Here is a 57,671-nt window from a genome sequence, read left to right on the forward strand (position 1 = left end):
TTTAATCAGGAGGTTAATATAATTATCATATTCTGACACACTGCCAAAGTAATCCGGAATTCCGGTTCTCGGAAAGCGGTCAAATACTTTTGAGCGGTAAGACTTGAAGCCGGTATTTCTGCCAAGCCAAAAAGGAGAGTTTGTTGAAAGAGCGAATATATGCGGCAGAAAGTAACGTGCAGCATTCATGATGTGAATCGCTGCGTCACGGTCATCAATACCCACATGCACATGAAGACCAAAGATGAGATTGGCACGCGCGACCTGCTGCATATCATCAACCACCTGCTTATAACGCGGATGTTCGGTTATGCGCTGATCTTTCCAATGGGAGAACGGGTGCGTGCCGGCAGCAGCAATTCTCAGATTATTTTTTATTGCCAGTTTTGCAAGTTCGGTACGCAGTTTCACTACTTCCCTTCTTGCCTCATCCACATTCATGCAGACTTCAGTTCCCATTTCAACTACGGACTGATGCATTTCCGGCTTAACCTGTTCCTTCAGTATCATCTTGCCGTCTTCAAGAATCTGCTCAATGTGTGAACGCAATTCACGCGTTACCGGATCAACGATCTGAACCTCTTCTTCTATTCCGATAGAGAAAAGATTATCTTTCTCACTCATAAACCACTACTTTCCTGATGCTGATATATATTACTACTTTACGCTTTTCTTAACAAACTCGCCCCAGGTGCAGTTATTCTGACCCGGTTTATGATTCTGCGCGCGGCGTATTGCCATATTGGCGGCAGCTTCCACAATCCATTCAAAATTTTCTTCGCCGACTGAATTCACATCCGCATCCGGTGCCGGATTGCAAAAATCAATCGCGTAAGGAATCCCGTTCTTTACGGCAAGTTCTACCGTATTAAAATCATAACCGAGTGCCTTGTTCAGTTTCAGGACGTAGTCCTTAAGTGTATCCAGCAGCTTTTTGGTTTTAGGCTGTGCATTGCGGACATATCTCAGATGATGCGGCTGTTTGGGGTCATACTGCATCAGGTGCACATCCTGACGGTCAATGCAGTAGCAGCGGAAGTAATCCTCAAATACAATCTCTTCCTGAAGCATCATCACTAACTGGCCTGTTTCATTATACGCGGTGAAGAACTCGTCCTTGTTTTCAAGGCGATAAACATTCTTCCATCCTCCACCGGCGAATGGCTTAAAGAAAGCCGGGAACCCTACATAATTGAATATTCCTTCCCAATCCATCGGAAAGGCCAGATTACGGAATGAATTTGAATTAGTATCCGGCGGATGCTGATTGGAAGGCAGTATTACGGTTTTGGGAACCGGAACACCCACCTGCTCGGCAAGGGCATTATTAAAAAACTTATCATCAGCCGTCCACCAGAATGGGTTATTGATAACAGCAGTACCGGTAATTGCGGCATTCTTAAGCATTGCCCGGTAAAACGGCACATCCTGAGAAATTCTGTCTATTATAACATCATAGCCCTGAGGGGTGTATTGCATAACTTTGTCAATCTTGACAAATTCTGCAGTAATTCCATCAACTTTCTTTGCATTGATACGTTCAACGAGCGCTGGCGGAAATGTGTTTTCCTGTCCAAACAAAATGCCGATTTTTTTCATGGGACTTCCGGTTTAGTTAATTACTGTGTACGCTGATTTATTTCGAAAAAGGAATGATTTACACGCTTTATCACACATTTTTCGGCCAAAAATTACTATTTTTAAGTACTTTTGGTAAAAATGTTGAATCCGGCCTTCTCAATCCGGATTTTTCGTAAACTGAAAATAAATATACAAGTACATCAGGCTCTTTTGCAAGATTCATTTTTACGGGTTTCATGAGGTTAAATTTTTATGAAAGATTCATTGCTCAATACAGAACATATTAATACAATTAATTCACTCGCTCTGGATGATGAGATAAAGCTCCGTTTCTCAGATATCCGGTATCCGATACACACTTTTTACGGGGGAGCTAATCTCTTCAAAAGGGATTCGTTTGACAAAATTAAGCGGGTAGCTCAGGGTATTTTTAACGATTACTGCGAGGAATCTGAAAAGTTTTATTCAATATTTAACAGGCCGGAAGCACCGGTAAGCAAAACTACTGCCGAGAAGGTCTATCATAAGATTCACAGAAAGATCGAGGAAGAGCCGGTTGAGGATTACCGCATTGATTTTGAGGACGGTTACGGCTACCGCTCAGACGAGGAAGAAGATGAGCATGCTATCTCCGCTGCAACTGAAACCGCTGAGATATTCAGGCATGGGGCGCTTCCTTCGATTTTTGGAATCAGAATTAAACCGATCGCTCCGGGTACCGCACAACGCGCGGTAAGGACTTTGGAACTTTACCTGACAACATTACTGAAACTGACGGATAATAAACTTCCCGGCGCTTTTGTGGTTACTCTTCCAAAGGTTACCCGTCCTGAACAGCTTTCCGTGCTGAATGACATTCTTCACAAACTGGAGATGAGAAACCATCTGCCCAAAAACTCCATACTCACCGAAGTAATGATTGAAACACCCGAAGCCATTGCGGAAAAATATATGGCCAAAATCGTCCAGGTTGGCGGAAACCGGCTTCTCGGAGGACATCTCGGGGTTTACGATCTGAATTCTTCATTCGGAGTGAGTGCATCATTCCAGGAAATGCAACATCCGAGTTGTGATTATGCCCGGGTCCTAATGAAAATCATTCTCGGCCGTTCTGGTATCCGTTGCGTTGACGGTGTTACCAACGTCATGCCTGTGGCGCCTCATAAGGCAACCCTCTCCGCTCCGCTTCCGGTTCACCTTCTTGAAGAAAATGTTGCAACTGTTACCGCCGGGTGGCAAAAAGCATACTCAGATATCCGCCATTCGCTGCGGATGGGATTCTATCAGGGGTGGGATCTGCATCCCGCGCAGATTATCTCGCGGCTCGCGGCGGTTTATATTTTCTTCCTGAATGAGTACCCTCTTGCAGCCAAAAGGATAAAACAGTTTCTTAAAAACTCCGCCCTGCCCTCTGTTCACAAAGGAATATTTGATGACGCGGCATCCGGTTACGGCCTGCTCCTCTTTTTCAGGTATGGCTTTGAGTGCAAAGCTTTTGATGAAAATGATCTGGCCGGAGCAGGACTGACCAGGGAGAATCTTTACGCAAAGCACTTTTCAGACATCACTTCCTCACATTGAGCGAAGACCCTGGTGGTTTTAGGTTAGTGCTCCGGCTGAGGGATGAATTATCAATTTTAACCGCGAAGAAGTTTTTTTGCGGGTTCAGGCAGGTTTCTCTTACGGCGAATCTGCTATATTAGTTTTAGAAGAATATTAATTTTTCAGTGATAAACAATTTTTCAAATACCAGACGGTACGGCAGTTTCCGGCCAGGAGAATAATACATGACCTGCACCAGAAATATGAGGAACAGCCAGAAATGATGCAGGGTGAAATAAAATTTGTCCTCATGTTCCGGCTTGATCAGCATCTTTTCGGTTTTAATATCGAGGATACCATCCGTGTTATCCGGGCTGTCGAGATAAAGAGTTTTCCTACCGACAATCAGCTCATTCAGGGTGTGATTATCGTGGAGGAAGAAATCATTCCTGTGTTCAACCTGAGGAAAAAACTGATGCTCCCGGTCAGGGACCTTTCCCCCGATGACTTTATTATTCTTTTCCGGCTGCACAACGGCAAGGGAGCTGTAGTGGTGGATTACGTCAGTGGTGCGGAGTATGTTTTTAGAGATGAAAACACCGGTAATTTGCGTGATACCGATGAAATGATTCTATTTAAGTCTCTTTCCATGCAGGATGAAAATCTGATGTTCATCCCTGAACCGTCAAAATTCATGCACAGTTCTGATTATATCAACCTCCTTTCAGAGTTAAAATTTTTCAAAGAGGGAAACGGGTAATTGCAGATTATCAGCGAAGAACGCTTCCCGCGAATAAAGAATTATCTCCACAGAAATCTCGGGCTCTACTATCCGGATGACAGGAAGCAGGACCTCGAACGCGCGATGATCAGCGTCTATATTGAAGCAGGCTTTGATAATGTTAATGACTTCATTGATAGTCTGAAAGATCATGAGGAATCACCTGAGACTATTATGCTTCTTGCAAAATATCTCACCATTGGTGAGACCTACTTTTTCAGAGAGCCAAAGGTATTTAATTTTCTGAGAGATACAGTCATTCCCGGTATTATCGCTAAAAAGAAAAGCGGGCGCAAACAGCTCCGGATCTGGAGTGCCGGCTGCTGCACCGGTGAGGAGGCCTATTCAGTGGCTATTCTGCTTCATGAAACTGTACCCGACCTTCCCTCCTGGAATGTCACCATCCTCGGTACTGACATTAATCCGGAATTTCTTATGAAAGCAGCAACTGCCACGTACCGCGCATGGTCATTCCGGAATGAACACAGCGAAATAATGAAGAAATATTTTACCAAGAATGAACGGGGGGAGTTTAAGGTCTCCCCTTCAATCAGGAGCTTTGTTCAGTGGAATACCCTCAATCTTATTGCAGATCAGTTCCCTTCAAATCTCAATAATACCGACAGGATGGACATAATCTTCTGCCGTAATGTGCTGATATACTTTAGCGATGAGGGAAGGCAGAAAATTATATCAAAGTTTTATGACTCACTGAACGAGGGAGGATATCTTATCCTCAGTCTTACAGAAGTAGCACATCAGCCTGACAGGCGGTTTCAGCAGATTCGCGGTGATGATGTTATCATTTTCAGAAAAGGAAGCGGGGATATCTCTGCTTCTGCCTCCGAGACACCGGGTGTAACATCCATATCTGAGTATATAAAAAAAGAAATTCCTTCGGCTGTAACAGAAGAAGAACAGCTTACCGTAACCGTCCTTAAAAAAAATGCCGGAATGTATCCCGGAATCCAACCTCAGGAACTGCAGCAAAAACGGCCGCGGCTGCTCGATTTTTATATCCTGGAACAGTCATTTCTGAAAGCGGATTTTAACGGTGTGATATCTAAAACCGAAGAGCATGAATTAAATTCCGATCTCCTCTCCCCCTATACTTCAGAGGAGAAGGAAAGGATATTTATCTATTACAGTAAATCACTTGCAAATACCGGAAGTCTTGCAAAAGCAAAAGAAACAGCCGCTAAGGGAGCAGATTTGCTTCCGGAAAGTTTCCGCCTGAATTATCTTGCAGGGCATCTCCTGGCATCTTCAGGTTTGCCCAGAGAGGCATTTACCTATTATACAAAGGCGCTTTTCTTATCCCCCGGATATCCGGCGGCGCTTTTCGGGCTGGCATCCGTTTACCGGCAGCTTGGTGAAAATGATGAATATATAAGCCAGCTGAACAAACTTCTGAAGATAGCTTCAAATATCCCTTCGGAGAGGACCATAGAAGAAATGGACGGCATTAATGCTTCCGGTTTAGTCCGGCTTATTACTTCAATCCTTCAGTCTCAGAGAGCAAATGAATTCACCAGATAAAAACAAACAGATACTCAGAGACCGCGCCCGGGCTATCGCTCAAAAACCTCCTGTACAGGAAAAAGGGGAAACCCTTACCGTTCTTGAGTTTGTGCTTTCTTACGAAACCTACGCAATTGAAACCGCGTATATTCGTGAGGTTGTGCCGCTTAGAGAGATCATCCCGCTGCCGGGACTTCCTGATTTTGTTCTCGGGCTTATTAATATCAGAGGAGAGATTCTCTCCATCCTCGATATTAAAAAATTCTTCCAGCTTCCGGGGCAGCAGTTAAGCGATCTCAATAAAGTAATGATACTTACCAACGGCAGGCTTACCTTCGGAGTGCTTGCTGATAAAGTAAACGGCATTAAGGAAGTGGAGATGAACGATATCTTCAACACGGTTATAAACTTCCGTGATAAACGCGACGAGTATCTTCACGGCATCACTTCATCAAGAATTATACTTCTTGACGGCAAGAAATTATTTAACGATAAAAAAATTATTATACATCAGGATTAGAAAACCAGAGGACTGATATGAACTTCTTTGTAAATCTTTCCATCAAATATAAACTGCTTCTGCAGATCTCGATTATCACCTTTACAGTGATAGTACTCTTCCTTTTCTCAAAAGCAAATTTTGAGACAGTGGAGCAGAATCAGTCAGTTATAGCTGATAAATATTCAAAAGCGCTTTTTAACCTTGAGTTTCTGAAGGATAATATCCATAAGATTAAAGATGAAACTGCTTCTTACATTCTCTTCAGACAGGGGCTAGCTCAGGCTGATCTTGATAAGAGTCTGTTTGAGGCCATGAACAGTGTTGAATCGCATCAGGCAGAGCTTGAACGGCTGCTCGGTGATGAAGCGCGCTATCAGTATAATCTTAATCAGCTGCAGGAAGATACAAGGCAGTACTTTGCACTGACCCGCAAACAGATTGACAGCATGAAAATCAATCCTCGCATAAACGTGCTTTATACAGAAGCCGGCAGCTTTATGATTCAGGATATCCTGGTAGGCACAAAAAAGCTGAGTGATAATCTTAAATCTGATATAGACAACCTCCTCAGGAAATCAGCAAATGATATATTCAAGGGAGTTGTAACGTTTTGGGTTCTATTAGGCGTAACTATTATCGTCAGTATTCTTATCTTCTTTCAGTCAATCGGCATGATAACCGCGCCGCTAAAAAGAATCGCTGATGTATCTAACAGCATAGCAGACGGTGATTTAAATATTGAAATCCCTGAAGAAAAACGTGAAGATGAAATCGGTCTGCTGGTGGGTTCATATAAAAGAATGATACAGTCACTCCGCGATGTATCTTCTTTCGCGGCTAATATCGCGGCTGGTGATCTTTCAAAAAATCTCACTCCCCGTTCAGCCAATGATGAGATGATAAACTCGCTGAATAAAATGAGTACCGCATTGAGAAGTATTATCGGCGGTACACAGGAAGGCATTAAAGTGCTTTCAACCACTTCCGGACAGATATTCAGCGGAACTGCACAGCTTGCCACAAGCTCAAATGAGACAGCAACCGCGATTACAGAAACAACCGCAACCATTGAAGAAGTGAAAAAGACCTCTGAAATTTCAAGCCGTAAAAGCCGTGAGGTATCCGTTGTGGCACAGCAGGCAACTGAGATTTCTGAAAAAGGAATGATGGCAACGGAGAATACCATTGACGGAATTCACCGCATTGGCGGACAGATGAAAACAATTGGTCTCAGTATTGACCGCCTCACCGAGCAGAGCAAGGCAATTGGAGAAATTATTGCAACCGTGAATGATCTTGCAGAGCAGTCCAATCTGTTAGCGGTAAATGCATCCATTGAAGCTGCAAGAGCAGGTGAACAGGGTAAAATCTTCGTCGTTGTTGCGCAAGAAATTAAATCACTTTCAGAACAGTCCAAGCAGGCGACAGCTCAGGTGAAGACGGTTCTCAATGATGTGCAGAGCGCTATTCAGGCATCCGTAATCGCTACCGGCGAAGGTGAAAAAATCGTTTCAGAGGCTGTTCAGCTTTCCGCCGAAGCACAAAAAGCAATCGCAAAACTTGCGGAGACTATAAACGTCTTTAATGATGCCGCACTGCAAACCTCCGTTGCAAGTCAGGAGCAATTTGTGGGCATGGATCAGGTAGCTATTGCTATGGAAAACATTAAATCTGCTTCAATTCAGAATGTCAGGACAACAAAAGAACTTGAAGAGGCGGCCAAAAGTCTTCTCTCTCTGGCAGGTAAACTTTCAGATATTAACGCTGTGTTTACGGTAAGATAAAATGGATCAGGCATTTTATCAGCGGCTGCTCGAAACTTTCCGGGTAGAGGCTGACGAACATCTGATGAATATCACCAATGGTCTGCTCGAACTTGAGCAGCTTCATGGTGAAGAGGAGCGTGCTTCACTGCTTGAAACCACATACAGGGAAGCGCACAGTCTTAAGGGAGCTGCGCGCGCAGTCGGGATTAGTGAGATTGAAACCATCTGCCAAACTGTTGAATCCGCGTTTTCAGCACTTAAACAAGGGCAGCTTGAATCAGCTAAAGATTTGTTTGACCTGCTGCATGAAGGTGTAGACCTGATTTCCGGTTTCCTCAGGGCAAAGGATGATGCAGGCAAAATGGAAGTCAGTCTGAATATCGAAGATTTAACAAAGGATCTGTCGGAATATCTTGTACTGAATATTGATGACTCAATAGATAAGCTGAAAAAAAAGCTTCCTGCTGATATATCCCATGAGCAGCCTCCTGCTGAAGAAATACCCCCGGCAGCGGTAAAAGAAAGAGTGCTGCATGACCGGCAGACACCGGAGCATAAAAAACTGCAGCGTGCGGCTGAACAGAGTGTTTCCGATACGGTGCGTATCTCCACAGCAAAGATAGATGAGCTCTTCGTAAAAACGCAGGAAATTATATATACAAAACTTTCCATGGAGCAGATTCAGAATGAGCTTTCGTGGATTGAAATGATGCTGACCAGTCTGACTGACAAGTACCGGATCACACGGTTTGAGTTTGAACGCACCTTTCCGCAGCATCTGGATAATCTGAACCGCCTTCTGGGCCCGCATCAGGATATGCTGAATGATCTTTCACGAAAGGTGAAATATCTCAGTAAAGAGTCGCGCAAGGGTCTTCGCCAGTCATCAAACAATATTGAAAACCTGATAGACAATATCAAGGAAGTACTGCTTCTCCCCTTCTCTCATCTTACGGCAGGTTTTCCTAAACTGGTGAGAGATCTTGGCCGTGACCTGAAAAAAGATGTTGATATCGTAATCAACGGTGCGGATATACAGTGTGATAAACGAATTCTTGAGGAGCTGAAAGATCCTTTCATTCATCTTCTCAGAAACAGTATTGACCATGGTATAGAAAAACCTGACCTTCGCGTAAAGCATAAGAAACCGGTGCAGGGTAAAATTACCATTTCCATTCAGTCCTCCGAAGGGGGAAAGGTTATTATTACGGTTGAGGATGACGGTGACGGTATTGATATTGAAAAACTGAAACGGTCAATTCTTGCAAAACAGATTATGGAGCCCCAGCGCCTCAGTTATCTGACCGAACCGGAACTGCTTAACATGATATTCTATTCTGATGTATCCACCGCGGATACAATTTCTGATATATCAGGCCGGGGGCTCGGAATGGCTATTGTAAAAGAAAAAATCGAAAAACTGGATGGCAGCATCAGAGTTGAATCAGTACGGCAGAAAGGGGTTAAATTCACCATCTCACTGCCGGTATATCTCGCGTCACTGCGCGGTATTGTGCTCAGATGCAATGAATCATTCTTCGCAATCCCGACGGTTCGTATATCCCGGATTATCCGCATAAACCGGTCGAATATCAAATCAGTCGGAAATAAGGAAACCGTAAATATCGAAGGATATCCGGTGGCTCTGGTGGGGCTGGCAGATTTACTTGGCATCCGCGGCACAAAAAGCAGCGGCAATCCAAAATACCTTACCTGCCTTTATGTTAAATCAGGTGAAAAACGCGTTGCTTTCTGGGTTGATGAGATTTTAGATGAACGGGAAATCATCATCAAGCCGTTTAATCCCCAGTTAAGCAGAGTGAAAAATTTTTCGGGGGCAACATTGCTTGCCAACGGTAAAATAGTGCCGGTTCTGAATGTCTTTGATCTGATTGCATCAGTGGAAAAAGAAAGCAGAGCCGTGCAGCAGAGCAGTGAAGAAAAATCCACTACAGAGAAAAAGATTCTGGTGGTTGATGATTCCATAACTTCACGCATGCTGGTAAAAGATATATTGGAATCGTTCGGATATAACGTTAAAGCAGCTTTTGACGGTCTTGATGCATATACCACACTGCAGCTGGAGCATTTTGATCTGGTTGTTTCTGATGTGGAAATGCCAAGAATGAGCGGCTTTGAACTTGCCCAGAGTATCCGTAAAGACGCAAAACTACGGAACCTACCCGTAATCCTGGTTACTTCTCTGGCCAAACCGGAAGACCGGGAACGGGGTATTCAGGCAGGTGCTAATGCTTATATCGTTAAAAGCAGTTTTGACCAGTCAGCACTTCTTGATACTATAGAGAGACTTATATGATCAGAGTTCTTGTTGTTGAAGATTCTCCTGTTATTCAGGAGCTTATCGTACAGTATATAAACAACGATCCGCAGATGGAGGTGATTGCTGTTGCCGTCACCGGAGTTGAAGCGGTTGAAATGGCGCAGAAGCATAAGCCCGACGTCATTACCATGGATGTTAATCTTCCTGAAATGAACGGCCTTGATGCTACAAAAAAAATCATGGAGACCAATCCGGTCCCCATCATTATCTGCAGCGCAAATTTTAATCCAAAGGATATGGATGACACCTTTTCGGCACTGAGCGCGGGAGCAGCCGCAATTGCAGAAAAACCCCACTCTTACGGAACTAAATCCTTTGATGTGCTGATAGGCAGGCTGCTGAATAATATCAGGCTTCTTTCTGCCATAAAAGTATATAAACGAGTGCCGGTCAGGCCAATCACCGTTTCGAATCTGATTAAAAAGAGTCTGACCAAAGAGGCATACTTATTCAATAATAAATTCAGTCTTATTGCAATTGGCGCTTCAACCGGCGGACCGGTTATTATTGAACGGCTCCTTGCACATCTGCCTGAACGCTTTTCCATCCCGATAATTATCGTGCAGCATATTACCCCCGGGTTCTCAAACGGATTTGTTGAATGGCTGCAGAAATCCTCAAAAATCAATATTAAACTTGCCGAGCAGAATGAACCGATACAGCCCGGAAACTGCTATGTGGCGCCTGATAACTGCAATTGTACTGTTTCAAAAAATATGGTGATTCATCTGGAGGATACTCCCCCCGAGCATAGCGCAAAACCTTCGGTTTCGGTGCTGTTCAGGAGTGTTGCTAAAAATGTGGGGGATAAGGCCCTTGGCATCCTGCTGACCGGTATGGGGCGGGATGGTGCCGCCGAACTTAAGATGATTAAGGACGCGGGCGGTGAGACCATCATACAGGATGCTGATTCCAGCGTGGTCTATGGTATGCCGGGAGAAGCGCTAAAACTGCACGCTGAAAAACAGGTGCTTACCCCCGAAAAGATGATAGAATACTTCCATGAAATCAGCTAAGCATATTCAACAAGGAATTTTACGCGAAAAACCTTATTTTCAAGTTGAAATAATGGAATTTACCAGAAAGGTTTAACCGATTCAGGATCGTATGAATAAAGAATTACTAATTGTTGAAGACAGCCCAACCCAGCTCGAACAGCTGCGCTATATCCTTGAACAAAACGGATATAATGTAAGAACCGCGCGTGAGGGGAAAAGTGCCTATGACATGATTCTTGAATCTAAACCGGCGCTCGTGATTTCTGATATCGTGATGCCAGAAATGAACGGTTACGAACTCTGCACAAAAATTAAGGAAAGTCCTGACCTGAAGGATATTTCCGTTATGCTCCTGACCAACCTCTCAGACCCTCAGGATGTGATAAAAGGTCTTCAGGCCGGAGCCGATAACTTCCTGACCAAGCCTTATAACGAGTATTTCCTTCTTTCCAGAATAAGTTATATTCTGCTGAATAAGGATCTTCGCGACCGCTCATCCTCCTCCGATATGGGCATCCATATCGTCTTCGGCGGAGAGAAGTATTTCATCAATTCTGACCGGATGCAGATCATTGATCTGCTCCTTTCAACCTATGAAAACGCTATCCAGAAAAACAGCGAACTGGCGGAAGCGAACAAGCAGCTTCTGAATATGCACCGCGAAATCGCGCGCAAGAATATCGAACTGGAAAAGCTGAATGAGGATAAGAATAAGTTCCTCCGCATAGCTGCACATGATTTAAGAAATCCTACAAGCGCCATTCTTTCTTTCTCAGTTCTGATGATGGAAGAAATCTGGCATAAACTTGATGAAAATGAAAAAGAATTTCTCACCATTATCAAAGATTCCAGTGAATTTGTCCTGAAGCTGCTGAATGAACTGCTTGATGTGGCAGTAATTGAATCTGGCAATCTTAGCCTCAATCTGGAAGAAACTGATATCGTTGCACTTACTGAAAAGAACGTCTCACTGAACAGAGTAATTGCCGATAAAAAGAAACTGAAAATTGTCTTTACTCCTGAAGTACCTGAGCTGCGGCTGAGCATTGATGCTGTTAAAACAGAACAGATTCTTAATAACCTTATTTCAAATGCGATTAAATTTTCCTATCCTGAAAAGCTGATTGAAGTCAGTCTTTCAAAAAATGAAGATCAGTGTGTTATCAAGGTCACCGATCAGGGACAGGGTATACCGCCTGAAGATTTGGTAAAACTCTTTCAGCCATTCGCACGAAGAAGTGTCAGATCAACCGCAGGCGAGCGCAGCACCGGGCTGGGGCTCTCCATCGTTAAAAAGATCGTTGAAGGCCATAAAGGTAAAATCTGGGTTGAGAGCGAAGTAGGAGTCGGCACCACATTTTTTGTTTCTTTACCGCTATAAATCAAGGACAGTAAGGGCTTTCCCCTAAAAAGATTCCGATCCGCGGAAATCCGCGTTCGAAGATCCGAAAAATCCGCGTGCTGTGTTTCGGTGCCGGTTTAGTTCAAGGAAAATAACGACAGTAAAAACTTCCTCCCTAAAAGATTCCGATCCGCAAAAATCTCCATTCGAGGGTTCCGGAAAATTTTCAGGCAAATATCGTACTTAAAAAAATAATACATTAAACTCCCCCCGAAATACTGTTTAATTTCAAAACCACTTTCCGGTCAGTTTAAATCCCCGTTTGATAACCGTTATATCCGGCTGCTCACTTTGATGCCACAATGTGCAAATTCTTACGTTTTAAGGCCGTTTATTCAAGCTTGCTTTTCGTATCACCTATCAGATGCCATCCACCTAAGCTAACAGCCGGATGATTGATAATTTGGAAAATCACATAAAATCTGCTAAATTTTATAACGCCAAATAAAAATTCGCGTCACCACCTTATCATTTACTTTTACTTGAACTCACTTAATGTATTTTGTCAAATTATACACAATGACAGGTAAAATCATGAAACAGGCTGCCTTTTTCACACTGCTGATTATTTTCCTAATCTATGATCCTGTTTTTTCTCAGGATACATGGAACTCCTATCTTAATCAGGTTCTGAATGTTCCGGTTGAATCGGAGCGTATGAAGCTCCTTGATGATCTGATGATCCAGACTGGCATGCAGTTTCCTGCATACTCAAGGCCTATAACGCATAAGGAGTGGCAAAGATACATTAATATAATTTATGATGAGTACAAGAATTCAATGTCCCCTGCATTAAAGCAAAAAATTGAGGACTATCTGCCGGATTTTCGCTTCCAGGATAACTGGCATTTTGAGCTCTATGGAAGAACCGTACCTGAGGTTGTCTACTCAACCGAGGGCAACCGTAATTACCTCACCAGATATGAAAAAAGAAGCCCGCTCTTCCGGCTTAACTATGAAGCCTCCCGTGATACGAATTTTGGTTTTTCTATCCGTGTTAATGTAAATAATTATCAGCCTGTATATACGGTAACGGGAAACAAAACTAATATACCAAAAGATCCCTGGGAGGACCTTGATTTCAGAATCTTTCATAAGGCCTATTTCAGTTATCAGTCACCGCATGCTATGATTACCCTCCAGCTCGGCCGTGATAATGTAAGCTGGGGAGTGGGGAACAAAGTCACACTTCTCCTTTCGGATAATGTTCCTTATTATGATATGTTAAAGTTCGCTCTCTGGTTTAATGAAATTAAATTCTCAGTTATTTATGCTTCACTTACGGATTATGAGCCCCAGAATCAGTTTAAAGGATCGTATAACGATGTAAGCGGCTTAAATAAGCCAGAAAAAAATATGCTGGTGCAGCGTGTTGAATACACACTGGCAAATAAGATAAATTTCGGGATTTCCTATATGAAAATAATTTATGGCAGATCACCAAAGCTCGGAGATGTCAACCCCCTGATCTATCAGCACAATTTATTCAAGGATTATCAGAATAGTCTTGCAAGCGCTGATTTTAGCGCTTCTGTTTTGCCCGGAGTTTTATTGTATGGTGAAATAGCTTCTGACGAAATCAACTTCAGCGGAGATGTAAAAAAGGATGGCAGTGATCCAACAGCACTTTCATATCAATTCGGTACCAGACTCTATTTTGCAGATTTCTTCTATAAAGCTGAATATGTACATATTGCCCCTTTTATGTATAACCATTTTCACTATCTCGGCAGAGCCATCGAAATTGACGGGGTTCGTTATTACGGACTTCCTCAAAGATTTGTTACCGCAAGAGCAATGGGGCATTACTATCAGCCTGATTCAAGAAACTACTCCTTCTCAATCGAAAGACTGGTAAATAAATATCTGCGGCTCGGGCTTTCAGCAGAACGCCGGAATTATGGTGAAATCAACCTTTCAACTCCTTTCCCAGCGGCCGGGTATAAAGCAAAGACCTCGCCGAGCGGAATAGTGGAAAAAGCTTTTATCACAGGCTTTCATGCCAACTATTTTACTTTACGTTTTCTTTCCGACTTGAATATTTACTATTCAAAATATGATAATTTTAAGAATGTGGCAGGAAATAATTTCAACGCATGGGAGTTTCAGTTCTCATTTGGCTACCGCTTTGACTTGATTTAGAAATTTTCAGAAAGCTTTTCCCGCATGAACAATTCTTATCTACTGAAAGTAATCTGCTTTTTACTATTTCTTAAGTTTACAACAAATGCATTTGGAATACAGCCTGATTCATCTGAAGAATCGTTCAAATATTCCGCAACGTTCGGTTACTGGAATGATAACTTCTGGCTTGATAAAGAATTTAATCGTTATGCCGGAACAGAACTTTTCCGTACAAATGATGATTTCCTGACCGCCAATTTCTGGTTAAGGTATGGACTAGAAAATAACGATACGCGCCACCTTGCTGATTTTTATCTGAATTTAATTACAGACAGAAAAAATAACTACAGGACCGATTTTATCGTTTTCAGATATACTTATGAAGGCAATCAAGAAAAAGAACTTATCTACAGGCTTGGTACCGGAATTGCTCTCTCGGGCAACTATGGCGGAGAAGCTATTCAAAATAAATATCATAGAGCGTTCGGTATTAAGCCGGTATCTTTAAGTTACGAAACAAACAAAACTATTCTTGCAGCATTCTATGGCTCGGTCAGATACCGGATTTATAGCATAAACAAGTTTATATTCCGCACATCAACTTCAGTGTCCTGGCTGTCAGGAAATGGTCCAAGTTTTCTGGAATATGGAATTTCCGCAATTTATAATCCCAATCTCACGGAATCTCTCTACCAGATCAGAATTCATCTCGGAAATTTGCACTATTATAAAAAATCTGCTGAACTGAGTCCTTTTTTTGATAACGGTCTTCTGTGGGCAGTTATTGGCACAATACGGTTTTTTGATTTTGTAAATACCAGTGTCTGGATTACCGGCAATCAGTATGGAGTTAAGGATCAGAAACATTATGGAATAGCATTTACTTTCGGAGGTACATCTCTGGTTCCGCTAAACTTTGATGATATAAAATTTCCCTGATATTTTTATTTTCTCCAACCCTGAGGACTTCACAGACAAATTTACTGAAGCAGTAAAATGATCTTAAACCTCATTACACCATATTCCGATCCGTTAAAATCTGCGTTCGAAGATCGGTAAAATTCGCGAGCTGTGTTTGGGTGCCACTGTAAATCAAGGACAGCAAAGACAATAATGACAGTAACGACTTTCCCCTAAAAAGATTCCGATCCGTAAAAATCCGCGTTCGAAGATCCGCATAATCTGCATGCCATTGGAGTGCCATAGTGTTCCCGTCATATCACATTTCATAGCATACTCAGTAAAATAAAAAAGGGTGAAACCGCACAAGGCAGCTCCACCCTTTTGAATAAATCAACACGAATGATGTTAACGCAGCGAAGTTATATATCGCTCAGTGAAAACTTTGTATAACTCCGTCAATGGACTGAGAACGGGCATGAATCTCATTGAGCTTCTGAATGATAATCAGAATCTCCGCCCTTCTCTGCTCAATCATATCAACAAAAAGATTCCTGACCTCAGGTGAATTACACTGGTCAAGCACCTCTTCATAGAACTGTACTGAAGCAGTCTCCTTTCTCAGTGCCTCGTTAAGCATTGAGCAGGTATTCTTGCAGTTTTTCTGACATCTAACCTGCGCTGTATTCATAGACTGACTCCTTAGCGTTTCCATTTCGGGCTTCCTTTCTGGTTAATTCACGAACCAGTTCTTTTCCCCGCTCGATTGCCTGTTCATTAAGCGGAATAAGATGATGGTGTCGTTCAGGCAAAACTTTTTTCAAAGCGTAGATGATAGCTTCAGGTCCTATAACCGGCTTCAGCTCCAGATATGCACCAAGCATTATCATGTTCGCTGTCTGCTTCTTCTTCAGCTTTTCGGCTTCCTCAAGTACCGGTATGCCAAGAACCGTTATATCCGTTCTTTCCGGCACGCGGATAATGGAGGATTTTTCATACAGAAGAATGCCGCCGGGCTTTACTGCATTTTCGAATTTATCAAGCGAAGGCTGATTAAAAACGATTGCCGTATCAAATTCAGAAATTATAGGAGAACTGACCGGTGTATCAGAAAGAATAACAACACAGTTTGCAGTTCCGCCGCGCATTTCAGGTCCGTATGAGGGCATCCAGCTTGTTTCTTTTTCTTCTTTTATTGCAGCATAGGAAAGGGTTTGTCCCATTGAAAGGATTCCCTGTCCGCCGAATCCGGCAATAATTATTTCTTCATTGAGTCTCATGATACAGCTCCTTCTTTTCCAGGCACCTTTATATCTCCGAGCGGAAATACGGTGAACATATTTTCTTCAATCCAGCGCATAGACTGCAGCGGTGTCATCCGGTAACCGGAAGGACAGTTGGAAACTACTTCGATGAAACAGGTTCCTTTCTTTTCTTTCTGGTATTCAAATGCATTACGGATTGCTTTCTTAAGACGGCGTACTGCGTTAACATTATTAACGGACTGTCTTGTTACATAATAAGCACCTGGCAGATGAGCAACCAGTTCTGTCATTTTAAGCGGCTGGCCGGTAAATTTTGTATCTCTTCCGTACGGGCTGGTAGAGGTAACCTGGCTCTGCAATGTAGTAGGAGCCATTTGTCCGCCGGTCATGCCGTATATAGCATTATTGATAAAGAGCACCAGTATATTTTCACCGCGGTTAACCGCATGAATGGTTTCTGCGGTTCCGATTGCGGCGAGGTCTCCGTCACCCTGATACGTAAATACAAATTTATCCGGGCGGACTCTTTTAATACCGGTTGCAACTGCACATGCTCTGCCGTGGGCAGCTTCCTGCATATCAACATCCATATAATGATAGGCAAATACTGAACAGCCGACCGGTGCAACACCTATGGTCTGTTCCTGAATTCCCATTTCAGCAATTACCTCCATAAGGATTTTATGGGCAATACCATGTCCGCATCCGGGGCAGTAGTGCATGGGTGCATCGGTTAATGTTGACGTTTTCTCGTAAACAACATCCATTGCTTCGAGAGCTTCTTTATCAATACATACGGGATCCATTACTTCTTCCATAATTCCTCCTACACCAGACTTTCTTCAAGAACGTTTATTTTGGCCTGAACTGCTTCCACAATTTCAGCCGGGGTTGGTATCATTCCGCCCATTCTGCCTTTGAAGTAAACCGGAGTTTCACCGTTCACTGCAAGACGGACGTCTTCAACCATCTGACCCGCATTCATCTCAACGGTCAGGATGAAGCGTGCATGCACTGCATGATGTTCAATCTGTTCTGACGGGAAAGGATAGAGCGTGATCGGACGGAAGAGTCCGGCCTTGATTCCCTGCTCGCGCAGGATATCAACTGCCTTCTTACTGATGCGCGCTGCAAGCCCGTATGCTGTAAGTATATATTCTGCATCTTCCATGCAGTATTCTTCATATTTGATTTCGGATTTCAGCAGTTCATACTTATGCTGCAGACCGAGATTAATTTCTTCCATTTTTTCCGGCTGAATAAAAAGAGAGGTGATAACATTTCTTTCTCTTGATTTAGGTTTGCCGGTTGTACCCCAGAGAGGTATCTGCTTCGGCAGTGATCCTTCTTCAGGAAGCACAACTTTTTCCATCATCTGGCCAAGCGCGCCGTCAGAGAGAATCATCGCTGGCATTCTGTATTTTTCGGAAATTCTGAATCCTTCAAATACATGGTCCGCCATTTCCTGAACTGATGCGGGAGCAAGAACATACATGTGATAATCACCGTGTCCGCCGCCTTTTGTTGCCTGAAAATAATCTCCCTGTGAGGGCTGTATGGTTCCCAGACCCGGGCCGCCTCTGTTTACATTTACCAATAAACAGGGAAGCTGAGCTGATGCTATATATGAAATACCTTCCTGCATCAGGCTGAATCCGGGGCTTGATGATGAAGTCATTACTCTTGCACCGGCTCCGGCAGCACCGTAAATCATATTGATTGCTGCTACTTCACTTTCTGCCTGCAGTACGATACCTTTTCTGTGAGGAACCTCTGCTGTCAGGTATTCAAGAACTTCTGATTGAGGAGTTATCGGATATCCGAAATATGCATCCATGCCGGCTCTTATGGCAGCTTCAGCCAGTGCTTCATTCCCCTTCATCAGACGGACGTTATCATTGTTTGCCATCTTATGCCTCTGCTGTTTTCTTTTTCTTTTTATTTTCCCGGTAGACTGTAATCACGCTGTCCGGGCAGATAATTCCGCAGTTGGAGCATCCGGTGCAGTTATCCTTATATAATTCTATGTAGCGGTAACCTTTTTTATTAAGGTGCGTTGAAAGTCTGAGACTATCCTGAGGGCAGGCATCAATACAAAGTTCGCAGCCCTTACACAGCTCAGTTTGTGCTGTTATATATCCTTTAATCATTTCCGTATTTCCATTTTTGAGGAAAGTTTTTCAAATTTAATGCCAAAAAAAAGATGCGAAAACAGCGGTAAATCGGGGGAAAATTAGCTGCGGAGGGCTGTATAAATCTTGCATTTGAGAAGAATGGCTGACCGTTTAAGAATTTTAAACGGATTCCCGACAAAAACCGGTGAAAAATAAAAATTTCCCTTTTCGAATTACTTTAAGAATTGTTTACAATTTCAACAATTCTGCTTTTCACCGATTGGGTGAACCTCAAGTTTGCTTGAATTTTTTACAGTCTGGCGGATTATCTGTTTTTCTCAAAAGAGATACTGATCCCGATTGGGGAAACAGGGAATTATTCTCTTATTTCCTTATTATGAGAGAATTCACAGATACTCGTCCGGATGCGGATTTGCGGGGGGAGCCTCTCCGACGGAAGTATCGGGTTTAAACCCGCCGAAAATGGGACCATAAAACCAGCTTAGCGTATTTTTTTCGATCAGGGGCACCAGAATAACCGTTGCGATAATGCTGGTCAGGACCGTCAGGTAAACCACATCCTGAATGACCTGCCCCCCCGCCATACCCTGCTGAAGGGGAATGGATGCCAGTACAGCAGCAGCGAGACCCTTGGGTACCATGATCGAGATCAGGGAGGCATCGCGCCTTTCCACTTCTTTTTCCACTACGAAGCGAGTGAGCAGAAGACGTGCGGCATAAATAAAGACAACAATCAAAGCAGCGGTAACACCCGTTGCGATTTCGCCAAATTTGATTGAGATTCCAAGATAGAGAAAAAAGAATGTCTTAATGACAAAAACAATTTCTTTATAGAAGGTTTTCTCCGTTTCAGTGATAACAGCAAACTCCCGCTGTCTCAGGATTTTTATTCCCAGAAATGCCCGGATCCGCTCATGGTTAGTGAGTCCTATCCCAAAAGAAAGGGATGCGATGGCACCGCTGAATCCGAGAAACTCAGAAATGCCATAAACAATAAACACAAACGCAAATGTGCTGAGAATGGTATTCGGAAACCTCCTGACCGTATTCAGGACGAGCAGCCAGGCGATACTTCCGACTAATCCGATTACCAGTGCAAAGAGCAGAGAGGATAGTATGGAGCCGATAATTTTTCCGGTTTCAATGCTTCCGTTAATTTCAGCCTGAATCAGACTGAAAACCAGGACAATGCAAAGTACATCTGTCAGTGCTGATTCAATTATAAGTATGGTTTCGCTTTTTTCTTTCATTCGCAGTGCTTTTACCAGCGGAATTACCACTGCTGATGAAGTGCCGCCAAGAATAATCCCGGTTATAATAGAAGGCATCAATGTGAGTCCTAGAAGAAAATAAACCGTAACCGTTACCAGGACAATTGAAGCAATGAAGGAACTTATAGAGATTGAAATGGTTGACCTGATTGATTCCGACAATGTTTTTAGATTAAGAGTTGTTCCGCTTTCAAAAAGAATTACCACCAATGCAATTGAACTGAACACGCTCCCGACTTTACCGAAATCCGAAATCTTTACCACTCCGAGCAGCGGTCCGATAATCAGCCCGAGCAGGATGAGCGAAAGCACATCTGGAATCTTGGTGCGTTCAAATACCGAGACGGCTATATGAGCCAGAAAGAAGATGATGCCTATTGAAAGTATTACTTCTGACATACGCTGATCACTGAAAAACTCTCATGTTTTGGTTATTTTTACTTTATAAGTCTTTAAAATAACGAATTTACCAAAAACATCGCCATGAACATAATGTACTCTTTTTTGACTACCATACTATTAGTAGTATTCCTCCTGGGAACAGGCCGGCTCGATGCACAGGCCCCAAAACCAGATGTTCTTGATCTGATTAACCTGGAAATACCTTCCTCTCCCGCTGTTTCTCCCGATGGCTCACAGATTGCGTATATTATCCGCAAGCCATCGGCTGACTACAAAACCTGGGAATCAGTTCTTTACCTGAAAGAGGTAAAAACATCCTCAGTCCGTGCAATCACCTCCCCAAAATACCGGGTTGGCAGTCCCCTGTTTTCTCATGACAGCTTCAACATATACTATATTGGCAGCGCACCATTCTTCAGCAAGAGCAAGGGAGATACGGTAAAAGGAAGCAGCCAGGTGTGGCGCTACAATGTGAACGATGGCACATCATCAGTTTTCACGGAACTGGATGAGGGAGCTGCAGAATACACTCTGAGCCGGGACGGTTCACAACTGGCAGCACTCACCACAGCAGAAGAACCGGAAGTGAGCATGAAAATCGGTTCAACCATTCTCCCGGCGGATGAGAGTATATATCCAAAGAAAAACCCGGCAAAGATTCTTGTGGTTTATGACGTAAGTTCAGGAAGAGAACTGTACCGAACTGCGTTAGATCCGGGAGCGCAGGATATTACCTTCAGACCGGATAGCAGTGGTATTGTTTATCAGTCCAATCTGACCGGTGACTACAATGATGAACAGAAATTTGATCTTTACAGCGTGGATGCATCCGGTAAAAAAACGCAAATAACAAACTTCCCGGGCCCTGAAACGGATGCTCTCTTTTCACCGGATGGTAACAACTTTATCTTTAAGACCCAGACAGTGCCGGATATTGAATTCGCTGAAACTGATATTGAAATGATGAACCCGGACGGCTCAGGCCGGAAAAATTTGACCGGCGATTATAATTTTAATATCCAGTCATTTATCTGGCGCAATAAAACATCAATACTATTTATTGGTGCAGAGTATTATCACTCTGTTGCCTATGAAATGGATATCCGTACAGGTAAGAAAATCCGCATCTCCCCTGCCGATAAATCAGTCAGCGATCTGAGAGTTACAGCTGATGGCAGAATATTCTGGAGAGAGGAATCCCCGGAAACCATTGCTGAAATGATGCTGGGTAATAAAAAGCTTTCCTCCTTTTCAGATCAGCTGAAGGAATTCAAAAGCGGTTCACAGGAAGTTGTTCTTTATAAAAGCAGTGACGGTAAATTTGATCTTAACGGGATTCTCTTTAAACCGGAAGGATTTGATCCCGCAAAAAAATATCCGATGATTGTTACCATCCACGGCGGACCGTACGGTTATTTCAGAAATACTTTTCAGCAGAGCTATCCAACAAAGGTGTTAACTTCGATGGGTTACCTGGTCTTTGCGCCAAATCCGCGCGGAAGTCTGGGTGGTTCTGATATGTTCGGTCAGGCGAACCGCTACGATCTGGGGGGCGGTGATTACCGTGACATTATGGACGGAGTTGAGTACCTGATTGGAAAAGGATTTGTTGACGCTGATAGAATGGGAGTTACAGGCGGAAGCTACGGTGGATATCTGACCAACTGGACAATTTCGCAAACCAACATTTTTAAAGCAGCTGTTTCAATGTATGGGATTTTCAGTTTTTTCACAGACTGGAGCAACTCATGGCAGCCCATCTTCGAAAAAATGTATTTCGGTTACTATTACTGGGAGCGCCCGATTGATATGAGCAATCTTTATGTGAACCGCTCCCCGGCTTTCTATGCGGATAAAATCAAGACTCCCACGCTGATACTTCAGGGGGAAAAAGATCTTTATACCGATGTGGCTAATTCCCGTGAAATGTTTCAGGCGCTCAATACCCTCGGGGTTCCGGTTGAGTTTATACTGTATCCCGGAGAAGGGCACGGAATCCGGAACAAACCTTTCCATTACGCAAATGTAATGCAGCGCTCAGTTGACTGGTTTGAGAAGTATCTGAAAAAATAAACTCATTTAAGTAAAACTTTTAGGACAGGAAAGACGAGCAAGACGGCTGATTCTGCAAGATTTGCTCTGGGGTGTCGCCTGACCCCTGCCTTTGTGGTTTTGTGTATAGTTGTTACTGAACAAAAATTTGGTTTTGTCCGTCAAAATCTGGAGTGAGCCGGATTTAAATTCCAAGTGATTTAATTGGATTTTCGACTCCAATACTAAAAAGGTCGAAAATTCTAAAGTCGGCATAGGACACACCCGAAATCTTGGTGTCCGGATCACTTTTCCATATTTTTGTATGGTAATTTTTTATTAACAAACCACGAGGGCTTATTGAGAACCATCGTTAAGGTTGTTATTTTCTTTATGATCCTGGTTATTGCAGGGTTTACAACCAAAACTGCATTTATAACCGGAGCGTCCGAAGATCAGACGGTCAGCGCTGCTGTACCGGAAACTGAGATACCTGAGGCAGAGCCGCAGACAACGGTCGTTAGCTTCACAGACATAGGGCAGCTTAAGGCATCCTGGTACGGACCAGGCTTCCATGGCAGAGTAACCGCAAATGGTGAAATATATGACCAGGAAGGATTTACCGCCGCCCATAAAAGGATGAAATTCGGAACGCTTCTCAGACTGACCAACCCGAAAAATGGCAAGTCTGTTATCGTAAGGATTAACGACCGGGGACCTTACATTCCCGGAAGGGAATTAGATCTCTCTAAAGGAGCTGCAAGAGAACTCGGCCTCATTAAAAAAGGTGTAGCTCGTATAAAGGTCGAGGAAGTAACTCTGCAGGGCGGCATAAAGCCGGTTTTCTCCGCAAATTAATAATCAACTTCTCAAAAAACCCGGTTTTCAGACCGGGTTTTTTTATTTTAAATCTCGTTTTTTAATTTACTCAAGGAACCATGAAACTCAATCTCGGCTGCGGCAAGGATATTAAACCAGGTTATGTAAATCTCGACATTGTTGACTACGGCGGAAATGACATCCATGATATCAACACATTCCCCTATCCTTATGCTGAAAATACCTTCGACGAAATTTATTGCTCCCATATCCTTGAGCATCTGGATAGCTTCCATAAAACAGTCACCGAACTTTACCGTATAGCCAAGCCAGATGCAACCATCATAGTTTACGCCCCTTTTTTCCTGAACACTAAGTACTTCGGTGAGCCGGATCATAAAATCCCCTTCTCAATCCGGACGTTTGATAACTATGAGTATATAGGCAACCGGAAGCCTAAATTCTATGAAAAATGGAAACTGAACCACCGCACCAACTATGAAGGTAAAGCGCAATTTGAAGTCATTGAGAAGAGATTTATCACTTCCCATTTCGCAGCTCTTAAATGGATGGATATAATCGTTAATATCGAACCAGTCATTTACGAAAGATTTTTTGCGGGAATCTTCTCGCCGGAAGAAGTCTACTTTAAATTACGGGTCGTGAAATAATGGAAGATGGATAAGGGATAATTGAGAATGGACAAGGGATAATGGATAAAAATTTTACCGACCACAGAGTGGTCGCAAATTGGTAGAAAACAAAAACGAACGCACACCCCCGACTCCGGAGGAGTCGCAAATTGGTAGAAAACAAAATTTAACATCCGCCCCCGTCCGACCACGGAGTGGTCGTAGGTTGGTAGAAAAAAACGAACACACACCCCCGACTCCGGAGGAGTCGCAAATTGGTAGAAAACAAAATTTAATATCCACCCCCGTCCAACCACGGAGTGGTCGTAAATTGGTAGAAGACAAATATGGTCATCGCCCCCGACCACGGAGTGGTCGCAGGTTGGTAGAAAACACGAATCCCAGGTTACCCTAACCCTGAACGGGTGATATTACTGTAGAATCTCCCCTCTTCTGAAAAGTAAGATCTACTTCAAACGCACAGCGTAAATTATCATCCCCAGCCATCCGGCTAAAAAGGACACTCCGCCTAACGGGGTTAAAACCACCAAAAAACTGATTCCGGTCAGAGAATAAGCAAACAGGGAACCGGAAAAAAGCACTATCCCGATCATAAAAAACCAGGCAATATATTTGGGTACATTCTTCAGTGAGAAAATGCCGATAAGCGCCGCAGTATGAAACATCTGGTAGAGAACCGCAGTTTTCCAGTTTTCAAGCCCTTTTTCGGTCAGAACATCCTTCAGCGAGTGTGCACCGAATGCCCCTAAAGCCACAGCCAGAAATCCGCTTATAAAAATAAACAGGAGAAGAAATTTTGAGAACTTCATATCAGCCCCAGTCTCCCCGCATCCAGCGAATCACAAAAAAACCAATAATCACGAATGTTGAAAGCACTCCGAAAATATTAACATAAGAATAAATCTGATTTCCGGTCACGGTCATAAAATAGTTCGGTATTGAAAGAAAAAAAATAACGCCATAAGCGCTCCAGTTTACCGCCGGGACAAGATTATCAGTCAGAAAGGAATTAATAATCACAACCAGAGTTGCGAAAAAATGAATTGCGTGGGCTATATCCCATTCCCCCATCTGAACGGGGGTTGCATAGGTGAGGAACGAATATTTGCCGTAGAAGTAAGCAACCAGCCAGATGACGCCGGCAAGTGATGCATTAAAAACCCTCCTTTTTGGGGAAAGTACTGCATCCTTCTTGATCTTTGGCCCTATTCTCCTCATACCTCTCTAATTCTGTTGAATAATTAACTTTTTGAAAATATCTTTAAAATTTAAATAAATAAACTTAAACGAATGAAAAATATTCAGAAATTTATCGTCCCTATACTCGTGGTGCTTGTTGTAGCCATGGTTTATTTCTTTTATCTGAACCCTAACAAAGGTATCGGATCCTTTGCTGATTTTGATACGAATAACAATGCGAACAAGGATGTAAAAGTCTATGTTGCCCAGGAGAGGGAAGTGCTTCCCGATCCGCAGGGAGGAATTGTTTTCTACGGCCGTGACCGTGCGGGTCAGGTGGTTAAAATACAGGCCGGAGGAGTAACCGTTGAACAGATCAGATCAGCTGAAACCGTAACACTGCGCGGGCATCTGCATAAAGATTACTTCCATGCAGCTGAGGTCATCCCCGAATAAGTGAAAGCCCCTTTCCGCCCCTTTGACTTAGTCTCCTCCTATCAGCCCTCCGGTGATCAGCCAAAAGCTATAGCCGAGCTGGCAGAAGGCATTAAGCGCGGAGATAAGTTCCAGACACTATTGGGTGTTACCGGAAGCGGAAAAACGTTCACTATCTCAAATGTCATAAAGGAATTTAACAAGCCGACCCTTGTTATTTCCCATAATAAAACTCTTGCGGCACAGCTCTATTCGGAACTGAAATCATTCTTTCCGAATAATGCCGTTGAGTTTTTCATTTCTTACTACGACTATTATCAGCCGGAAGCGTACGTTGTTTCAAGCGACTTATATATCGAAAAAGATTTCGCTATTAACGACGAAATTGACCGCCTCCGGCTTAAGGCAACCACTTCCCTGATTGAAGGAAGGAATGACATTATCATCGTTGCCAGCGTAAGCTGTATCTATGGTATCGGTGCACCTCAGGAGTTTGCTGACCAGATTATGTTCCTGCAAAAAGGAGAAGGGCTCCCCCGTAAAAAGCTTCTCAGAAACCTGATTGATATCCACTTTGTCCGCAATGATGTTGATTTCACCCGCGGCACGTTCCGGGTAAGGGGTGATGTCATTGAAATCATTCCGGCATATCAGTATGAAGAAGCGGTGCGCGTTGAATACTGGGGAGATGAGATTGAAAAGCTGAGCATTATTGATGCTGTTACCGGGGATGTAATAAGTGAGGCTGAAAGCGTGCACATCTATCCTGCCAAGTATTTCGTTTCGAATAAAGATAAACTGATGGCAGCCATCAAGAATATTGAAGCTGAACTTGAGGAACAGCTTTCATTCTTCCGGCGTGAAGAAAAATGGCTTGAGGCACAGCGCCTTGAACAGCGGACACGGTTTGATATCGAAATGATGAAAGAGGTAGGTTACTGCTCCGGCATTGAAAATTACTCACGCCACATGGATGAAAGGAAGCCAGGCTCCCGTCCCTTCTGTCTGTTTGATTACCTTCCAAAAGATTATCTGCTGGTAATTGATGAGTCCCACGTAACCGTGCCTCAGCTTAGGGGTATGTATAATGGTGACAGGATGAGAAAAGAAACGCTCGTAAATTTTGGGTTCCGGCTCCCCTCAGCCCTTGATAACCGTCCGATGAAATTTGAAGAATTTGAGTCAATGCTCAACCAGGTCATCTTTGTGAGCGCCACCCCGGCTGATTTTGAACTGGAGAAATCCGGCGGTGTTATTGTTGAGCAGATCATCCGCCCGACTGGACTGATTGATCCTGAAATTATCATCCGCCCGGTTAAGGGACAGATTGACGACCTGATAGGAGAAATTAAGGCACGTGCCGCAATCAAAGAACGGGTTCTGGTTACCACCCTCACCAAAAAGATGGCGGAAGACCTGACAGACTATCTTGAACGGATGAATATAAAAGTCCGGTATATACACAGCGGCATTGATGCTCTTGAGAGAGTTGAAATCCTGCGTGATCTTCGGCTGGGTGATTTTGATGTCCTGGTCGGAGTTAACCTTCTGAGAGAAGGCCTCGATATGCCGGAGGTTTCAATGGTTGCAATACTTGATGCGGACAAGGAAGGATTCCTCCGTTCCGAACGCTCCCTGCTTCAAACCGCAGGAAGAACTGCACGAAATGTTAATGGAAAAGTGATTATGTATGCAGACAAAATCACCAATTCCATGGCAAAAATGATTGGGGAAACTGAGCGCAGGAGGAAGATGCAGGAGGAATACAATCGCGAACACGGCATCACTCCTCAGACGATCCTGAAAAGCCGGGAAGAGATTATGAGCTCAACTTCAATTGCCGATGTCCGTAAACGGGACGGAGCAGCAGTGAAAGATGATCTTGACTACGGCATGGTTGCTGAGCCGATCATCAAATATATGTCAACGGAGCAAAAGGAAGATATCATCCAGCAGATGACCGATGAAATGTATAAAGCAGCAAAGAATCTTGAGTTTGAAAAAGCCGCAAATCTGCGTGACCAGATAGCCAAATTGAAAAAAGCAGCCGGTAAATAACCCGGGGAAAATTTTGATTCTACGGACAGGGGCCTCATCACTTTTTGAACTTGTAAATACACGCCGCGGCGTGTACCTGCGAAGCTGAATTACCTAAAACTCAATAAATCCCGCAGCCATCAAAACTATCAGAATTTTGGGTTAAAATTCCATTATTAATTTTATCTGCCTCACAAATGAATCCCCAATCTCCCTATTTTAGAAGCAGTAATTAAAAAATACTTGCTGCTATGAAAAAACTGAACGACCAGAGTATTGACCGCATCGCCCTGATGATGGGGCAAATCTTCAAACCGCACCCCTGGCATGGTATCTCCATCGGAAAAGATGCCCCTGAAGTTCTTACCGTATTTATAGAAATTGTACCTACGGACACGGTAAAATATGAAATTGACAAAGTAACCGGTTACCTTAAAGTTGACCGGCCGCAACGGTTTTCTAACATAATCCCCTCGATGTACGGCCTTATACCCCAGACCTATTGCGGAAGAAAAACCGCCGATTACTGTATGAAGCAGACAGGTAAAAAAGGGATTAAAGGAGACGGTGACCCGCTTGATATCTGCGTTCTGACCGAGAAAACAATTTCCCATGGAGACCTTATTCTGAAGGCAATTCCGATCGGCGGATTCAGAATGCTCGACGGCAATGAAGCTGATGATAAAATCATAGCTGTTCTGAAAGATGATGCTATATATGGTGAGTTTACTGACATTGACAAAGTACCAGAAACCGTAATTGACCGGCTAAAGCATTATTTCCTGACGTACAAGGAAATTCCCGGTTCAGAAACTCCCAAATGTGAAATCACTCATATTTACAATAAAACCGAAGCTCACGAAGTCATCCGCCGGGCCCAGGAAGACTACCTGAATCGCTTCGGGCAAATCGCCAAAAAGCTGACAGATCTGCTGAAAGCACAGGTGGAATAGTTGTAATGAAAAAATGAAGAATGAAAAATTTGTGGTTAGCAGATAAATAATACCGGTATCTTGTTTGACCGCAGAGCGGTCACAAATTGTCAACAAACGAACAAACCTCACACATCCATTACCGCAGAGCGGTCACAGATTGGCAGCAAACGAACAATCCCCACACATCCATGACCGCAGAGCGGTCACAGATTGGTAGCAATCGAACAATTCCCACACATCCATGACCGCAGAGCGGTCACAGATTGGTAGCAATCGAACAATTCCCACACATCCATGACCGCAGAGCGGTTACAGAATGACCGTCGCGCCAGAACCGAAGCCAAAACCCGCAGGGGTGATATATTCATCCTGCACCGTATATATACAAAAAAGGGCTCCGTACGGAGCCCTTTTCATAAGTATATTTACTGATTCTTAGCAATCATAATACAAATGGAATTCATACGGATGCGGCTGAAGCGCCATCGGTTTGATTTCCTTTTCGGTCTTATAGGCAATCCATGAATTCACAACATCTTCGGTAAAGACGCCGCCTTTAAGCAGGAATTCATGATCATTCTTAAGCGCATCAAGTGCATCAGCAAGTGAAGGAGGTGTTGAAGGTACATCCTTTAATTCCTCCGGAGCCATATCGTATATATCCTTATCAAGCGGATCACCCGGATCAATACGGTTGATCACACCGTCAAGTCCGGCCATCAGCATTGCGCTGAATCCGAGATACGGATTTCCTGATGCATCAGGGCAGCGGAACTCAACACGCTTTGCTTTCGGACTGGTTGAGTACATCGGTATTCTGATTGACGCAGAACGGTTGCGCTGTGAGTAAGCAAGATTAACCGGAGCTTCAAAACCCGGTACCAGACGCTTATATGAATTTGTTGTCGGGTTGGTGAATGCAAGCAGTGAAGGTGCATGCTTAAGCAGACCGCCGATAAAATAGAGAGCCATTTCACTTAAGCCCGCATAGCCGTTTCCTGCAAAAAGCGGTTTTCCGTTTTTCCACAGACTGGTATGCACATGCATTCCGCTTCCGTTATCACCGTAGATCGGCTTCGGCATATAAGTAACGGTTTTGTTTGCTGCGCGTGCTGTATTCTTGATGATATACTTAAACATCATCAGCTGGTCAGCAGCGGTGAGAAGCGGAGCAAAACGAAGATCAATTTCGCACTGGCCGCCTGATGCAACTTCGTGATGCTGTGCTTCAACATGAAGTCCGCATGCCTGAAGATTAAGCACCATATCATTGCGCAGATCCATCAATGAATCTGTAGGAGGCACCGGGAAATATCCTTCTTTATATCTTGGCTTGTATCCGAGATTCGGCATTTCATCGCGGCCGCTGTTCCATTTACCTTCTACTGAATCAACTTCATAAAAACTTCCGTTTGGCGCGGAGTTAAAGCGGACATCATCAAACACAAAGAACTCTGCTTCAGGACCATAATAAACGGTATCGGCAAGTCCGGTTGATTTCAGATAAGCTTCAGCACGCTGGGCTATACTTCTTGGGCAGCGCTCATATTTTTCGCGGGTTGCAGGATCATGCACATTGCAAATAAAACTCGCAGTTGGTGCCTGAATAAACGGGTCGAACCAGAACGTGGTGGGGTCGGGAATGATAAGCATATCGCTTTCATGAATTGCTTTCCAGCCCCGGATGGATGAGCCGTCAAAGCCGAATCCATTCTCAAATGATGAACCGTCAAACTCCTGTGCCGGGACGGTGAAGTGCTGCCACTGACCCGGGAAGTCAACAAACTTGAAATCAATGAACTGAGCTTTGCAGTCTTTAATCTGCTTAAGCGCTTTCTCGATGGGAGACTGAGCTTTTGCCATGTAGTGTACCTGTTCCTTATTATTTATTATTTGTGATGTTATAATTCAATTCTTGCAGTTTCTTTGGAAGTTGAGAGGACGAAATTCGTCTGGGTTGAGAGCACTCCCGGCCATGACTGGATTTCCGAAAGCAGTTTCTCCAGAGCATCGGTATTTTTAACTACCGCTTTAAGCAGATGGCTGCCCTCCCCGAGGATTGAGTGACATTCCAGAATGTAGGGGTTCTTTTCCGCTTTCTGGGTGAGTGCCTTATAATGCTTGGAAGACTCACTCCTGACCATAATGAAGGCCATAATATCGTAGTTGAAAAACTTTTTGTCTAATTTGGCGTAATACCCCTGAATAATCCCCTTTTCTTCCAGTTTATTCATCCGTTCGCTTACCGACGGGATGGACATACCGATTTTCTCGGCAATTTCGCTCCTTTTGGTGCGTCCTTTTTCCTGAAGGATATTAAGAATCTTAATATCTAAGTCATTTACCATTATTTACCTTAGAAAATAATAACTTTTAGAAATAAGGGTTCAATATATTAGGGAGATTTCAGATTTCCAAAGAAAAAAAGTTAAGGAATTATGAATTGTGAAGTATGAATTATGAAGGATGAAGTATGAATTATTGAGGGTAAAGAGGATCAATTCGTGGAATTCGTGTCTCAGATTCGTGGAATTCGTGTCTCAGATTCGAGGAATTCGTGTCCCAAATTCGTGGAATTCGTGGAATTCGTGTATCAAATTCGTGGAATTCGTGTCCCAAATTCGTGGAATTCGTGTCCCAAATTCGTGGAATTCGTGTCCCAAATTCGTGTAATTCGTGTTACACTTTGCCACGAATGGCGCGAATGAGATCAGCTGCTTTTTATTCCGAAGGGGGTGAATGCCAGCTTTTCTGATTTGACCTGTTCAAAGAGGTCTAAATTAACCTGTAGCCGGGGCTGGAGTTTGTGATAGAGGTGGTACTGAACCGCAATGCCGTTGAGTGACTTCAGATCACATCCGGTAAGTTCCATCCTAAACTGGATGTCAGAGTCCTCGCCGATTGAGGGGGCCTCATAACGCTCATCAAAACCGTTTACGGCAAGCAGATCATCCTTGAAGGCGGAAAAATTGCAGCCCAGCACTCCCCGTTTCTTGCGGTTCATAAAGTCACGAAGGTAACCATTCCGTATATATATCCCCTTCTCGACATCATACGATTTGCCAAAGATGCCGTCCATATAAAGCGAAAACGGTTTTTTCCACAACCAGCCGTCGGCGATTTTTTCAGGAGTGATCTGCGAGGTGATTTTTTCTGAGAGGTTTACCCTTCTTCCGGTGAGCACGGTTGATTCTTCCCTGTTCTGATAATGCTCCTTAACAAACTCAGGATGCGGAATGCAGTCCCCATCAACAAAGAGTATATATTCAGCTCCGGCGGCAACAACAGCTCTGTTAAGAATCCGGTTTTTACGGAATCCCTTGTCCTCCTGCCAGAGATGCCTGAGAGGAAAAGGGAAATCTTCACTGAGTTTTTCGATCTGGCGGACAATATCTGCAGGAGAACCGTCATCGGCTATGATAACCTCAAAATCACGGAAACTCTGCTGCTTAAACCCCTCAAGCAGAAGAATAAGATAATCTATCTTCTTATAAAAAGAAATAATTACGGAAACAGCAGGGGATTTTTTACTCATCGTCTCCGGTGAGTTTTTTCTTGAGCTTAATCCGTTCCTTCTGGCGGTTGTAACCAGATTTATCAGACATTACGCGGGAGGGCTTCCGGGCCACGGGAATACGCTTCTTCGGCCTGCGCACCGTTACGGTTTGTACTGATTTTGTAGAATTTTTCTTTTGCATGTGTAAATATAAGGAAGGAAAGACACAGTACCTTTATATGCAGAAACGGGTTTGATGGGACGCGGATTTTATACAGATGCGAAAGCAGCGCTGATTTCCGCGGATCAAAATTTCTGCGTTAATCTGCGGGACACTCTTTGCGCCCTGGCGTCTTTGCGCGAACTTTTCCTCAGAACAGTGCGTATATAAACGGGGCGAGGGCTGAACCCTGGGTGATAATCAGCAGACCGCCAATCAGCACCAGAAAAATAACGATGGGCATCAGCCACCATTTTTTCCGTTCACGCAGGAACTGCCAGAGTTCTGATACGATAGATAATTTTGACATGATAAATTAAAACTGCTTTTCGTAATCAGAGGGCTGCTTTATCGCATACTCTCTTTTTTTCCAGTAGGTAGCGGCAGCCGGATTCGCTTTTGCGTGGAGTAAATCCTTACCGCTGATTCGCAAAAATAGCCCGATAGGAGTTAATACCAAATAGTAAAGCGCTCCCAGAATGAACCGTGTCATGAACCACCCCATAATGATAGCCAGAGTCATCCAGATCAGATTCAGAGGTTTCAAGAAAGCTGATGCAATAAAGGCAAAAGCAATCAGAAGTGCCCCTCCGCCGGCCAGCCAGATACCCCAGCCGCCTGAGGAATACATTCCCCACAGCCCGATAAGCAGCATCACCCCGCCAATGGTTATCCCGAAATTGCGCAGGGTTTTCGGGGAATTGTCAATATTTTTTATTTCTTCTTTTAACATACAATCTAATCTAACTGATATTCTTTCATCCATCCGCTGCCTTCTTTTGGCTCCGGCTGAAGGGTTTTGTCGATAATATAATTCTCTAACACCAGATAGTCCATTTTAGTTCTCATAAAGCACCGGTAAGCATCCTCAGGGGTGCAGACTATCGGTTCCCCCCTCACATTAAACGATGTATTGATGATAACAGGACATCCGGTTTTCCGGTAAAATGCCTCTATTAAAGCATAATAACGGGGATTGGTCTCTTTATGAACTGTCTGGATGCGTGCAGAATAGTCCACATGGGTAACAGCGGGAATCTCGGATCTGACCTGATTAACCAGATCAATGCCGAACAAATTCTGCTGTTCCTCTGAAATTTCCCTCTGCTTCTCTTTTTTAACATCAGCCACCAAAAGCATATAGGGACTGTCATAATCCATCTCAAACCACTCAGCGGTTTTCTCTCTGAGCACCGAGGGGGCAAAAGGACGGAAACTTTCACGGAATTTTATTTTTAAATTCATGACGGACTGCATCTTTGGGGAGCGGGCATCACCGAGGATACTTCTGCCGCCAAGCGCACGGGGACCAAACTCCATCCTGCCGGAAAACCACCCTACTACTTTTTCATCAGCAATCAGATCTGCAGTTCTTTCGATCACTTCACTGTCACTAAACTTCTGAAAAGGAATAGCATTCGTCCTTAGGAATGATTCAATCTCGTCATTGGTGAAATGAGAGCCTAAATAAGAACCGGACTGTGAATCAGATTTCGAAGGAACAGTCCTTTGATTCTTCTGATATAAATAGTAACCGGCCAGTGCGGCACCGAGCGCCCCCCCTGCGTCACCTGCCGCGGGCTGAATCCAGATATCATCAAAAATTTTTTCCTGCAGAATTTTTCCGTTTGCGACACAGTTGAGAGCTACACCGCCTGCGAGCACCAGATTTTTCTGACCGGTCTCTTTGCGTATATACCGTGCCATTTTCAGGACGATTTCTTCAGTGACATCCTGCACGGAACGGGCAAGATCCATCTCACGCTGAGTGATTTGTGACTCTGGCTCACGGGGCGGCCCGTCAAATACATCACTAAACCGCTTATTGGTCATGGTTAAACCGGCGCAGTAGTCAAAATACTTCATGTTCATGCTGAAGGAGCCGTCATCCTTAATATCAATCAGATGTTTGTAAATTGTATCCTTATATACCGGTTTGCCATAGGGAGCAAGCCCCATCAGTTTGTATTCCCCGCTGTTAACGCGAAAGCCGGTATGATAGGTAAAGGCAGAGTAGAGCAGCCCAAGCGAATGAGGAAAACGGATTTCCGCGTGAAGCTGAATATCATTCCCTTTGCCAACACCATATGTTGTTGTTGCCCACTCCCCTACTCCGTCAATGGTGAGTATCGCAGCTTCATCAAACGGTGACGGAAAAAATGCTGACGCTGCGTGAGACTCATGATGTTCAGGGAAGATGATTTTGCCAGAGTAATTCAGTCTCTTTGCTATCATATCTTTCATCCACAGTTTTTCCCTCATCCAGAGAGGCATTGCTTTGATAAAAGAACGGATACCTGCAGGAGCATACATCAGGTAGGTTTCAAGAAGCCGTTCAAACTTAAGAAACGGTTTGTCATAAAAGGCAACCAGAGAAATATCTTCGGGTTTAATCCCCGTATATATCAGACAGTTTTCCAGTGCCTTTTCAGGGAATCGGTGGTCATGTTTTTTGCGGGAGAACCGTTCTTCCTGTGCAGCATAGATAATCTGCCCCTCTTTAACGAAGGCCACGGCCGAGTCATGATAAAAAGCTGAAATTCCGAGGATATACATCAGTTCAGGGAAGCGCTTTCAGCATTTGAAGATAACGGGGGTACCAGTCAAAGTTCGGCGCGATAATCGGCACGCCGGTAACAGAGCCGCCAAAACCGAGATACCGCATGCCGATGGAGTTAATCTCAGTAAGATCCAGCCCGCCAAGGACATCAGGATCCATGGAAATGCCGTACTTAACGGCAAGTGACGCGGTGTAATTATCAATTTTGCTTTTCAGACGGCCATACCCAATGTTGGCCTTGATCTCATGTTTAAGCTGCTCGTACGATTTTTTCGGATATTCAATGTAGTCTTCTTTCTTGCCGATCAGTTTAATCAGCGAATATCCGTCTGAAGTTTTAATCGGGCCATATATATCACCTACCTGCAGGTCAGCGGCAATACGACCGAGTTCACCGTACATAATCACCGGGAACCAGCCAAATTCTCCGCCTTTACCCTGTGTGGACTTGCGGATGGTAAACGAATCAGCCACCGCGCGGAAATCAGCGCCGGAGTTTATCAAATCAAGGCAATAGGCAATCGTTTCCTGATTATCACTCAGTATCTCAAGGATATTAACCTGAGCGGGATAGTGAATCTCTTTATTATATCTTTTATAATAGTCTATTGCCTCCTGCTCTGTCACGGTAACAGAATCATAAAACTGTGAGCGGAGAGATTGAAACAGATAATTATCCCTCCACATCGTAATATCGGTCTGAACCTCCGGCAGATTCAGCAATCCCAGTTTTCTTGCCTCAACAGCAAGCTGGTCATACTCAATAAATTTTCTGATGCGCCGGTGGAAGTTGCGGAAGAGTTCTTCAGCACGGATATCCTCAAAATTAAGACCGTTAAATGCCTCAAGCAGGAAATATTTTCTAAGAGAATATACCCGGTCGTCCACCTGAATAAAATTCATCTGCTGGGAGTCTGCCGGGATGGAGTTCAGAAAACGGTTAACATCGCGTGCTGATACTTCAAGTTTTTCCCAGTCTGTTATCTTTTCTTCAATCTGCTTCTGCATCATGGCATCATGCAGTTTAATGGAGAAGTATTTCAGGAATGGGGCAGAGATAGTTACCTGCTTCCCTTTCATAAAGCCGGTCAGATATTCACGGAATCGCTTCTGCTCTTTGCGGGCACGGAGGATTTTTTCTGCATCCTTCAGTTCATCCTCCGGGGTCATGGTTTGAGAGGTTTGCAGCACTTTATTCCGGACGAAGAATATATATAAACCGTCAGGCGATTCAAGCGGGCCGGTAAACATTCCCGGCTCCATACTGAAGAGTGAATCTTCAATCTCATCAGGCATCTGCCCGTAAACAATTTCAACCGGTCCCGGCTGTTCTTCATTTTCAGGACGGGCGCTCAGGATGGTATCGAACGGAACACCCTGCTTCAGCAGATTGTGAAGCGCGGCTACTTCTTCATCATCCCAGGTGATCAGATAATTCACATAATATTTTGTCCTGTACTTCTTTAACGAAGCAAAGAGCTCTTTATCCGTTATACTGATTTTTTCCCGGATTTCTTTTTTATAAAGAGCGTCACGAAGAAACATATTTTCTAACGATTCAGCTGCGATGAGCATCGCCTCCGTTGAGTCAAGACCAAGAGACTCTGCCTCGCGTGCCCATAGTTTTTCAGCAATGAGCGACTGCAGGAACTCGAGCCGCACACCAAGATTTTTATCCTTAGGTTTCATTCCCGGTTTGGGATTCAGCTCATAGCGCTGTATAAACTCATCCGTAGAAATAATTTTACCTCCAACAATGCCGGCTGGTTTTCTTTCGGAAAATTGCTGAGCTCCGGCTGAGAAGGAGACAACCGCCAGAATGGAGAAAATCAGAAATGTCTTATGCGTCATTTACAGAATAATTTGAAAATAATCAGGTAAAATAGCCCTTTTTACCTAAATTCCGGGGTTAAATGAGGGTACCGCACAACAATAAAAAAGCGGAAAGAAGCAATGCTTCTTTCCGCTTAAATTTATGAGGAACTTAGATTATGCTGAGAATCCCCGTCAAAACTCCAGCGATACTCCAATTGAGGGAAGTATGCCGATTGAGGAGTTTAGTTCAGCTTTCTGCTCTCTCGGGTTCCAGCGGACGCTTCCGGTCTTGGTGTTGTTATAAACATTCTGCACATCAAGGTAGGTAATAAGGGTCAGGTTTTCAAAAAACCATCTCTTATCAACCCGGAGATCCAGAGCGTGAGGATTGTCACTGCGGACTGTGTTATAAAGCGCGACGCTCTGAGAGCCGTCAGCATTAAACGGGGTTCGCGGCTTTGCGGTCGCATATCGGAATTTCATGCTCATCTCCCATGCTTCATTAAACTTGTATCCGCCGCTCAGATTAAAAATAACCGTCTGATCATAGGTACCGGTTCTGGCGATTCCGTCACGAGCGGTGAATTTAGCTTCACCAAGGGTGAAACTCATGATTCCATAAGCCCGTATATCTGAAAGTTTCTTCTGGATGGAAAACTCAATTCCGCGGGCATACCCTGTTCCTTCACTTGAAAGCGGTTCGAGGCCAAATGATGAAAAATTATCCTCCGAACCGGAGAAACCGGCTCCGGTATTAGCCAGCACCAGATAGGGCCTGACCAATGAAGCAGGATAATCGCTATAGTCTTTGTAATATCCCTCAACTTTAAGCTGTGCGTCTTCTCTGAGGCGGTAGTCGAAGCCGAGTATATACTGATCGGTCCGGATACTTTTAAGCCGCTTATTCTCAGGGAATGATGCAAGCCAGATATATGAAGGTGACTGACGGTAAACTCCCGCAGAAAAATTCACGCTGAACAGCGGCGAAAACATGTAGGAAAGTGCAAAGCGGGGGCTTATATACTGCTTCGTCTCTATTTCATCAAAATAATCAAGACGTACTCCGGCATTTGCTGTCATGCGGTCGGTAAGCATGTACGTATAATTGGCAAAAAGCCCGCCTTTCAGAAAGTTCTGAGCAACGCTGGTGGAATCCAATGGGAGGATGTCACCAAACGTGGTTCTGAACGATGCGAGCTTTATATCCGCTCTGAACTTGATAAGTTTTATATCTCCACCGATGTTCAGTTCAGTTTTCTTGCCGAACTTCAGTACTGCTTCAGCTTTCAGTTTATTTTCTGCTTCGAGCGACTCATTAAGGAAAATCGGATTCAGCAGTGAGTCCCGCTGTGAGGTATTAAAGTCAGTAAAATTCCTTGAAAGCAGCACATCAAAGAAACCATTGCTGAAAAGTTTCCGGTAAGAGAGACCTGTCAGATACTGTATCTGGTCGCTTCCGAGCACTCTGGAATTTTCAAAACGCTGATCTTCCGTTTCGTTGAAATAACGGACATTATCAAAAGCCGATACAAAAAGATATGAAAGCTTTGAAGTCTTGTCAATATTCCATGAGTACTTTCCGAGAACGTCATAGTATTCCGGAACAAAACCAAAACCGGCAGCTTTAAATATAAAATCAAGGTAGCTTCTTCTTGCTGAGAAAAGCAGCGAAGAGTTGGATGTAACAGGGGTTTCAAGGTTTAAACCAAACTGCGAGGCCGAGATAGTTGCCTTGCCGCCTGCCCGGTCATTTCTTCCCTCGCGCAGTTTTATCTGCAGTACAGATGAAAGTTTATCACCATACATAACAGGGAAACCTCCTGTGGCAAATGAGGTTTCATCAACAAAGTCAAGATTGATAAAACTGAGCGGACCACCGGTAGCCCCCTGATTGCCAAAATGGTTGATATTCGGCACTTCAAATCCGTCCACCAGATAAAGATTTTCTGACGGGGCACCACCGCGGACGATCAGGTCGTTCCGGCCAGCCTCGGCAACGGCCACTCCCGGCAGTATTGAAAGGGCACGAACAACATCCTCAAATCCCCCCGGAGCACGGCGGATCTCCTCGTATCCGAAATAGGTAACACTGTTAATTTCAGTAAGACTGCGGGAAAAATAGTCGGAGGTTACCGTTACCCCTTCCAGTTCAATTACCGATGGCATAAGTTCAAAATTAATGACCGCTGGCTTTGCGTTTGATACCGTAATATCCGTCTTGGTTACGGTAGTATACCCAACCGCTGAAACCCTTACCCGGTAACTGCCGGGTTCAAGCCGGGTAATGGAATATTTTCCGTCCAGATCGGTTGCCGCACCGCCGCTGGTTTCAACAACAAAAACGTTGGCAAACGGCAAGGGCTGTTTAGAGGTTGCGTCAATGACGGTTCCTGATATCACTCCCTGATTATTCTGGGCATGAAGAACTGTAAGTGCTAAAAAGAAAATTAAAACTGCTTTTTTCATCTGATTTCTGTTTGTTTACTGATAACTATAACCCTGAATAAGGCCTGATAGTTCACTCAGAAACGGTAAAAAAGTACACGGGGGCAGGTCTGGTAATCTATTCCGAAAGTTTTTTTGAATCCCCCGCCTGAATGCCGGCATCATACTTTTTAGAATTTTTAATAATAAGGAACACAATGAAATACGCTATCGAAGGAACTGACTCAACATTTGATGAACTGGTGCTCAAATCAGACAAGCCCGTGCTTGTTGACTTCTGGGCTCCCTGGTGCGGCCCCTGCAGAATGGTTGCCCCGGTTGTGGAAGAAATCGCTCAGGAATATAAAGACACCGTAAAAGTGGTCAAAATTAACACTGATGAAAACCCGATGATTGCAACCCAGTTTGGCATCAGAAGCATCCCGACAATCGGCATCTTCATGAACGGCAAAGCAGTTGACGGAGTTATCGGTGCAGTCCCCAAGCAGCACCTCGTTCAGAAACTGACTCCGTATATAAAGAATTAAAATAAATTATACTTTTCCCGGCGGCAGATTCAGGGTAATGAACTCTGCCGCCCCATTATTTTAAACTACTCCACACCGTAATTACCGCCTGCTCCCAATAATTAATTTCCGCAATTCAATAAGAAATCATCTGGTTTCATCAGACCATCTCTTCAGCGCCAGGATCAGCTTGTTTTCACTTTCACCGGTGAATATTATGAGTGACAAAAACCCCAAGAGCACCAAAGATTCAAGCAGATAACTGAGCACAAAAGCATTTTTCGTCCCGTGAAGAAGAATCAATATTACCGGAAGTATCAGCAAAAGAATATCCGGTGCCGGGAATCTTTTGATTAACTGCCTTGCACTTTCAGTGCTCATAATGATAAAAACGGGAAATGCCGCAACAATAAGCCTCTCTGTATTATATGCAAACGCGATTGACATTAAGCTCAGTAAATACAATGGGAGGAATCTTAGTAAAGATTTGTAATTACTTCGCAAAAACAAAAACGGTAGTAACAGTAAAGAAATCCCAAATGTACCGGCAGAAAAAGTGATCAGATCCTTTAAGCCGAAGTCATTAAGTCTTAGTAGGGCAATATTCTTAATCATGTATTCTAAAGTATAAATATGCATCTCTCTTTGATCCGGAGGAAGTGACAGAACATATTCATCATCGCCGTTTAAGGATGGTACAGCCAGGCGTAATAATAACAGGACTGTAGCTGCAGGGACTGCAAGAAGAACCGTACGCAAAAGAAGATGCCATTCAAATGTGCGTCCGGTCTTTATGGTAAAATAAAGCGGAGCAAGAAAAAATACTGTTTCCTTTGCTGTTACCCCAATCGTAAGTATGAACAAAAACAATAAATCGTTCTTTTTATAAATAGCCCAGAGACCGGCAGTTATAAAGAAAAACGCCAGAGAATCCGTCAGCCAAAAATTGTACAGATTATAACTGGTTGCCCAACCGAGTGAAATAAAAAGTAAAGCACCAAACAATGAAAGTATTCTTGTGAATCCGATTGTCCTGAGCAGCAGGTAAAGAAAAATGGATGCCCCAAGCAGTGCAATAAAACTTAGAACACGGAAATTTGTCTCTAAAGAAAATGGCATTAGTTTAGCCAACAAAGGATTCAGGATTCTCCAGCAATACGGAGAAATGTAGAACTCAAACAACGGGTGTTCAGCCATATACATATAATGGTGATGATCCCACGAAAGTGAAAATGCCGGATGCTGTGATGTAAAAGGAGGTGTAAAAAAGTAAAGATAGAGAAGGGCTAAAAACAGAACAGAACCAACGGCAAAAAGTTCTTTCAATCGCATTTTTGAAGGCTCCCTAATACAGCGCTAATAGAAGAACCCCTACTTTATCAGCAATATCTTATGATAAACATTGTATCGGTTCTGTTTCAGATGAACGAAATAGATACCTGAGGTAAGGTCACCCGCATGAAAATTTTGCAGATGCCAGCCTGCCGGCAAATTTTCATCCAGTAGTACCCTGATTTCTTCACCAGCAACGTTATAAATGCTAAGCTTCGTGTATCCAGATTCTATTAATCGAAAATGTATCGTAGTTACCGGATTGAACGGATTCGGATAGCTCTGCAAAATCATCATCTTCTCAGGTACAAGGGCAATTTCCTCCCTCGTGCTGCTCATCGGCCCGCGGAATGATGCAGCTGCCTGACTCACCGTCCGGTAGCGCACTTTATTGCCGTATTCTGCGTTTACCGAATCAAGCAGTTCACCTGTCCACCGCAGCACGATGCTGTCCTGATATGCCGGACGGATAAAAGGATCATGAAGCAGCAGGCAGTAGTATCCGGCAGTCTGCGCTTTGCTTCGTATATCCGCAAGTGCTGATGTAAGGCGGCTCTGATACTGTTCGGGCGTAATCTGCCAGGTATATTCGTTGTGGGGTGCAAGGTTGTAGAGATTCTTATATATATTCTGCTTTGTTGAGCCGGTGGTTGAGATGAACTGAAAGCTGCTGTCCAGCAGAACCTGAAACGTAACTGAGTCCACCTGATGCCCCGGCGGAACAAAACTGACAGGCACAACACCGACTGAGTCACGCAACAGTTCCAGCCCCTGCCGTATCAGATCCATCTGATTCTGATAAGGAAAATGATAGGATTGCGTCGTGCAGAACATCTCATGACTGGACTGACCGCAGCGCTGGCAGATATGGATATATCCGTGCTGGCTGATCTCATGACCGCCCGCAATGGTTGCGCGCAGTTCGGCTGAAAGTTTTCCGCTTAAATTCATATCTTCAATAAGCCGGTGAGGCATTACCGCCCATGTTACTTTACCGCCCCGCTGTTCAACAATGTGCTGAAACGGCAGAATTCCCGCAGGGTAAGTTACGTTCCGTGAGTAAATATCGTCAACGTGGATTACAAAAAGAAGGCTGTCCTGAGGAAAAAGTGTCAGCGTAAATATATACAGGGCAAACAGATACCGCATCATACAGCAGGATTCCGTATTGCACTATATATCCGCATCTCTTTACTCCTCGCGAAAAGTGGTAATGGTCATAGTCTGATTGTGAAGTTCACATCTGCCGGCGTGAAATCCGGGGGAGATTTCACCATAGGAATAAAATCCGGTCAGTTTTGTCTTTCTTCCAAAGATGCTCCTGACGCTGTCAACTTCTTTTTCAATCTGACGGTCAAGCACCAGTTTACGCCCAACACAGCTTATCAGGATTGCAAGCTCCGGCTCTGATGCGCCAAGCGGTTCCCGGCTTATAGAAGCGGCTTTGGTCGCTCCTTCAATAAGCCGGTCAAAATTCGCTCTCATCAGACGGGCATAAGTTCCTTTTGGCATATTGCCTGCAAAGGTCATGCTCTGATCTTCTTCTGATATATTTAGTACCGTGCGTACTATTGCTTCACTTCCATCGGGTGTTCTGATGCTGAGCGGAAAAAGCAGAGCTGTGCCCGGTAACCCATCGGCTTTATCGCCAAGATAGAGTTTATAGAGCTCAAGGGCGGAGTGATTATCAAGTTCATACAGAATGTTTTTTTCTGCTTTGGTGATCAGCCTCTCCGGACCGAATGGGTCCCATCCTCCGAAGGAACCGTAACCAACCTTTAAATGACTCCCGTAAAATCCAACAGCAACAAGATTTCCCTCAGAGGGAGGGGCATCAATTCCAACAAGAGTTTTACTGAAGTTGGCTCCGTCCCCGGCAAGTCCGCCGGTAATAGCAACCTGCGGGGGAAGTTTTGCGGTCATCCCATTAATAAGTTCAGTGCCATTGACCATCTGGCCGTCAGAGATTACAAAAACATGAACGAGTCCGTCAGCGGGGAGTTTTTCTGCCAGTTTGAGACCGGCAATATGGCTGTCTCCACACTCTGACATGGTCACGGATGAAAAATGCAGGCTTGTTTTCTGGAAGTATACTGCGGTCAGGGCAAGGGTGTCGTCCGTTACACGGGTATCAAGAATCTCCCCGGAAGTAGTGTTGAGCAGAATTCTTGCGTGCGGATACATTTTTTTAATCTCAAAAAATCTATCACTATTTTCCAGCTGTGCCCTGCCTCCAAAAACCAGAACCAGTTGCGCGGCTGAATCAGAAAGCGGCTCAGAGATAGTCTGCCAGCCACGGAGGGCCGTCCATCTCTTTTGTTCAATTTTCATGCAGATAGTGAATTATGATGTAAAATGCTAAAAACAACATGAAAGATACTGTTTTTTCTCTTAAAACGGATATGGGTTGGGGCACTAATTAGAATTTTGAATATTCACGGCTAAATTAAGGACTTTGCCGATGAGCACTCCGGAAGACGGGATTCTAAGAAAAAACCCGCCACCTGGATGCTTTTCATTGAGGAAATCAGGTTTATTAACCATAATTTTTCGGATTACCGGTAGTGTCATGAAACCTTACGAAACTTGCATTAAAACGGAAATCAATAAAAAGAGCTCAAGCAAATAGAATTTTTTTGCTCGAATTTTGATTCGAACCCAATATCAAATTACCAAAATTCTATGTTGCGAAAATATTTAGAACAGACAGCCCCGGAATATTCTTAAAATCTTCGAGATTTGCTGTAACAAGTGTCAGATTGCTAACAATAGCAGTTGCTCAATAATGGCATCAGCAAGTTTTATCTTTCTGTACTTTCTGATTTCTATAGTTTTATTGACGATTGGGTTGGTAAGAGGAATTACATTTATAATTTTAAAGAAGTTCAGAAACTCGTCAAACTGGGTTCTATCTAAATTATGATACCCTAACACTTCCATTTTGGTGATAACTGAAACACTTGGAAAGGTCTCAGAGATAAATTCTATTGCGGCATTGTGCTTCCCTATAATTGCATAAATAATAATGTTACTGTCCGCTAAAAAACTCACGATCCTCCCTTTCCTTTTTTTGCCAGTCAATTACATCGGGCAAATCAGAAAAAGCCAATGAATCTCTTAATTTTAAAAGGACTTCTTTGAATTGCTTCCTTTTGTTCTCTTCTGATGGAGCATGATCCACAACGATTACCCGAATCTCTTTCCCTTTAAGTTCTTCGGCGGAAACATTCTGAAGAAGGTGCAGCACTCCGTCTTTATAAGTGGCAAGGAGGGGTGTTGAATCGCTCAAATTTGACCTCTTTTCAATTCCTGGATGCTTTCTTTGAGAAAATTGCTTGGGTAAATATATTGAAAAGGTAGGAATTAGGATATAACCGGCATAGTGAGGCATCAAGCAAGCTTTCTAAATTTGAGACCGCTTACCTTAGGTTTTGAAGAAAAAAGGCTGCTGTTTAAGCTACCTTTTTCCTGCAGTAGAGAGGGTCCCGAGACTTCGGGAAACCTACATCCCGAAAGCCTTCGGATTATGAGTCCGACGAGCTACTCCCGATTCTCGGGACTCCACCCCGCGATGTAAAACTTTTTTACCCCATAACTTGAACCTACATTCCGAAAGCCTTCGGGTTATGAGCCCGACGAGCTACTCCCGATTCTCAGGACTCCACCCCGCGATGTAAAGCTTTTCTAACCCCACCCTGTGATGTAAATTCTTTTTGAACCACCACTTGAACCAACATCGCAAAAGCTTTCGGAATATGAGCCCGATCCTTTAAAACAAAAAAGGCCGTCTTACGACGACCTTTTTTCGTGGTAGCGGGGGCAGGACTTGAACCTACAGCCTTCGGGTTATGAGCCCGACGAGCTACCAATTGCTCCACCCCGCGATGTAAAACTTTTTTAACCCCACCCCGACGAGCTACTCCCGATCCTCGGGACTCAACCCCGCGATGTAAAACTTTTTTTACTCCACCACGACGAGCTACTCCCGATTCTCGGGACTCCACCCCGCGATGTAAAACTTTTTTTTCCCACCCCGACGAGCTACTCCCGATTCTCGGGACTCAACCCTGCTCTGTAAAATTTATTTTAGAAAACAAATATACCATTTTCTGCCGAATTATACCAGATTTTCTTTATCTTTTCTGCTCTGACACTAAATTTTTCCACTTAATCTCAATAGAATTATGAATACCCGGCTTTTATGCTTCTTTTTTGCGATTTTCTACGGATTGCAGATTTCTGTATCCGCGCAATCAATCTACCCGGTAAACGGACCTACAGACGTCAGGGACGTGACTTATGCACTGGTGAACGGTCAGGTGATTTCTTCCTGGGATTCTGCCCCACAGAAGGCAACTCTTCTCATAAAAAACGGCAAAATACTGAATGTCGGGGCTTCAGTTTCAGTGCCGGCAGATGCGGTCATCATTGACTGTTCTGGCCGTATTATTTATCCGGCCTTTATTGATATCTATTCCGGCTACGGACTACCCGCTCCCGTAAGGCAGCCGCCGACATCCAACCGTCCTAAATACGAAAGAACTTCAGACAAACAAAGCTACTGGAATGAGGCAATCCGTTCTTCATTCTCAGGAGTCAGTTCATTTACCGTTAAAGAAAAAGAAGCAGAGGAACTGAGAACTCTGGGTTTTGGAGCCGCTCTTCCGGTTTATAAAGATGGTATCGTAAGAGGTACCTTTCCAATTGTTCTGCTCGGTTCAGGGCATGAAGTTGAGAATATCCTGCAACCGGAGGCAGTTACCGGGTACTCTTTTAATAAGGGCACTTCTCTTCAGGCAAATCCAAACTCACTCATTGGCGCCATAGCCCTTATGCGTCAGTTTTTTTATGATGCTGATTGGTATCAGAAGTCAGGCACAAAAGAATATTACCAGTCGCTGGATATATATAATAAAACAAAATCACTCCCCCGCTTCTTTGAGGCGGAAGGTTGGCAGAATTCACTCCGCATCAAAAAGATTGCCGATGAATTCAAAATGCAGTTCGTGATAAAAGGCGGCGGTAATGAATATCAGCGGATTGATGAAATAAAGAAAACAGGTTTCTCCTATATCCTGCCTCTAAACTTCCCGGCATCCTTTGAGGTTTCTAATCAGTTTGACGCTGATCTCATTCCTTTCTCAGCGTTAAAGCATTGGGAACTTGCTGCCTTTAACCCGGCACGCTTTGCGGAAAAGAATATTCCGTTTGCCTTTACTCTTGACGGTTTAAAGGATAAAAAAGAATTCAGAAAGAATCTGCTTAAAGCAATTCAGTATGGACTCACCCCGGCTCAGGCGCTGCGTGCTCTTACTGAAACTCCGGCAAAACTTATTCAGGCAGAAAACATGCTCGGTGCAGTAAAACAGGGATATATTGCCAATCTGATAATAACAGACGGTGATTTATTTGATGAAAATGCTTCGATGCTTGAAACGTGGGTCTCAGGCAAGCGTTATCGTCATGCGGAAATTCCCGAACAGGAAATCCGCGGCACCTACCGGCTCAGTTATCTGAATAATGAACTCACAGCAGAAATAAAAGGCAAGCCAGGCAAGCCGGAAGTAAAACTTATCGGAACTTCGCTAAGCACAAAAGCTGCATTAAATTCTCAGCTTGTGACAATTCGCTTCACCAATGCAAAAGGAGATACAGTATATACGCTTTCCGGAACTTTTACCGGCGCCAAAACGCTGAGCGGGACTGGCACGGATGCAGGCGGCAATACCTTCACCTGGAAAGCAGCGCGAACCTCAGACTTTGTTTTCACACCATCGCCTGTTAAACCAAAACCCGAAACCGGCTCTATTATTTATCCGTTTGAAGCATACGGTAAAAAAGAGTTGCCGACTGGCTCAGGGTCATTGCTTATAAAGAATGCAACCATCTGGACAAATGAAAAGGAAGGAATTCTTGAACAAAGTGATATTCTGGTTGAAAACGGACTCATCAGTAAAACAGGTAAAAATCTTACCGCTTCCTCAGGTGTTCCTGTAATTAATGCAAACGGAAAACATGTAACTCCGGGAATCGTTGATGAACATTCACATATTGCTATTACCGCGGGTGTTAATGAAGGCACTCAGTCTTCAAGCGCGGAAGTTAGAATTGAAGATGCAGTGAACCCTGAGGACATTAATATATACCGCCAGCTTTCAGGCGGGGTAACTACCATACAGCAGCTTCACGGCTCTTCCAATCAGGTAGGAGGGCAGTCATCCATCATTAAACTTCGCTGGGGCAGTACTGCTGATGGTCTGAAGTTTAAGGATGCTCCTAAGTTCATCAAGTTTGCGCTTGGGGAAAATGTGAAGCAGTCAAATTGGGGTGATAACTCAAACGAAAGATATCCTCAAACCCGCATGGGTGTTGAACAGTACTATTTTGACCTCTTCACCCGTGCAAGAGAATACGCTGCAAAGAAAAAGACCGGGGGAATCACATTCCGTGTTGACCTTGACCTTGAAACTATAAATGAAATCCTTGAAGGTAAACGAAACATTACCTGTCACTCTTACGTGCAGTCTGAGATAAATATGCTCCTGCATGTGGCCGACTCTATGGGCTTTAAGGTGAATACCTTTACTCATATCTTAGAGGGATATAAAGTTGCTGATAAAATGAAACAGCATGGTGCAAGCGCTTCTTCATTTTCTGACTGGTGGGCGTATAAGTTTGAGGTATATGAAGCAATTCCGCATAATGGCGCTATCATGCATCAGGCAGGACTGAATGTCGGGTTTAACTCTGATGACGCAGAAATGGCACGCCGGCTTAATCAGGAAGCAGCCAAAGCAATTAAGTACGGAAGTATATCCGAAGAGGATGCACTGAAATTCGTCACTCTCAACCCGGCCAAGATGCTTAAACTTGACCATAAAATCGGAAGCATTAAAGTCGGCAAGGATGCAGACCTGGTTATCTGGAACGGACATCCCCTCTCAGTTGCAAGCCGGGCAGAAAAAACTATTATTGACGGAGTTGTCTATTTTGACCGTGAACTGAATAATAAATCTGCAGATGATGTAAGAGCAGAGCGAAACAGAATTATATTGAAAATGCAAACAGCACAGAAGAGCGGTGAACCCGCCGTAAAACCTGAAATTAAAAAGGAGATGCACTATGAATGCGAAACGCTCCTTGATGACTATACCGCGGAAGGAGGTTTCTGATGAAAAAGACATATATAATCATTACTTTACTGCTCATAGCAGTATTTTCCTTGAACGCGCAAAAACCTGTTCCTGCCGTACCGCAGTCAGAACCAATCCTTATTAAAGGAGGTACCGCTCATCTCGGTGACGGAAGAGTCATTCAGAATGCACTGATAGGTTTCAGCGGAGGAGTAATTTCACTGGTTGACTCTCTTAGCGGTAATGCTGATTTATCTTCTTATAAAAAAGTGATTGATGCCGAAGGCAAACATATTTATCCTGGTTTTATTGCGCCTAACACACTACTCGGACTAACAGAGATTGAAGCTGTCCGTGCGACACGCGACTTCACAGAAACAGGATTTTTTAACCCTAACGTCCGTTCTCTGATCGCCTACAATACAGATTCTAAAATCCTCCCGACCGTTCGAAACAATGGTGTGCTGATTGCAGAGTCCACCCCCACAGGAGGATGGATTTCCGGCTCTTCTTCCCTGATGCAGCTTGACGGCTGGAACTGGGAGGATGCTGTGCTCCAACCGGATGCTGCAATTCAACTCAGGTGGATGAGTGAAACCGATTTCAGAGCTCAGGAAATGAAACTGCAGACTGGCGAAGGATATAATAATTATCTCAGCCAGGTACGTGGCTTTTTCCAGGAAGCTGCAGCGTATGCTAAAACAAAAAATCCTGCAGTACCGAATATACGTTTTGAAGCAATGAAAGGGCTTTACTCCGGCGAACAGATATTGCTTATTCATGTCAACAATGCTAAGGATATCATCACATCCGTTGAACTTGCAAAACAGTCAGGAATTAAACGCATCGGCATAGTCGGCGGCGCAGAGTCATACAAAGTGACTTCGTTCCTGAAAGAGTATACTATCCCGGTTCTCATCAGAAAGATTCACTCACTTCCCTATTCCTCATCAGAGGATATTGATATGCCTTTTAAGCTGCCGTATATACTCAAACAGAATGGCATCTTGTTTGGTTTTGAATCTGGTAGTGAGGGTTCAGAAGTGAGAAATCTGCCATTTATCTCCGGAACTGCGGCAGGGTACGGACTCACGTTCGAAGATGTAGTGCAGGGTTTAACGCTCAACACAGCCAAAATATTCGGTATTGATAACCGTGTTGGCTCTCTTACCAAAGGTAAAGACGCGACTCTGTTTATCTCTGAGGGCAATGCTCTTGAGATTACCGGTAATAAACTTACCTATGCTTTCATTCAGGGCAAAAAACTTGACCTGCGTAATGAACAGACCGAACTTTATGACCGGTATATGAAGAAATACGGACTGGATAAATAGTCCTAATTTCCGCGAAAATCTGCGTGATCTGCGGGAGAGAAAAGTTTCCCGCAGATCACGTTTATCAACGCTGATTCCTTTTTTTATGCCAAAATCAGATTATATCGGATTTGTAAAGTTTTCCTGTAGGCAAACACAAAATCCTCTTAATTCACTTGAAAATATTTCAAGTTTCGTTTATTTTTGCAGAAAAAGTATCAAATAAAATGAACCCGATCCGAAAAATTCTGAATGTTGAAGACGATGCCATCCTTATAAAAATGCCTAAAGGTATGAATGGTATGAAAGTTGAAGTTTCAATTACTCCCGTTGAAGATGAACTTGGTGTAACCGAAGAGACCATAAAGTATGATTTTTCTGATCTTGCAGGCAAACTAACATGGAAAGGTGATGCTGTAAAAGAACAGAGAAGATTACGTGATGAGTGGTAAAAGATACCTGCTTGATACAAATGCAATTATTTTACTTCTTAGAGGCAGCAAAGAATTATCCAAACTTTTAACTTCTGCAGAGTGGGTTGGCATTTCAGTTGTTTCAAAACTTGAATTTTTATCATTCAGGGATATTTCTCAGTCAGACAAAAATTTATTCAGTAATTTCCTTGAGAAAATTAATGTGCTTGGATTGCATTCTCACGATCAGCTTCTTCTTGACCTGATTGTTCGCATAAGAACTGAAAAATCGTTAAAGTTACCCGATGCAATTATTGCCGCAACTGCTATAAATAATCAAGCTACATTAGTCTCAAACGACAAATCATTTTCTGGAGTAACCTCCCTGAATATTATCTCAAATAGCGATGATTTGATAGTCAACTAACATATTGAATAGGTCTGCAAGCAAAATTTTCCTTTTGTTATTCTAAACTAATTGATGTATAAAAAAAGGCGGCCAGATTCGGCCGCCTTTTTTTTGAGAATAGTTTCCGTAGAGACGATGCATGCATCGTCTCTACAAATTATTGTCACTTCTGCAAAATCATCTTCATGGTTCGCACATAATTACCAGCGGTTAACCGGTATATATACGTACCGCTTGCTGACTGCACTCCCATGTTGTTCTTGCCGTTCCACATAATTGAGTAAGTTCCCGGAGCCAGTGTGTTTTCTGCCAGGGTTGCTACTTCCCGCCCGTTAATGTCATACACCTTCAGAGTAACAAATTCTTCTTTTGGTAATCCGAACCGTATCATTGTTGACGGATTAAATGGATTCGGGTAATTCTGTTCCAATGAAAATTCACTCGGAACAGTTGTCTCAATCATCACATCAGTTGCCGGGGTCTCAATTGAAGCACGCATAAAATAGGTTTCATTCCAAGGCTCCCAAACCAGTGAACCTTTATCCCACGCTCTGCCGTTGTTAATCTGATCGTAACCAAAGAGCGGTTTATTAGTGCCGTCGTATTCCATTCCAACATAAAACTCATCATTAACGATCACATTAAGAGAGGATACATCAATATCGTCCCAGCCGGGATATCCTACCGCGGTTCTGAATGGCAGGGAGGCCAGATTTGCAACCGGTCCGCTTGTGCCTCCGCTCATCAGCAACGGTTTGTAGCGAGCAGTTGTTGCACTGCTGACACCGAGTATATACATACTGATCTTTACTACTTTAGAATTCGCAACCGTTGCGGTAATCCGGTTGGCGCTTGCCTGACCTGCCGTACCCCAGAAATATCCTGATGATGGAGTGCCATCATCGTAGAGCAGGTTAACGACCGTTCCGCCTCCACCACCTCCGCCTGAGGTAGAGAAGGATGCAGAAAACATACCGCGGCCGTGTGTTGAAGCATATAACTTATTATCTGATGCACGGTAATCCAGATCAAATACCGGCACGTTTGCCATTCCGTTATTCTGTTTTACCCAGGAAGTTCCCCCATTGGTCGAACGGAAAATTCCAAGATCAGTGCCCACCACAAGATCAGAAGCGCTTGCCGGATTGATTACAATGCAGTTTACCGGAATATTCGGCAGATTGCCGGATACATTTGACCAGTTCACACCGTAATTAGTTGTTTTATATACCTTCTGTCCGGAGGAAAATCCTGAAAAAGTAGCATAAGCAGTACCCGGGTCAGAATCAAGTATCGTAATCCTTGTTACATATAAATTTGGCAGACCGCTGTTGCGCAAATTCCAGGTGCTTCCGGTATTAGTAGTAACCTGCACTCTGCCGTTCGAGGTACCGGCATATATCACGGCAGAATTACCTTTTGCGGCAATAACCGTTGAAATAGTAGCTCCGTTCGAACCTGTTCCGTCACCGGTTAAATCTGAACTGATGGCTGTCCAGTTGCCCGCGCTGTTAGTAGTGCGCCAGACCCGGTAAGTTCCTGCTACCAGGATACTTGAGTTATTTGGATCCATAGAAAATGGCGTAATAAATAATGTGCGGTCAGTTGTTCCCGAATAAGTCCCCGAACCGGTTGGCACACCGTTCATGGCCTTGAAGAAGGTTGAACCGCCGTTGGTTGACTTAAAGAACGCCCAGTTCACATATTCTATATATATATTATTCGGATTCGCGTAATCAACCTCGGTAGCTCCTCCGTCACCGCCGAAAATCTCACCCCAGGTGGTTGAACCTGTTGATTTGAGCGTACCGTTATCCTGAGTTCCTGCGTAATATTTTGATGCCGAGGGGTCCACAGCTCCATAATATATCTGCGTTATATAAAGACCGTTATTCAGGCTGTTCCAGGTCTCTCCTTTATTTGTTGATTTATAAACACCGCCGTCCGTTCCGACATAAACAATATTTGCATTATTCGGATCAAAAACAATGGCATGATGATCAGCATGCACATAAGGAGGGGCGCCAGACTCTTCATACCAGTTGGTCTTCTGTGTCCAGGAGGAGCCATTGGAAGTTGACTTCCATAAATCAAGCCCGGCAGCGTAAAGAATTCCGGAGTTATCCGGATCAACAGCCAGGATGTTATTATACCATGCCTGCCCGCTGGTGTAGGTTGTAGCGCCAGAATATGCAGGACCAGGTATGGTAATGGTTGACCAGGAGGAACCTCCGTTGGTTGTTCTGATCATCAGACCGCATTCGCTGGTGCTCAGATCAAGAAATGAAGCATACGCCACAGAGGGATTTGATTTTGAAACTGCAACCTCAACCCTGCCCATTCCTGACTGTGTATATACCTGCGAAAAAGTGCTGCCGGCATTGGTTGAACGCTGAATGTTGGATGTGTTAAACAGTCCGAATGCAGCGTAAATAGTAGTCGGAGATGTTGACGCTATTTCAATATCAGTGCAGTGTACATCTGAGTTGTTTGATCCGGTCAGAACCGCTGTAAATGAAGTGCCGCCATTGGTTGACTTAAAAAGCCCTTTACGTGTAGCAGCCCACAGAGTATTGGTGGTTGCATCATAATCCAGATCATTTACGTAGTGATACGATGAATTCATGGTGGAACTGAGCTGGGTCCAGGTGCTTCCGCCGTCCGTGGTCTTAAATATACCTTCTCCGCGAATAGCATCAATGTTAAAAAATCCTTCACCGGTGCCGGCATAGATGATATTCGGGTTGGAGGGATCCATAACCATTGAGCAGACTGCCAGATTTTCCATTTCATCCTTGCAGGGGAACCATGAAGAGCCGCCGTTAGTGGTTTTCCAGACGCCGCCGGATACCGATGCCGCATAGATGATGGATGTATTATTCGGGTTTACCAGAATGCTTCTGACTCTGCCTCCGATGTTGCCCGGGCCAAGCTGAGTCCAGGTAAACTCATTCTGAATCTCTTCGTAGGTTGCAGAAGTATTATTTACCCTGATGTGCTCCATTGCTTCTTTGCGCCAGTTTTCCGGTATGGTTGTCCCCGGATAGGCACGCTGGCTGATATACCACTCCATCGCCTTATCCGGATAACCGGCCTTGGCTTTTTTAACACCTGATTTTTTCTGCTCAATTTTCCAGCTAATATAATCCTTTAAGGAAATTCTGCCGTCCTGGTATCCTGCGTGCTGCAGCAGCAGCGCTGCAGGAAGAAGAATCAGCAGAGCAAATGCTAACACCTGTTTTTTCATGGCTGCCTCAGTTCTTTATTAAATAATCTTTTATATACCATCCTTTTTTCAGCACATAAAATGCGTGCACACGGATGGTTGTGCCTTTTTTAATCTTGCTTAATTGCTTCAGTCTGGCGTTTACCGGATCATCGGCAATTTCTCCTTTTTCATTAATAATGAAATTCGGGGTAAGAAAAATTTCCTCACCGAGCACTGCCATATTTTCATTTTCATCTACTTTAGCCACCACCGAAGTTCTCATTTTCAGGACGAAGTCAGTCTCATCCTCCCGGTAATTTGCCAGAACTTCCCCTTCTATCATGCTCAGGTTATTCTTAATTTCCTGACGCGGTTTCAGATTTTTTGTGTCATTTTGTGAAATTTCCTGGTCCTGCCGCGGAACGGAATTATCACCGCCCGAACAGCCGGATACAATAATGAAAAATGGAATCAATAGCAGTAAACGAAGTTTCATGGTGCCTCTATTAGTTATTGGAATTAACCGCCGCAAAGAATACATTGAAATATAAGGAGTTCAACTATAATATGTTAGTCTTAAGGGCAGTTGTTCCGGAAAGTCTGCACTGCATCACATTGACCGTAAATATCACCAGAAATGACCTCCGGCCAGGTGTTTAGCAAGGATTTTTACGATTTCCTGGAATCAGTAACCCCCGGATTCTTCTCAAATGAGGAAAAAGAGCGGATTCCGGGACTCTTCCTCAGCAGCAGGGATACTGTACTTCTTACCAGAGAAACAGAAAGCAATCTCCTCCGGATTCTAAAGGCATTTTATGACCCCCGCACCCTGCTGAGGGAATGCCTGCGCTTCCCCTGGTTTCCAAACACTCTTATGCAGATAGCAGGTCACAGTAACTATCTGACGGATATCGTTGTCCGTGATCCAGGCCCACTTTACGGTTTCCTTACTGAGGGATTGCTTGAAACACCCCTGGATGAAAAAGAATTACGAACATCAATCAAATTCAGTATTCAGAACTATTCCTCTCTCGAAAAACAGATTGCTTATCTGAAAGGAATAAAGCGCCGTGAAATGCTGAAAATTGCCCTGAGAGATCTTCTAAAAATGGCGGAACTTGAGCAGCTTCTAAAAGAAGTATCCGGTCTTGCGAGAGTTATTACCGATACCGTATTTACGCTTTGCCATTCACATGAATCACTCCGGATTTGCGGAGCGGAAGTACCAGCGGAATATACCATGATCGCTCTCGGAAAAATGGGAGGCAATGAGCTGAACTACAGTTCGGATATTGACCTCATGGTCTTTTATAAACGGAATAAAAAAGCAGGGCGAAAAATTGAATACTACGAACTGCTCTCATCAGTTATCCGGCTGTTCACCTCGCTTATGACAACCCCTGATGAGAATGGTTTCCTCTACCGTGTTGATTTCCGGCTCCGGCCGGACGGCAAGTCCGCCCCTCTCTGCCGGACACTGACAGATACACTCCGGTACTATGAGTCCCGCGGGGAACACTGGGAGCGGCAGATGCTCATTAAAGCCGGATATATATCAGGAAGCAAAAAACTTTTTAGTGATTTTATCTCATACGTAACTCCGTTTATTTATCCCACTTCCTCGTTTATCTCGCCGCTCGAACAGATCCGCAAAATCCGGGGAAATATCCTCAGGGCAAATCAGAATGAACTGAACATCAAACTCGCTTCAGGGGGCATCAGAGATATCGAATTCGGCGTGCAGGCGCTGCAGCTTCTCGCGGGAGGAAAAAATCCGGATATCCGCACGGGCAACACCCTGAATGCTCTCCTTCAGCTTCGCGCTAAAGAACTTGTCTCAGAAGAGGAGTATTCCGGCCTTACTGCAATTTATATATACTACCGCAGGATTGAACACTATCTGCAGCTTATGAACGATCAGCAGACCCATACAATTCCGTCAGGCGGAGAGCAGCTCGAAAAACTTTCCGCATTTTTCAGTTATGAGTCATCCGGGGAATTTCTGTCTGACCTTGCCCGGAGGAAAGAAATCGTAAAACAATTCTTCCGGTCGGTTACCGGTGAGGAGGAAATAAAAAAAGAAGCAGATCAGTTTGAGATCATCCCATTTACAGATCCCGTATCAGCAAAAAAGCAGTATGCATATCTTAAGGAGGGAAAAAGTCTTATCGGCGAAAGAAATTTTGACACGATCTCCCTTCAGGCTTTCGCATCAGTTGAACCGATGATTATCAGCTTACTAAAAAAAGTATCTGATCCTGATACATTGCTTGCCAATATGGTAAAAATACTCCGCCAGGCTGCTTTTCCCTCAGTATGGTATGAGCAGTTCAGGAATGAAAAATTCCTTGAAGCATTTTCGGCGTTGTGTCTTCACGACAGCCGCTCAATGAATCTGCTCCCCGGAGATCCATACCTTCAGGAAAAGTTTTTAACCGGACGGGTTTTTGAACCGGATGCTTTACAAAATGCCTCTAATATCCGTGAAATGTATTTTATCCAGAGCATTCAGCTGCTTTTGGGTATGATTACAACCGATGAGTTCTCCCGCAGACTCTCCGCGGCTATCAGAAAGAAACTGATTATGTTTCTTGAAGAACAGATTTCCGATAACAATGAGAGGGATAATATCTGCGTTATCGCCGCGGGCAGCATTAGCACAGGAACCATGTCCTTTTCCAGTGATGCTGACCTGATTTTTATCAAATCGGAAAATTATAATCCGCCTGATATTCAGGAACGTTACTTCACTCTGCTCCACGAACTGAAGGTTGCCTCTTTTCCGATGGAAATTGATGCGCGTCTGCGGCCGGAAGGAAGAACCTCAGTCATCATATTCGGTTTAGGCGCTTACCAGGAGTATCTGCAAAAAAGGGCGAGGATATGGGAATTTCAGGCAATGACCAAAATGTCCTGTCTCTTTGGCAATAAAGAGCTTTTTGACCGCCTTACCATCTCTGCTGCTGTCTGCCTGCAGCGTTTTCCGCCTGAGCAGATCAGAGCAGAAATGCTGGTAATGAGGAAAAAACTCATTACTGAGTCCTCAGCGCTGGGCAGCGCTGTGGAAATTAAACGGGGAAAGGGGGGATATGTGGATCTTGAGTTCATTGCCCAGTTTTTGATTCTGCGCAATTCTGCTTATTTTGCGGCAATTCTTGGTATGGAATTCAGCAGTCTGATATCCTTTTTAGCAGAAAAGGAGATAATTTCTGCTGAAACTGGCGGGCAGATTCAAAGAAACTACTCCCTGCTCAAGTCCGCCGAGATTTTTCTGCAGATACTTGAACCGGCGGCAAAAGTAAGATTCCGAAATGAGAGCAAATCACTGCCGGTACTTGCGGGATTCATGGGTTATGACTCCCCCGAAGCACTCAGTAAATCAGTCAGCAGAATTATGAACGAAAATTCCGATTTATTAAGCAGATTCCTGAATAAGAGTAATGATGAATCCCAGACTGCAATATTTCCTTAAATACTATCATCCATTCCTTGCCGGAGCGGTTGTTCTGGCATTCTATGCCATAACTATTGCGCCCTCGGTAATTCAGATTGATTCAGGCGAGCTGGCTGCTGTTCAGCTTACACTGGGTATTGCTCACCCAACCGGGTATCCCCTTTTCACCATTCTTGGCTTTATCTTCTCTCACCTTCCCATTCCGGTTGCGCCTGTTGCAAAGATGAATATCCTTGCCGCGCTCTGGGTGACAGGAGGGGTGATTGTCTTCATATATACCTCTGAACTGATTTTAAAGCATCTTTCATCCTTTGTTTCAGACAAATCTGAAAAAGAATCCTTAAAACAGAAGAAGTCAAAAAAGAATAAAAAAGAAAAGGAAGAGCCCGCTGCCTCAGAGGTAAAAAAATCAGGTCTCAAGCATAAACCCTCGCTTTATATATTCACCGCCACTTCAGCAGGGCTTATTCTTGCATTTAACAAAACAGTCTGGTTTCAAAGCACATCGGTGGAAGTATATTCTCTCCATATCCTGCTGATTCTGCTGATTATTCACCTTCTGATCCGTGCCCGGTTAAATGCCCTGAGTGAATACCCGCACGATGTTCACTGGTTTGCTTTTGCATTCATGCTGGCCCTTGGGTTCACCAATCACATGACCACCCTGCTGATCCTCCCCGGGGTGGCCTATATCTATTTTATAACTTACAAACTGAATAAAGAGTCATCCATCAGAATTCTGAAGAT

The 57,671-nt window shown here is 43.9% G+C and carries 48 protein-coding genes and 1 tRNA gene (2 of these 49 running past the window's edge); 23 read left to right on the forward strand and 26 right to left on the reverse strand.

The window, feature by feature from the left end; translation table 11 throughout:
- Together HRU80_14095 and HRU80_14100 are read right to left on the reverse strand one after the other, a co-directional pair.
- Positions 1–624, reverse strand: the 5' portion of a protein-coding gene (locus HRU80_14095; GenBank protein ID QOJ29937.1) for a carboxylate-amine ligase. It extends 498 nt beyond the left edge of the window; 624 of the gene's 1,122 nt are visible here — the first part of the coding sequence; the start codon lies at positions 622–624; its stop codon lies off the left edge, out of view.
- Positions 625–657: 33 nt separating this feature from the next.
- The gene (locus tag HRU80_14100; GenBank protein QOJ29938.1) at positions 658–1,599 is read right to left on the reverse strand and encodes a hypothetical protein; all 942 of its coding nucleotides are present in this window, start codon (positions 1,597–1,599) and stop codon (positions 658–660) included.
- Positions 1,600–1,833: 234 nt separating this feature from the next.
- Here HRU80_14100 and HRU80_14105 point away from each other — a divergent pair, with 234 nt between their 5' ends.
- From HRU80_14105 to HRU80_14150, 10 genes are all read left to right on the forward strand, one after another.
- Positions 1,834–3,162 (forward strand): phosphoenolpyruvate kinase, encoded by a 1,329-nt coding sequence (locus tag HRU80_14105; GenBank protein ID QOJ29939.1) that lies wholly within the window; start codon positions 1,834–1,836, stop codon positions 3,160–3,162.
- A gap of 241 nt (positions 3,163–3,403) precedes the next feature.
- Positions 3,404–3,883, forward strand: coding sequence for a CheW domain-containing protein (locus tag HRU80_14110; GenBank protein ID QOJ29940.1), 480 nt, complete (start codon positions 3,404–3,406; stop codon positions 3,881–3,883).
- Complete coding sequence (locus HRU80_14115; GenBank protein ID QOJ29941.1) at positions 3,884–5,443, forward strand: hypothetical protein; 1,560 nt, start codon at positions 3,884–3,886, stop codon at positions 5,441–5,443.
- Positions 5,427–5,945, forward strand: a complete 519-nt coding sequence (locus HRU80_14120; protein ID QOJ29942.1) for a purine-binding chemotaxis protein CheW — start codon at positions 5,427–5,429, stop codon at positions 5,943–5,945. Before HRU80_14115 ends, HRU80_14120 begins: the two co-directional genes overlap by 17 nt.
- Before the next feature lie 17 nt (positions 5,946–5,962).
- A complete protein-coding gene (locus HRU80_14125) occupies positions 5,963–7,711 on the forward strand; it encodes a methyl-accepting chemotaxis protein (protein QOJ29943.1) in 1,749 nt (582 codons plus the stop codon).
- Between the two features lies 1 nt (position 7,712).
- Positions 7,713–10,010 carry a response regulator gene (locus tag HRU80_14130; protein ID QOJ29944.1) on the forward strand — a complete coding sequence of 766 codons (2,298 nt, stop codon included), beginning with the start codon at positions 7,713–7,715 and terminating at the stop codon, positions 10,008–10,010.
- Positions 10,007–11,050, forward strand: a complete 1,044-nt coding sequence (gene cheB, locus HRU80_14135) for a chemotaxis-specific protein-glutamate methyltransferase CheB (GenBank protein ID QOJ29945.1) — start codon at positions 10,007–10,009, stop codon at positions 11,048–11,050. The genes HRU80_14130 and cheB overlap by 4 nt, the downstream gene beginning before the upstream one ends.
- Before the next feature lie 91 nt (positions 11,051–11,141).
- Entirely contained in the window at positions 11,142–12,413 is a 1,272-nt protein-coding gene (locus HRU80_14140) for a hybrid sensor histidine kinase/response regulator (protein ID QOJ29946.1), read from the forward strand.
- 555 nt (positions 12,414–12,968) lie between these two features.
- Positions 12,969–14,576: a hypothetical protein gene (locus HRU80_14145; protein ID QOJ29947.1), complete on the forward strand. Its 1,608-nt coding sequence runs from the start codon at positions 12,969–12,971 to the stop codon at positions 14,574–14,576.
- A 24-nt stretch (positions 14,577–14,600) separates the two neighbouring features.
- The gene (locus tag HRU80_14150) at positions 14,601–15,497 is read left to right on the forward strand and encodes a hypothetical protein (protein QOJ29948.1); all 897 of its coding nucleotides are present in this window, start codon (positions 14,601–14,603) and stop codon (positions 15,495–15,497) included.
- A 394-nt stretch (positions 15,498–15,891) separates the two neighbouring features.
- Here HRU80_14150 and HRU80_14155 read toward each other — a convergent pair whose 3' ends face one another.
- The 6 genes from HRU80_14155 to HRU80_14180 all read right to left on the reverse strand — a co-directional run bounded on the left by HRU80_14155 (position 15,892) and on the right by HRU80_14180 (position 20,528).
- Complete coding sequence (locus HRU80_14155) at positions 15,892–16,149, reverse strand: hypothetical protein (protein ID QOJ29949.1); 258 nt, start codon at positions 16,147–16,149, stop codon at positions 15,892–15,894.
- Positions 16,130–16,738 (reverse strand): 2-oxoacid:acceptor oxidoreductase family protein, encoded by a 609-nt coding sequence (locus tag HRU80_14160; protein QOJ29950.1) that lies wholly within the window; start codon positions 16,736–16,738, stop codon positions 16,130–16,132. The genes HRU80_14155 and HRU80_14160 overlap by 20 nt, the downstream gene beginning before the upstream one ends.
- Positions 16,735–17,529: a 2-oxoglutarate oxidoreductase gene (locus HRU80_14165; GenBank protein ID QOJ30564.1), complete on the reverse strand. Its 795-nt coding sequence runs from the start codon at positions 17,527–17,529 to the stop codon at positions 16,735–16,737. Before HRU80_14165 ends, HRU80_14160 begins: the two co-directional genes overlap by 4 nt.
- 20 nt (positions 17,530–17,549) lie before the next feature.
- Complete coding sequence (locus HRU80_14170) at positions 17,550–18,632, reverse strand: 3-methyl-2-oxobutanoate dehydrogenase subunit VorB (protein QOJ29951.1); 1,083 nt, start codon at positions 18,630–18,632, stop codon at positions 17,550–17,552.
- Position 18,633: 1 nt separating this feature from the next.
- Positions 18,634–18,873 (reverse strand): 4Fe-4S dicluster domain-containing protein, encoded by a 240-nt coding sequence (locus tag HRU80_14175; GenBank protein ID QOJ29952.1) that lies wholly within the window; start codon positions 18,871–18,873, stop codon positions 18,634–18,636.
- A gap of 371 nt (positions 18,874–19,244) precedes the next feature.
- Positions 19,245–20,528 (reverse strand): cation:proton antiporter, encoded by a 1,284-nt coding sequence (locus HRU80_14180; GenBank protein ID QOJ29953.1) that lies wholly within the window; start codon positions 20,526–20,528, stop codon positions 19,245–19,247.
- 93 nt (positions 20,529–20,621) lie between these two features.
- Here HRU80_14180 and HRU80_14185 point away from each other — a divergent pair, with 93 nt between their 5' ends.
- The 3 genes from HRU80_14185 (at position 20,622) to HRU80_14195 (ending at position 24,052) form a co-directional block, all read left to right on the forward strand.
- Positions 20,622–22,604 (forward strand): S9 family peptidase, encoded by a 1,983-nt coding sequence (locus HRU80_14185; protein ID QOJ29954.1) that lies wholly within the window; start codon positions 20,622–20,624, stop codon positions 22,602–22,604.
- A 351-nt stretch (positions 22,605–22,955) separates the two neighbouring features.
- Entirely contained in the window at positions 22,956–23,420 is a 465-nt protein-coding gene (locus tag HRU80_14190; GenBank protein ID QOJ30565.1) for a septal ring lytic transglycosylase RlpA family protein, read from the forward strand.
- An 80-nt stretch (positions 23,421–23,500) separates the two neighbouring features.
- Positions 23,501–24,052 (forward strand): methyltransferase domain-containing protein, encoded by a 552-nt coding sequence (locus HRU80_14195; protein ID QOJ29955.1) that lies wholly within the window; start codon positions 23,501–23,503, stop codon positions 24,050–24,052.
- Positions 24,053–24,480: 428 nt separating this feature from the next.
- Here the strand turns inward: HRU80_14195 and HRU80_14200 are convergent, their stop codons facing one another.
- Together HRU80_14200 and HRU80_14205 are read right to left on the reverse strand one after the other, a co-directional pair.
- Positions 24,481–24,843: a DUF423 domain-containing protein gene (locus HRU80_14200; protein QOJ29956.1), complete on the reverse strand. Its 363-nt coding sequence runs from the start codon at positions 24,841–24,843 to the stop codon at positions 24,481–24,483.
- Position 24,844: 1 nt separating this feature from the next.
- The gene (locus tag HRU80_14205) at positions 24,845–25,252 is read right to left on the reverse strand and encodes a hypothetical protein (protein ID QOJ29957.1); all 408 of its coding nucleotides are present in this window, start codon (positions 25,250–25,252) and stop codon (positions 24,845–24,847) included.
- Positions 25,253–25,324: 72 nt separating this feature from the next.
- Between HRU80_14205 and HRU80_14210 the strand changes: the two genes are divergently transcribed.
- The 3 genes from HRU80_14210 to HRU80_14220 all read left to right on the forward strand — a co-directional run bounded on the left by HRU80_14210 (position 25,325) and on the right by HRU80_14220 (position 28,638).
- A complete protein-coding gene (locus HRU80_14210) occupies positions 25,325–25,669 on the forward strand; it encodes a hypothetical protein (protein ID QOJ29958.1) in 345 nt (114 codons plus the stop codon).
- Positions 25,670–27,706, forward strand: a complete 2,037-nt coding sequence (uvrB, locus tag HRU80_14215; GenBank protein QOJ29959.1) for an excinuclease ABC subunit UvrB — start codon at positions 25,670–25,672, stop codon at positions 27,704–27,706.
- Positions 27,707–27,945: 239 nt separating this feature from the next.
- Positions 27,946–28,638, forward strand: coding sequence for an inorganic pyrophosphatase (locus HRU80_14220; protein ID QOJ30566.1), 693 nt, complete (start codon positions 27,946–27,948; stop codon positions 28,636–28,638).
- Positions 28,639–29,055: 417 nt separating this feature from the next.
- Here the strand turns inward: HRU80_14220 and glnA are convergent, their stop codons facing one another.
- From glnA to HRU80_14260, 8 genes are all read right to left on the reverse strand, one after another.
- Positions 29,056–30,483, reverse strand: coding sequence for a type I glutamate--ammonia ligase (glnA, locus tag HRU80_14225; protein QOJ29960.1), 1,428 nt, complete (start codon positions 30,481–30,483; stop codon positions 29,056–29,058).
- Between the two features lie 38 nt (positions 30,484–30,521).
- The gene (locus tag HRU80_14230; protein ID QOJ29961.1) at positions 30,522–30,968 is read right to left on the reverse strand and encodes an Lrp/AsnC family transcriptional regulator; all 447 of its coding nucleotides are present in this window, start codon (positions 30,966–30,968) and stop codon (positions 30,522–30,524) included.
- 362 nt (positions 30,969–31,330) lie between these two features.
- On the reverse strand, positions 31,331–32,155 hold the full coding sequence (locus HRU80_14235) for a glycosyltransferase (GenBank protein QOJ29962.1): 825 nt from the start codon (positions 32,153–32,155) through the stop codon (positions 31,331–31,333).
- Positions 32,156–32,487: 332 nt separating this feature from the next.
- Entirely contained in the window at positions 32,488–32,646 is a 159-nt protein-coding gene (locus HRU80_14240) for a hypothetical protein (protein ID QOJ29963.1), read from the reverse strand.
- A 6-nt stretch (positions 32,647–32,652) separates the two neighbouring features.
- Complete coding sequence (locus HRU80_14245) at positions 32,653–33,102, reverse strand: hypothetical protein (GenBank protein ID QOJ29964.1); 450 nt, start codon at positions 33,100–33,102, stop codon at positions 32,653–32,655.
- A complete protein-coding gene (locus HRU80_14250; protein ID QOJ29965.1) occupies positions 33,075–34,892 on the reverse strand; it encodes a carbamoyltransferase in 1,818 nt (605 codons plus the stop codon). Before HRU80_14250 ends, HRU80_14245 begins: the two co-directional genes overlap by 28 nt.
- 4 nt (positions 34,893–34,896) lie before the next feature.
- Positions 34,897–36,747 carry a peptidyl-prolyl cis-trans isomerase gene (locus HRU80_14255; GenBank protein QOJ29966.1) on the reverse strand — a complete coding sequence of 617 codons (1,851 nt, stop codon included), beginning with the start codon at positions 36,745–36,747 and terminating at the stop codon, positions 34,897–34,899.
- Between the two features lie 156 nt (positions 36,748–36,903).
- Entirely contained in the window at positions 36,904–39,177 is a 2,274-nt protein-coding gene (locus HRU80_14260) for a carboxypeptidase-like regulatory domain-containing protein (GenBank protein QOJ29967.1), read from the reverse strand.
- Between the two features lie 176 nt (positions 39,178–39,353).
- Here HRU80_14260 and trxA point away from each other — a divergent pair, with 176 nt between their 5' ends.
- A complete protein-coding gene (trxA, locus tag HRU80_14265; protein QOJ29968.1) occupies positions 39,354–39,683 on the forward strand; it encodes a thioredoxin in 330 nt (109 codons plus the stop codon).
- 126 nt (positions 39,684–39,809) lie between these two features.
- Here the strand turns inward: trxA and HRU80_14270 are convergent, their stop codons facing one another.
- The 6 genes from HRU80_14270 to HRU80_14295 form a co-directional block, all read right to left on the reverse strand.
- A complete protein-coding gene (locus HRU80_14270; protein ID QOJ29969.1) occupies positions 39,810–40,994 on the reverse strand; it encodes a hypothetical protein in 1,185 nt (394 codons plus the stop codon).
- Positions 40,995–41,033: 39 nt separating this feature from the next.
- The gene (locus tag HRU80_14275) at positions 41,034–42,146 is read right to left on the reverse strand and encodes a DUF2334 domain-containing protein (GenBank protein QOJ29970.1); all 1,113 of its coding nucleotides are present in this window, start codon (positions 42,144–42,146) and stop codon (positions 41,034–41,036) included.
- A 39-nt stretch (positions 42,147–42,185) separates the two neighbouring features.
- The gene (locus HRU80_14280; protein QOJ29971.1) at positions 42,186–43,325 is read right to left on the reverse strand and encodes an FIST C-terminal domain-containing protein; all 1,140 of its coding nucleotides are present in this window, start codon (positions 43,323–43,325) and stop codon (positions 42,186–42,188) included.
- 423 nt (positions 43,326–43,748) lie between these two features.
- Positions 43,749–44,045 carry a type II toxin-antitoxin system VapC family toxin gene (locus HRU80_14285; protein ID QOJ29972.1) on the reverse strand — a complete coding sequence of 99 codons (297 nt, stop codon included), beginning with the start codon at positions 44,043–44,045 and terminating at the stop codon, positions 43,749–43,751.
- Positions 44,023–44,388 (reverse strand): hypothetical protein, encoded by a 366-nt coding sequence (locus HRU80_14290; protein QOJ29973.1) that lies wholly within the window; start codon positions 44,386–44,388, stop codon positions 44,023–44,025. The genes HRU80_14285 and HRU80_14290 overlap by 23 nt, the downstream gene beginning before the upstream one ends.
- Before the next feature lie 414 nt (positions 44,389–44,802).
- Positions 44,803–44,878: transfer RNA gene (locus tag HRU80_14295), tRNA-Met, on the reverse strand.
- 300 nt (positions 44,879–45,178) lie between these two features.
- Between HRU80_14295 and HRU80_14300 the strand changes: the two genes are divergently transcribed.
- From HRU80_14300 to HRU80_14315, 4 genes are all read left to right on the forward strand, one after another.
- On the forward strand, positions 45,179–48,166 hold the full coding sequence (locus HRU80_14300) for an amidohydrolase family protein (GenBank protein ID QOJ29974.1): 2,988 nt from the start codon (positions 45,179–45,181) through the stop codon (positions 48,164–48,166).
- Positions 48,166–49,461, forward strand: a complete 1,296-nt coding sequence (locus HRU80_14305) for an amidohydrolase family protein (GenBank protein ID QOJ29975.1) — start codon at positions 48,166–48,168, stop codon at positions 49,459–49,461. Before HRU80_14300 ends, HRU80_14305 begins: the two co-directional genes overlap by 1 nt.
- A gap of 206 nt (positions 49,462–49,667) precedes the next feature.
- Positions 49,668–49,892: a hypothetical protein gene (locus tag HRU80_14310; protein ID QOJ27326.1), complete on the forward strand. Its 225-nt coding sequence runs from the start codon at positions 49,668–49,670 to the stop codon at positions 49,890–49,892.
- Positions 49,882–50,280, forward strand: coding sequence for a type II toxin-antitoxin system VapC family toxin (locus HRU80_14315; protein QOJ29976.1), 399 nt, complete (start codon positions 49,882–49,884; stop codon positions 50,278–50,280). Before HRU80_14310 ends, HRU80_14315 begins: the two co-directional genes overlap by 11 nt.
- 145 nt (positions 50,281–50,425) lie before the next feature.
- Here the strand turns inward: HRU80_14315 and HRU80_14320 are convergent, their stop codons facing one another.
- Both HRU80_14320 and HRU80_14325 read right to left on the reverse strand, forming a co-directional pair.
- A complete protein-coding gene (locus tag HRU80_14320; protein QOJ29977.1) occupies positions 50,426–53,509 on the reverse strand; it encodes a T9SS type A sorting domain-containing protein in 3,084 nt (1,027 codons plus the stop codon).
- 7 nt (positions 53,510–53,516) lie between these two features.
- On the reverse strand, positions 53,517–53,966 hold the full coding sequence (locus HRU80_14325; protein ID QOJ29978.1) for a hypothetical protein: 450 nt from the start codon (positions 53,964–53,966) through the stop codon (positions 53,517–53,519).
- Between the two features lie 141 nt (positions 53,967–54,107).
- Between HRU80_14325 and HRU80_14330 the strand changes: the two genes are divergently transcribed.
- Both HRU80_14330 and HRU80_14335 read left to right on the forward strand, forming a co-directional pair.
- Complete coding sequence (locus HRU80_14330) at positions 54,108–56,942, forward strand: hypothetical protein (GenBank protein QOJ29979.1); 2,835 nt, start codon at positions 54,108–54,110, stop codon at positions 56,940–56,942.
- Positions 56,911–57,671, forward strand: the 5' portion of a protein-coding gene (locus HRU80_14335) for a DUF2723 domain-containing protein (GenBank protein QOJ29980.1). It continues 1,231 nt past the right edge of the window; only the first 761 of its 1,992 coding nucleotides appear in the window; its start codon is at positions 56,911–56,913; the stop codon falls past the right edge of the window. The genes HRU80_14330 and HRU80_14335 overlap by 32 nt, the downstream gene beginning before the upstream one ends.

Source organism: Ignavibacteriales bacterium (assembly GCA_015709675.1).
Taxonomy (GTDB): Bacteria; Bacteroidota; Ignavibacteria; order Ignavibacteriales; family Ignavibacteriaceae; genus H2-BAC3.

Excerpts from the sequence above, each read along its gene's own strand:
- HRU80_14100 (QOJ29938.1), bottom strand. The coding sequence starts at position 1,599 with ATGAAAAAAATCGGCATTTTGTTTGGACAGGAAAACACATTTCCGCCA.
- HRU80_14105 (QOJ29939.1), top strand. The coding sequence starts at position 1,834 with ATGAAAGATTCATTGCTCAATACAGAACATATTAATACAATTAATTCA.
- HRU80_14110 (QOJ29940.1), top strand. The coding sequence starts at position 3,404 with ATGATGCAGGGTGAAATAAAATTTGTCCTCATGTTCCGGCTTGATCAG.
- HRU80_14120 (QOJ29942.1), top strand. The coding sequence starts at position 5,427 with ATGAATTCACCAGATAAAAACAAACAGATACTCAGAGACCGCGCCCGG.
- HRU80_14125 (QOJ29943.1), top strand. The coding sequence starts at position 5,963 with ATGAACTTCTTTGTAAATCTTTCCATCAAATATAAACTGCTTCTGCAG.
- HRU80_14130 (QOJ29944.1), top strand. The coding sequence starts at position 7,713 with ATGGATCAGGCATTTTATCAGCGGCTGCTCGAAACTTTCCGGGTAGAG.
- cheB (QOJ29945.1), top strand. The coding sequence starts at position 10,007 with ATGATCAGAGTTCTTGTTGTTGAAGATTCTCCTGTTATTCAGGAGCTT.
- HRU80_14140 (QOJ29946.1), top strand. The coding sequence starts at position 11,142 with ATGAATAAAGAATTACTAATTGTTGAAGACAGCCCAACCCAGCTCGAA.
- HRU80_14145 (QOJ29947.1), top strand. The coding sequence starts at position 12,969 with ATGAAACAGGCTGCCTTTTTCACACTGCTGATTATTTTCCTAATCTAT.
- HRU80_14150 (QOJ29948.1), top strand. The coding sequence starts at position 14,601 with ATGAACAATTCTTATCTACTGAAAGTAATCTGCTTTTTACTATTTCTT.
- HRU80_14155 (QOJ29949.1), bottom strand. The coding sequence starts at position 16,149 with ATGAATACAGCGCAGGTTAGATGTCAGAAAAACTGCAAGAATACCTGC.
- HRU80_14160 (QOJ29950.1), bottom strand. The coding sequence starts at position 16,738 with ATGAGACTCAATGAAGAAATAATTATTGCCGGATTCGGCGGACAGGGA.
- HRU80_14165 (QOJ30564.1), bottom strand. The coding sequence starts at position 17,529 with ATGGATCCCGTATGTATTGATAAAGAAGCTCTCGAAGCAATGGATGTT.
- HRU80_14170 (QOJ29951.1), bottom strand. The coding sequence starts at position 18,632 with ATGGCAAACAATGATAACGTCCGTCTGATGAAGGGGAATGAAGCACTG.
- HRU80_14175 (QOJ29952.1), bottom strand. The coding sequence starts at position 18,873 with ATGATTAAAGGATATATAACAGCACAAACTGAGCTGTGTAAGGGCTGC.
- HRU80_14180 (QOJ29953.1), bottom strand. The coding sequence starts at position 20,528 with ATGTCAGAAGTAATACTTTCAATAGGCATCATCTTCTTTCTGGCTCAT.
- HRU80_14185 (QOJ29954.1), top strand. The coding sequence starts at position 20,622 with ATGTACTCTTTTTTGACTACCATACTATTAGTAGTATTCCTCCTGGGA.
- HRU80_14190 (QOJ30565.1), top strand. The coding sequence starts at position 22,956 with ATGATCCTGGTTATTGCAGGGTTTACAACCAAAACTGCATTTATAACC.
- HRU80_14195 (QOJ29955.1), top strand. The coding sequence starts at position 23,501 with ATGAAACTCAATCTCGGCTGCGGCAAGGATATTAAACCAGGTTATGTA.
- HRU80_14200 (QOJ29956.1), bottom strand. The coding sequence starts at position 24,843 with ATGAAGTTCTCAAAATTTCTTCTCCTGTTTATTTTTATAAGCGGATTT.
- HRU80_14205 (QOJ29957.1), bottom strand. The coding sequence starts at position 25,252 with ATGAGGAGAATAGGGCCAAAGATCAAGAAGGATGCAGTACTTTCCCCA.
- HRU80_14210 (QOJ29958.1), top strand. The coding sequence starts at position 25,325 with ATGAAAAATATTCAGAAATTTATCGTCCCTATACTCGTGGTGCTTGTT.
- glnA (QOJ29960.1), bottom strand. The coding sequence starts at position 30,483 with ATGGCAAAAGCTCAGTCTCCCATCGAGAAAGCGCTTAAGCAGATTAAA.
- HRU80_14230 (QOJ29961.1), bottom strand. The coding sequence starts at position 30,968 with ATGGTAAATGACTTAGATATTAAGATTCTTAATATCCTTCAGGAAAAA.
- HRU80_14235 (QOJ29962.1), bottom strand. The coding sequence starts at position 32,155 with ATGAGTAAAAAATCCCCTGCTGTTTCCGTAATTATTTCTTTTTATAAG.
- HRU80_14240 (QOJ29963.1), bottom strand. The coding sequence starts at position 32,646 with ATGTCAAAATTATCTATCGTATCAGAACTCTGGCAGTTCCTGCGTGAA.
- HRU80_14245 (QOJ29964.1), bottom strand. The coding sequence starts at position 33,102 with ATGGATGAAAGAATATCAGTTAGATTAGATTGTATGTTAAAAGAAGAA.
- HRU80_14250 (QOJ29965.1), bottom strand. The coding sequence starts at position 34,892 with ATGTATATCCTCGGAATTTCAGCTTTTTATCATGACTCGGCCGTGGCC.
- HRU80_14255 (QOJ29966.1), bottom strand. The coding sequence starts at position 36,747 with ATGACGCATAAGACATTTCTGATTTTCTCCATTCTGGCGGTTGTCTCC.
- HRU80_14260 (QOJ29967.1), bottom strand. The coding sequence starts at position 39,177 with ATGAAAAAAGCAGTTTTAATTTTCTTTTTAGCACTTACAGTTCTTCAT.
- trxA (QOJ29968.1), top strand. The coding sequence starts at position 39,354 with ATGAAATACGCTATCGAAGGAACTGACTCAACATTTGATGAACTGGTG.
- HRU80_14270 (QOJ29969.1), bottom strand. The coding sequence starts at position 40,994 with ATGCGATTGAAAGAACTTTTTGCCGTTGGTTCTGTTCTGTTTTTAGCC.
- HRU80_14275 (QOJ29970.1), bottom strand. The coding sequence starts at position 42,146 with ATGATGCGGTATCTGTTTGCCCTGTATATATTTACGCTGACACTTTTT.
- HRU80_14280 (QOJ29971.1), bottom strand. The coding sequence starts at position 43,325 with ATGAAAATTGAACAAAAGAGATGGACGGCCCTCCGTGGCTGGCAGACT.
- HRU80_14300 (QOJ29974.1), top strand. The coding sequence starts at position 45,179 with ATGAATACCCGGCTTTTATGCTTCTTTTTTGCGATTTTCTACGGATTG.
- HRU80_14305 (QOJ29975.1), top strand. The coding sequence starts at position 48,166 with ATGAAAAAGACATATATAATCATTACTTTACTGCTCATAGCAGTATTT.
- HRU80_14310 (QOJ27326.1), top strand. The coding sequence starts at position 49,668 with ATGAACCCGATCCGAAAAATTCTGAATGTTGAAGACGATGCCATCCTT.
- HRU80_14315 (QOJ29976.1), top strand. The coding sequence starts at position 49,882 with ATGAGTGGTAAAAGATACCTGCTTGATACAAATGCAATTATTTTACTT.
- HRU80_14320 (QOJ29977.1), bottom strand. The coding sequence starts at position 53,509 with ATGAAAAAACAGGTGTTAGCATTTGCTCTGCTGATTCTTCTTCCTGCA.
- HRU80_14325 (QOJ29978.1), bottom strand. The coding sequence starts at position 53,966 with ATGAAACTTCGTTTACTGCTATTGATTCCATTTTTCATTATTGTATCC.
- HRU80_14330 (QOJ29979.1), top strand. The coding sequence starts at position 54,108 with ATGACCTCCGGCCAGGTGTTTAGCAAGGATTTTTACGATTTCCTGGAA.